Genomic DNA, 57,671 nt, shown 5'->3' on the forward strand with positions numbered 1-57,671 from the left:
TGGATGGCTGCGCACAACCGGCCCTGTAGAGCTGGAATGCCGTTTTATGTAGGAGCGAGCTCGCTCCTACAATTACCGGTTGTTGCACCCCCCCTCGCACAAAAGGTAGTATTGAGAACGATTCACAATACCACCCTGAGAAAGTCGACCCGTGCAGTCACCTCCAATCCGCAAGCTGGGCTTCTTTTTCAACGACCATCACCGTTGGCTGCTGCAACATATCCAGCATCGCGTGCGTAACCATGCCGATGCCGAAGACACCGCCGCCGATACCTTCTGCCAGATGCTCGCCGCCCGGGTCGACCCCGACAGCATCGAGCAACCCCGGGCCTATCTCTCGACCATTGCACGCCGGCTGATTTTTGATCGTTACCGCCGCAGCCGTCTGGAAACCGCCTACCTGGAACGCCTGGCCGCTGCCCCCGAAGCCTTGGCGCCCTCCCCCGAAGACCAATTGCAACTGATCCAGGCCCTGGTCGCGATTGACCGTGCCCTCGACGGCTTGCCGCTGATCGTCAAGGCCACGTTCCTTTATAGCCAGCTGGACGGCATGAGTTACGTGGCGATTGCGCGCAAGTTGCAGTTGTCCGAACGCACCGTCAGCCGCTACATGAAACAGGCCCTGCGCCAGTGCTACCTGGCCGAGCTGGCCCCGTGAGCAAGGCGCGCCTGGACCCGGTCAGCGAGCAGGCCATCGACTGGATGGTGCGCCTGCGCGCCGGCAAAACGGATGCGCGGATGCAGGAACGCTTCAATGCCTGGCTGGCCCTGGACCCGGCTCACGCCCAGGCCTGGGCCCGTTTGCAGGAGCGCCTGGGCGGCTCGTGGAACACCCTGCGCACCCTCGAAAAACGCCTGCCCGGTGAAGCGCGACAAGTGCTGTTGCAGCCCCATGGTTCGCGGCGTGACATGCTGCGCGCCATCGGCGGCCTGGGATTGCTGGGCGGCGGCCTATGGCTGGCGGCGCGCAGCCCGCTGGGCGACAACCTGTTGGCCGACCTGCACACCGCGCGCGGCCAGCGCCAGACATTCACCCTGGCCGATGGCAGCCGCCTGAGCCTGAATGCGCAGAGCGCGGTGGATGTGCAATTCGACCCACACCAGCGCCTGATCATCCTGCGCCACGGCGAACTGGTGATTCAGGTGGCGGCCGATGCGCAACGGCCGCTGCGCGTGCGCACTGCCCAGGGCAGCATCCAGGCCCTCGGCACGCGCTTCCTGGTGAGCCAGGAGCCGCAGGCTACACGGCTGGTGGTGCTGGAACACTCGGTGCAGGCGACCCTGCGCAACGGCGTGCAGCGCACCGTGCTGGAGGGCCAAGCCGTAATGCTGCAGGCCGATCGCATCGAGCCGCTGGCCGGCAACCAGGGCTTCCGGGCCGACTGGCTCGCCGGGCACCTGAGTGTGCTGGACGACTCCCTGGAACAGGTGGTCAACGCCCTGCGCCCGTACAGCCGTGGTTTTGTGCGCGTCGATCCTCAGGTGCGCGACTTGCGCGTGCAGGGGGTGTTCCCCCTCAACGACCCGCACCGCGCCTTCGGCGCCCTGGCCGAAACCCTGCCGATCCGGGTCGATCACTACAGCCCGTGGCTGACCCTGATTCGCGCCAAATAACCCGGGCAACATTTTTTATGCAAATAACTCTTATTTGTGTCCGGTTTTCATTTTTCGTCCCACCTATCTCCTGACACGTCCACACCTTCAGGAGAATGCTGTGCTCAACCCTTGGCCCCACGCCCTTTCTGTCGCCGTTGCCCTGGCAACCCTGGCGAGCCCTGCCCTGGTGCAGGCGCAAAGCCTGTCTTTCAACCTGCCGGCCGGCCCGCTGGCGCAAACGCTGAACGCCATTGCCAGCCAGAGCGGGCGCATTGTGTCCCTGGACCCGGTGCTGGTGCAGGGCAAGCAGGCCAATGCCGTGATTGGCCAGATGCCGGCCGAACAGGCCATGGACCGTGCGTTGTCGGGCAGCGGCTTGCAGTTGCGCATCACCGAGCAAGGTAATTTCAGCGTCGAGCCTGCCACCGACACGGGCAGCGCGCTGCAATTGGGCGTGACCTCGATTGTCGAGCACAGCATCGACCCCACCACCACCGAAGGCAGCGGTTCCTACGCCGCACGCGCGGTGACAATCGGCAAGGGCACCCACACCCTCAAGGAAATCCCCCAGTCGATCACGGTGATGACCCGCAAGCAAATGGATGACCAGGACCTGGTCGACCTCAAGGACGCCGTCAACCACACCACCGGCCTGGTGGGCGTGCAAGGTGTGGGCAAAGGCATGATCATCACCTCCCGCGGCTTCCAGATCGACGACTGGCAGTACGACGGCGTGCCGATCCCGCGCAATACCTACGCCCTGGGCAACTGGGCGACCCAGGACATGATTTTCTTCGACCGCCTGGAAGTACTGCGCGGCGCCTCCGGCCTGCTGCAGGGCACCGGCAGCCCCGGTGGCGCAATCAACCTGGTGCGCAAGCGCGGGCAGACGGCGCCCACCGTGGCCCTTACCGCCAAGGCCGGCAGTTGGGACCACTACGGCCTGCAACTGGACGCCGGCGGCCCGCTGAACCAGAGCGGCACGATCCGTGGGCGGATGGTGGCCGACGAAGACCAGAGCGATTCGTTCATCGACTACGAATGGAGCAAGACCCACTCGCTGTACGGCGCCCTGGACTTCGACCTGCAGGAAGACACCACCCTGGGCCTGGCCGTCAGCCGCACCAATGCCGAATCCCGGCCGATGCTGCGGGGCCTGCCGCGCTACAGCACGGGCAAGTCGATTGACCTGTCACGCTCCACCTTCAGCGGCTCGCGCTGGAACCACTCGCAGATCGACGTCACCACCCTGTATGCCGACCTGGAGCATCGCTTCAACGACGACTGGAAGTTCAAGGTCGGCGCGGTGCGCATGAGCGAAGAAAACACCTCCACCCACCAGCGCGTGCAGAGTACCGGCAACGGCATCAACGCCGACGGCACCGGGTTGACCTATGCCGATTGGTACACCGATTTCGACGGCACCAAGATCGGCCTGGACACCCACCTCACCGGGCGTTTCGAAGCACTGTCCATGGCCCAGGAAATTACGCTGGGCGGCAACTATTCCAAATACACGTCCAACGACATCATTGCCCGGACCTTCAATAAAAGCACCGACAACATCTTCGACATCGACAACAACCGCCCCGAAATCAGCTACGAGGGTCTGATGAACACCCCCGGCGGCAGTGCAACACCGAGCAAATACGACATCCGCCAAAAAGGCCTGTATGGCAGTTGGCGCGTCAAGCCCATCGACCCGTTGACCCTGGTACTCGGCGCCCGTGTCAGTTGGTATGACTACAGCTATACCTCCTCGGGCATCGCGGCGGTAACCCACGCCACCACCGTCAACGACCCCAGCACCACCAACGAAACCGGCGAAGTCACGCCCTACGCCGGGATCGTCTACGACCTGAGCCGCGAGTGGGCGGTGTACGCCAGCTACACCGACGTGTTCGAGCCACAGACCCAGCGCAACCTCAGCGGTGCGGTGGTCAAGCCGGTGATTGGCAGCAACTACGAAGTCGGGCTCAAGGGCGAACTGCTGGACGGGCGGGTCAATACCTCCCTGGCGCTGTTCCGCTACGACCAGGAAAACCGTGCGATCACCGACTACTCCCTGGGTGAAATCTGCGGCGGCACGTACTGCGCCACAGGCTCAGGCAAAGTCCGCAGCCAGGGCCTGGAAGCTGAAATCAGCGGTGAAGTGTTGAGCGGCCTGCAACTGTTTGCCGGCTATACCTACAACACCACCAAGTACCTTGAGGACCGGGATAACAAGGGCAAGGTATTCAGCCAGTGGACGCCCAAGCATATGTTGCGGGTGTGGGGCGACTACCAGTTCAGTGGCGACTGGAGCAAGGTCAGCGCCGGGTTGGGCTTTACCACCCAGAGCCATACCCTGGGGTATGAGTACAACTATGACGTGGCGGGCTACACGGTCTGGAACGCGCGGCTGGCGTATCAGATGACGCCGGAGGTGGGCTTGGCGGTCAATGCCAACAACCTGTTCGACAAGACCTACTACGCCTCAGGGTACAACCAGTTGAATGGCAACAACTTCTACGGTGATCCGCGCAATGTGATGTTCAGTGTGAAGTACACGCCGCAGTTCTGATGGGCTGACACAGCGATGGCGCTCCTGTGGACGCCATCGCTGGCGAGTTGGCTGCTGCGAACGCCGCTCACCTTATTCCCGTGGTCCACCCTGCCCAAACCGATAGATCGACAGGCAGTACAACCCCAGCGCCGCCACCGCCAGCAAGCCCCCCGCCGCGCCGATCCAGGCAAAGCCGAAATGCCCGCCGACCCAACTGCCCAGCAGCGCGCCGCCGCCGATGCCGATGTTGTAGATCCCGGAAAACATCGCCATCGCCACATCGGTCGCGTCCGGTGCCAGCACCAGGACCTTGGACTGCAGCGCCAAGCCAAAGGCCATGATCGCCATGCCCCAGAACACGCTCAACACCACCAGGTACGAAACGTCACCACTCAACGGCAACAACAGCCCCAGGCACAGCGCCAGCACCGACACGGCCACCAGCAAAAAGCGGTAAGGGTTGAAACGGTGCAGCAAGCTGAACAGTAACGACCCCATGATGCCCGCCCCGCCAAACACCAGCAGCACCAGGGTCACCGCATTGCCCCCCAGGCCCGCGACGCGTTCGACGAAGGGTTCGATATAGCTATAGGCGGTGAACTGGGCCGTGACCACCATGGCCGTCAACACGTACAGCGCCACCAGCGCCGGGCGCTTGAACAGCATCGGCAGGCTGCGCAGCGAGCCGGAGTTCTGGCTCGGCAACAGCGGCAAGGTGCGCGCCAGCCAGAACACCAGCACAGCGGCGAATCCGGCGATCACAATAAAGGTGGTGCGCCAGCCCATGGCCTCGCCCAGCAGTCGGCCCAAAGGAATGCCCAGGACCATCGCCAGTGAGGTGCCCGTGGCCAGCAAGCCCAGCGCCTGCACCTGCTTGCCCGGCGGCGCCAGGCGTACCGCCAGGGAAGCGGTGATCGACCAGAACAGCGCATGGGACAAGGCAATGCCGATGCGACTGACCATCAACAAGCCAAAACTGTTGGCCACGCTGGAGAGGATATGGCTGGCGATAAACATGCCGAACAGCACAATCAGCAACTTGCGCCGCTCGACGTTGCGGGTCAGCAACATCACCGGCAGCGACGTCAATGACACCACCCAGGCATAGATGGTGAGCATCAGGCCGACCCGGGCGATCGGCATGTCGAAGCTGGCGCCGATGGCACTGAGCAGGCCGACCGGGACGAATTCAGTGGTGTTGAACACAAAGGCCGCCAGCGCAAGGGCGATGACCGGCTGCCAGTTGGCTTGAGGTGTGGTGGTGGAAGTACTCATCGACAGGTCGTTTTACTCAGTTGCGCGCCGATCCTGACGGCCCGATGCCTGCCCTTGAGCGGCGCCGAAAAATAGTAACACGATGGCTCAGGGATCGACTTGCGCCATGATCTCGGGAATCGACTCCGGGCGCTTGGCATAGCGCTGGGCCAGTACCGCGCAGACCATCAACTGGATCTGGTGGAACAGCATCAGCGGCAGGATCAACACGCCCATGGTGCTGCCGGCAAACAACACCTGGGCCATTGGCACCCCGGTGGCCAGGCTTTTTTTCGAGCCGCAGAACAGGATGGTGATGCGGTCTTCCTGGTTAAAACCGAACGCCTTGCCCAAGAGCGCGGAAGCCATCAGCACCAGCGCCAGCAGGATGCAGCAGGCCACCACCAGGCCGCCCAGCTCCCACAGGGGGATCTGGTGCCAGATGCCTTCGTTGACCGCCTCGCTGAAGGCGCCGTAGACCACCAGCAGGATCGAACCCTGATCGACGAATTTCAGCCAGTTTTTATTGCGCCCCACCCACGCACCGATCCAGCGTCGGGCGATCTGCCCGGCAATAAACGGCAGCAGCAATTGCACGCTGATCTTGAGAATCGCATCCACCGTGGAGCCGCCGTCGCCATGCACATTGAGCAACAAGGCCACCAGCAACGGCGTAAGGAAGATACCGAACAGGCTGGACGCCGCCGCGCTGCAAATCGCCGCCGGGATATTGCCCCGCGCCAGGGAAGTAAAGGCAATCGCCGACTGCACCGTGGCCGGCAACGCACATAAGTAGAGCATGCCCATGTACAGGTCTTTGCCGATCATCGGCGACAACAGCGGCTTGAGCGCCAGGCCCAGCAGCGGGAACAGCACGAAGGTCAGGCTGAACACCAGCAGATGCAAACGCCAGTGCCCGGCACCGGCGACGATGGCCTGGCGCGACAGCTTGGCGCCATGCAGGAAAAACAGCAGCGCGATGGCCAGGTTAGTCACCCAGCCAAACGCCACGGCGGCCTGGCCGCTGACCGGCAACAAGGAGGCGAGAACCACCGTGGCAATCAGGATCAGGGTGAAGTTATCAGGTAAAAACCGGGGGCGTTTCATTAGCTGTTCTTCCAGGGGTTGCCAGGGCGTCGTGGCGACTCTAACGTAACGGCTGCTTACCGACTAACGCCAATGAGCCAGTAAATGCCGCCAAAAGGACATGAAAAGGCCGTTCGCCGCAGCATCCCCGGGCTCGCCAGCCTGCCGCGCCCGGTGTATGGCCGCACCGAATCCCTGCCCAACCGCGCCCTGACCCGCCGCCATAGCCACCCGTGGGTGCAGTTGTCGTACGCGATCTGCGGGGTACTGGAAATCCACACCAGTGCCGGGCGCTTTGTCGCCCCGCCGCAGCGCGCGGTGTGGATCCCGGCGGGGGTGCCCCACCGCGTGTTCAGCTCGCCCCACACCGAAATGCGCAGCCTGTACCTGGACTGCAGCGTGACGAGCTGGGCCGTGGAACGTTGCCAGGTCCTGGCGGTAAGCGACCTGCTGCGCGAGTTGATCCGCCGTTTCAGCGAACTGCCGGTGGAATATGCCGAAGACGGCCCGGACGGGCGCCTGGCCCTGGTGCTGCTGGACCAGTTGGCCGCCGCGCCGCAGGTTGACCTGATGCTGCCCCTGCCTGTGGACAGCCGGCTGCGACAGATCTATCGCAGCTTGAGCCTGCACCCGGAACAGGCAACCACCCTGGGGCAGTGGAGCCAGAAGTTGGGGGTCAGTGAGAAAACCTTGAGCCGGTTGTTCTTGCGCGATACCGGCCTGACCTATCGCGCCTGGCGCCAACGGCTGCGACTGCTCAGCGCCCTGCCCGACCTGGAACGCGGGGAACGGGTGACGGATGTAGCGCTGGGCTGTGGGTATGAGTCGGTTTCGGCGTTTATCGCAGCGTTTCGCCAGCAGTTTGATGCGACGCCAGGGGAGTTTTTTCGCTGACTGAATACCGCGGCTTTTGACCGTCCACAATCCCCCTGTGGGAGCGGGCTTGCTCGCGAAGGCGGTGTGTCAGTCGATAAATTCAGTGACTGAACCACCGCCTTCGCGAGCAAGCCCGCTCCCACAGGGGATCTTGGCCGGGCACAACGTTTTGGCCACACCACCCATCAAATGTGGGAGCTGGCTTGCCTGCGATGGCGGTGTACCTGTCATCAATGAGAGTGACTGGACCACCGCTGAATCGCGGGCAAGCCCGCTCCCACAGGGGATCTTGGCCGGGCACAGCGTTTTGGCCACACCACCTATCAAATGTGGGAGCTGGCTTGCCTGCGATGGCGGTGTACCTGTCATCAAAGAGAGTGACTGGACCACCGCTGAATCGCGGGCAAGCCCGCTCCCACAGGGGATCTTGGCCGGGCACAGCGTTTTGGCCACACCACCCATCAAATGTGGGAGCTGGCTTGCCTGCGATGGCGGTGTACCTGTCATCAATGAGAGAGACTGGACCACCGCTATCGCGGGCAAGCCCGCTCCCACATTTTTGACGTCAGCGCAACAAAGACGAACTCGCACGCACCTGCAGCTGCGGCGCCACCTTGATCGACTCGACAGCCTCGCCCTCGATGCGCTTGAGCAGCAGTTCAACCGCATGGCGGCCCATCTCTGCCAAGGGCAGGCGCACGCTGGTCAGGGGAACCATCAGTTCGTTGGCCAGCGGTATGTCATTGAAGCCCACCACGGCAATGTCCTTGCCCGGCATCAAGCCCTTGTCACGCGCAGCACCCATCAGGCCGATGGCCAGGAAGTCATTGACCGCAAAAAACGCCTGGGGCCGTGGGTTCAGGCTCAGCAGATACTCGCCCTGGCGATGCCCGGTCAGGCTGTCAAAAGGACCATTGAGCGTCCACTCCGGGCGTAGCGTGATGCCTTGCTCACGAAAGTAGCGGGTAAACCCACGGGTGCGATCCGCCCCGGTCGAGGCGTGCCGCTCACCCGCCAGAATGGCCACATCGCGACAGCCCAATTGGTACAAGTGCTCGGCCGCCAACCAGCCGCCCAACTCATCGTCACTGCACGCCGCCAGATGCCCGGCAATCTGCCGGCTGACCAACACGTAGGGGATGTGCTTGCGCGTCAACAGGTCGAGCAGCGGCTGGCTTTCGCCCACATGGGAGTCACCGACGATCAGCCCGGCCACCGAGCGGCGCAAGGCGTGCTCGGCACGCGCCATCTGGCGTGGCTGCTGGTCGTCGGTATTGGAAACGAAGGTGAGGTAGCCGGCCTGTTCGGCGGCACTGTCGATGCTGTCATAAATGGTCGCCATCACCAGGTCGGTGAGCCTGGGCATGAGCACACAGATTTCCTGGCTTTTGCGCAACTTCAGGCTCGATGCCTGGGTGTTCGGCCGGTAATCCAGCTCTTTGGCCAATGCACGAATGCGCGCCACCACTTCGGCCGAGGCCGCTCGCTCGACCCCGGCCGGGTCGCCATTGAGTACCCGGGACACCGTGGACACATGCACGCCCAGTGCGGTCGCCATGGATTTCAGGGTGGCAGGGCGAGATGGGCTCGGCATGGTGGAGAGGCTTCCAACTGTCTGATATTTAGCGCGCAGATTCTACCCGAACGGGCGTGTCGCAGCCGCAGGTAAATTTTTACCCAAACGTTTGACTAAAATTTTTACGAGCCTTACATTTCGCCAACCCAAACGTTTGGGCAAACAATAAAAAATACGCCGGACGCGGCCGACTTTTTGACTTCTGCCATCATTTTGAAGAGTCAGATCCCTATGAACAGCCCCGCTATCCCGTCTTTCCGCTACCAGATTTTCTTCCTGATCATGCTGATGGCACTGCTCAACTACATCGACCGCGGTGCGATTGCCTATGCGTCGGCGAGCATTCTGCCCGAGTACGGTTTCGACAAGGCCGACTGGGGCAACGTGCTGGGTTACTTCGGCTACGGCTACATCCTGGGGGCATTGGTCGGTGGCATTCTGGCCGACCGTTTTGGTGCCAAGCGCATCTGGCTGATCGCCGGCGCCACGTGGTCGATCTTTGAAATTGCCACGGCCTTTGCCGGTGACTTCGGGCTGGCGTTCCTCGGCGGCTCGGCCATGGCCGGTTTCGCCACGATCCGCGTGATGTTCGGGTTTGCCGAAGGTCCGGCGTACTCGGTGATCAACAAGAGCGTGGCCAACTGGGCCACGCCCAAGGAGCGCGGTTTTGTGGTTTCGGTCGGCCTGCTCAGCACACCCTTGGGGGCACTGCTCACCGCACCGGTGGCCGTGGGCCTGCAAACCCTGACCGGCAGCTGGCGCAGCATGTTCGTGGTGCTGGGCGTGGCCAGTCTGGCGCTGCTGATCTATTTCATGACCCGTTTCACCAACACCCCGGATGAAAACCCACGGGTGTCCAAGGCCGAACTCGACTTCCTGCGTAAAGAGCGCGCCGAAGCCTCTAATGCCTCGACCCCCACCACCAGCGTCGCGCCGGTCTGGCACTTCTTCAAGAACAAGGACCTGCTGCTCAATGCCGTCGGTTACTTCTCGTTTGTGTACGTGACGTTCCTGCTGCTGACCTGGACCCCCAAGTACCTGCAGGATGAGTTCCACTACAACCTGTCGTCGCTGTGGTACATGGGCATGATCCCGTGGACCGGCGCCTGCTTCACCGTGCTGCTGGGCGGCAAAATATCGGACTGGCTGCTGCGCCGCACCGGCAACCTGAAAGTCGCCCGCAGTTGGCTGGCCGCGACCTGCCTGCTGCTGACAACCTTGTGTTTCATCATGGTGTCCCAGGCCCAGACTGTCTGGGGCGTGATTGCCTTGATGACGTTGGCCAACGCCTTGAACGCCCTGCCCAACTCCGTCTACTGGGCCGTGGTGATCGACACTGCGCCGTCCAATCGGGTTGGCGCCTACAGCGGCATGACGCACTTTATCGCCAACACCGCTTCGTTTATCGCCCCGATGCTCACGGGCTACCTGACCGTTCATTACGGCTATTCGTCGATGTTCGTGGCCGCCGCAGTGGCCACGGCGCTGGGCATGAGCGCAATGCTGATGGTGCGCCCAGGTGGTCGCCAGGTCGCCCCACCCTTTGTACCCGCAGCTGTTTGATGGAGTTGTTTATATGAGCCTGGTGAAGCCTACCCACGCTGGATATTTTTGCGGTCAGTCGATCATCACGCTGGCCGCGCGCCTGCGGGCTGGTAGCGTGACCAGTGTCGAGCTGACGCAAGCCGCCCTGGACAGCATCGAGCGCTTGAATCCGCGATTAAATGCGTTCGTTCAAGTCGATGCCTGCGTCGCCCTGGCCCAGGCGCGCAAGGCCGACGCGCTGTTGGCCCAAGGCCTGGACCTGGGCCCGCTGCACGGCATGCCGGTCGCGGTCAAAGACAACATCGACACGTTTGACTACATCACCACCTACGGCTCCGCGCATTTCGAGGGTTTCCAGCCGGACCGCGATGCCCTGTGCGTACAGCGGGTGCGCGAAGCCGGGGCGGTGATTATCGGCAAGACCCTGACCCACGAATTCGCCTACGGCCCGACCGGCGACCGCTCGTTGCAAGGTGCTGCACGCAACCCGTGGGATGCCCGTTGCATCACTGGCGGCTCCAGCGCCGGCAGTGCCGCGGCGGTGGCCAGCGGCATGGTGCCGCTGGCCCTGGGTACCGACACCGGCGGCTCGATCCGGATCCCTTCGGCCTTGTGCGGCACGGTCGGCTTCAAGCCCTCGTTTGCCTGCGTGCCGGTGGACGGGGTGTTCCCGCTGTCATCGAGTCTCGACCACGTAGGCCCCATCGCCAACCATGTCGAAGATGCGCGCCTGTTGTTCGAGGTGTTGGCCGGACGCGCCGGTACGCCTGCAACCAACCCGCAGCCGCTGCGGGTTGGCTGGATTACTTGCCCCAGCTTCGGCCCGGTCGACGCCGATGTGCATCAGCAGATCTATGGTGCAGCGCAGCAGCTGTTTGGCGACGCACTGCAGGAGACCGACGAACTGCACCACATGGCGGCGGGCATGAAAGACACCCTGCTGACACTGCAACGTGCCGAGGCCTTCGAGGTGCATGCCGAACGCATGCGGGATGCGCCGCATAAGTTTGAACAGGAGGTACGCGAGCGTCTTGAGGTATCGGAGGAAGTCAGAGGCTGGCAATACATTCGCGCACAGGCCAGCCAGGTGCAGTACAAAGCGGCGATGGCGCGCCTGTTCGAACACTATGACTTGCTGGTTTCGCCCAGCGTGCCGATTACCGCGACCGAGGTGAATGCACGCGAGGTGCGGGTGGGCGAACAGGACATTGATGTACGCGCCGCCGTGCTCAGCTATACCAGTGCCTGGAACCTCACCGGCCTCCCCGCGCTCAGCCTGCCGGTGGGGCACGTGAGGGGCATGCCGGTGGGGTTGCAGGTGATTGGCGCCGCTGGCGCGGATGATCGGCTGTTGCAGGTGATGAGCAGGCTGTTTGTGCGGGAGTAAGGGCAAGACCCCACAGGTTGAATGTGGGATCAGGTCTTCAGCCTATTCGCCTGACGAAGCCAGAATCGCCTGCAACAACACATCCGCCCCCGCTGTGGACCAGTGCGGGTGGATCTCTTCCGCCTCGTTATGGCTCAAGCCATCCACACACGGCACAAAAATCATCGCCGTCGGCGCGACCTGGTTCAGGTAGCAGGCATCATGCCCGGCTCCGGAAATCATGCGCCGATGGCTATAGCCCAAGGCCTCGGCCGCAACCTGCACCACGTCCACGCAGTCTTTGTCGAAGGCAATCGGTGCGTACTGGAAGATCTGCTTGACGCTGGCCTGCAAGCCAATCCCCTCGGCGATACGCGCCACTGCTGCGTGCAGTTGCTGATCCTGCACGGCCAGCACCGCTTCATCGGGATGGCGGAACTCGACGCTGAAAAACACCCGCCCCGGCACCACGTTGCGCGAGTTGGGGAAGATATTGGCCATGCCCACCGTTGCCCGCCCTTCGGCGCCTTGGGCCAGGCCGATCTGGTTGACCGCCTCCACCACCCGGGCAAAACCCAGCAGTGCATCCAGGCGGTGATCCATGGGCGTGGTGCCGGCATGGGCACTGCGCCCGCTCAGCTCGACTTCATACCAACGCTGGCCCTGGGCGCCGGTGACCACACCGATGGTCAGGTCCTGGGCCTCAAGGATCGGGCCTTGCTCGATATGCAGTTCATACGCCGCATGCACCGCCTGGCCGCCCACGGGGTGCGGGCCGGCGTAGCCGATCTGTTGCAGTGCCTGGCCGATGCTTACACCGGCCTTGTCTTCGCGGGACAAGCCGTACTCCAGGTCGAACACCCCGGCATACACCCCCGAAGCAATCATCGCCGGGGCAAAACGCGAGCCTTCTTCGTTGGTCCAGTTGACCACCTCGATCGGCCGGTCGGTCTCGATGCCCAGGTCGTTCAAGGTGCGCAGCACTTCCAGGCCGGCGAGTACGCCGTAGATGCCATCGAACTTGCCGCCCGCCGGTTGCGAGTCACCGTGGGAGCCGGTCAGCACCGGGGCCAGGTGGTCATGCCGGCCGGCGCGGCGGGCGAAGATATTGCCCATGGCGTCCGCACGGATGCTGCACCCGGCCGCCGTGCACCAGGCCACGAACAGGTCGCGGCCGCGCCGGTCTTCGTCGGTCAGGGCCAGGCGCGAGACGCCGCCCTTGGGCGTGCCGCCGATCTGCGCCATTTCCATCAGCGAGTCCCACAGGCGCTCGCCGTTGACCCGGGCCAGAGCACTCACGAGCGCGGCTCCCGGGGCTTGGCGTGGTAGCGGAAGTCACAGCTTGGCGCGCCGCCCATGATGGTCTGGGTGCGCGTCAATTCAATATTGGGGTTGTAGCCGACGATAAACAGCTCGTCGCGGTTGCACGACAACAGGTGGCCGATCTCGCCCAGGCCCATCTCGTGGTACATCTCGGCATAGCGGCAGCGCTTGACGTCATAGTCGTAATGCTCGGCGTCGCTGGCGATGACCTCGACTTTCAGCGCGTCGTCCTTTTCCCACAGCACTTGCAGCTCAACGAAGCTCTTGAGGTCGGCGCCCTGCTCTTCCTGGGCGGCAAAATGCTTGCCGGCCTGGATCGCGGCGTTGCCCACCGCTTCGCCAATCACCGCTGCGGCAAAGGCCTTGCCCTGCTCGCGCACGAGGATTTCGTAGATCGGCTTGATGATCTCGGCTTCGATGCGCCGGCGGGCCAGGATGCCCAGTTCACCTTCGAGTTTGCTCATTGCATGCCTCATTCAAATGGCTACGAAGATCCAATGTTGGTGCTCCACATGTAGGAGCTGTCTCGCCGGGTGAGACAGCCCCCACTTGGGACGCTCCTACGCTTAGATCCAGCGCGTTACTTTTTGCCGCCAGCCACGCTTACCGGCTGCCATTGATTGGCCTTGACCTGGTAAACGGTGAACGACGGGTTCTGTAGATTGCCCTGGGCATCGAACGCGAGGGTGCCGGTCACACCCGGATAGCTGATGGCGCGCAGGACCGGCAGGTACTTCTGCGGGTCGGTGGAATTGGCCTGTTCGATGGCGGCGATCAGCACGCCGACACCGTCATAGGCAAACGGCGCATGCAGCTCGATATTGCTCTTGAAACGCGCCTTGTAGGCGTCTTCAAAGGCCTTGCCACCCGGCATCTGTGCCACGGCCAGGCCCGGCTCCAGGGCGATCACGCCCTCGCCTTCGTTCTGCGCCAGTTGCAGGAAGGTCTGGCTGACAAAGCCGCCCGCGCCCATCAACGGTGCCTTGATCCCCAACTGCTTGATGCGTCGGGCCAGCGGTGCAGCCTGGGAGTCGACGCCGCCAAAGAAGATCAGGTCGGGGTTTTGCCCACGGATATTGGTCAGCACCGCACTGAAGTCGATGGTCTTGTCGTCCACGTATTCACGGGCAACCACCTTGGCGCCACCGGCCTCGATGGATTTGACGAACTGGTCCGCCAGGCCCTGGCCGAATGCGGTGCGGTCGTCGATCACGGCGATACGCTGCGCCTTGAGGGTCTTGAGCGCGTAGTCGCCGGCGACCTGGCCGCCGTCATCGTCATGGCCCATGATCCGGAAACTGGTGTCGAAACCTTGCTGGGTATAGGCGTGACCGGTGGCCACTGGCGCGACCTGGGCAATCCCGGCGTCATGGTAGACCCGCGCGGCCGGGATGCTGGTGCCGGTGTTCCAGTGACCGACCACGCCAACTACGCCTTCGTCCACCAGGCGCTGGGCCACGGTGACGGCGGTGCGTGGGTCGGACTGGTCGTCTTCGGAAACCAGTTTGTACGTGACCGCTTCGCCGTTGATTTTCGGATGCTTGGCGTTGGCCTGGTCAATGGCCAGTTGCGCACCGTTTTCCAGGTCTTTGCCGATCCGCGCCGACGGGCCGGTCAAGGGCCCGGCCAGACCGATCAGGACCGTCTGGTCGGCCTGGGCCACACCGCTCAGGGCCAGGCTCAACAACAGTACGCGTTTGAAGGGGGCAGTCTTGTTCATCAGTTTTTCCTGTTTCTCATCAGGCCCTCATGGCCTGTGGGGTGGGCGAAACACGCCGGGCGTCCGGTGGCGTTTGTTATGGGGTTATTCACCGAGGTAGGCACTGCGCACCTCGGGGTGGTCGAGCAATTGCGCGCTGGCACCGCTGAGGCTGATGCGCCCGGTGTCCATCACGTAGGCGCGGTCAGTCACTTGCAGCGCAAGGCGCGCATTCTGCTCCACCAGCAGCAGGGTCATGCCCTGGCGGCAGACATCATCAATCACCTGGAACAGCTTTTCGACCATGATCGGCGCCAGGCCCATGGATGGCTCGTCGAGCACCAGCAGCCGCGGCTTGGACAGCAGCGCACGGGCCAGGGCGAGCATCTGCTGCTCGCCCCCGGAGAGCAAGCCGGCCGATTGCTGCAAGCGTTCTTCCAGGCGCGGGAAGTGCTCGAACAACTGGCGGATTTCCAGGTTCACCTGGTGCGGGTCGCGGCGCAGGAACGCCCCGGCCTGGAGGTTTTCCAGCACGCTCATGCGCGCAAAAATGCCGCGCCCTTCGGGCACCATGGCGATGCCCAGGGTCAGGCGCTCATGGGGCGCCAGGCTGAGGATCGAGCGCCCGGCAAAGCGGATCTGCCCCGCAGCGGCCGGCAGCAACCCGGTCAGGGCCTTGAGGCTGGAGCTTTTGCCGGCGCCATTGGCACCGATCAGCGTCACCCGTTCGCCTTCATTGATATGCAGGTCCAGGGACTTGACCGCCTCGATGGCGCCGTAGCGCACCTTCAGGCCGTCAATCTGCAACAACGCTTCAGACATGGGCGCCGGCTCCCAGGTAAGCCTGGATCACTTGTGGGTGGCGGCGCACTTCGGCAGGTGCGCCCACGGCGATCACGCGGCCGTAGTCCAGCACACTGATGCGGTCACACACACCCATCACCAGCTTCACGTCATGCTCAATCAGCAGCAGGGTGTGGCCGTCGTCGCGGATCTTTTCCAGCAGGCTGCGCAGTTGCACTTTCTCGCTGGCATTCATCCCGGCAGCCGGCTCGTCGAGGGCCAGCAGGCGCGGCTCGGTGGCCAGGGCGCGGGCAATTTCCAGGCGCCGCTGATGGCCGTAGGACAGGCTGTCGGCGCGGTAGTGGGCAAACCCGGCGAGGCCGACATAAGCCAGCAAGCGGTGGGCGTGGGCGCGGGTCTGCGCCTCTTCCTCGCGCCCACGCGAGTGCCCGCTCAAGGCCGCCCACACGCCGTTATGGGTGCGCACATGGCGCCCGACCATGACGTTTTCCAAGGCGCTCATGGCGTTGAACAGGCGGATATTCTGGAACGTACGCGCAATGCCGGCGCGGGCCACCTGGTGCACCGCCGTGGGCTGGTACTCCTGGCCGTCGAGTTGAAAGCGCCCGGAATCCGGGGTGTACAGCCCCGTCATCACATTAAAGAAGGTGGTCTTGCCGGCGCCATTGGGCCCGATCAGGCCGTAGATTTCCCCGGCCTCGATACTCAGGCTCACGTCATCGAGCGCAGCCACGCCGCCAAACTGTTTATTGACCTTCTCGATCTGCAATAACGGATGATTCAAGGTGCACCTCCTGTGCGGCTCGGCCAGAGGCCGGCGGGTCGATACAGCATCGCCAGAATCAGCGCCAGGCCGTAAAACAGCTGGCGGATAATCTCCGGGTCCACCAGCACCTGGCCAAACAGCGCCTGCTGCAAGGGGCCCATGCTGGCGCGTAACGCTTCGGGCAGGGCTGCGAGCAACACGCAGCCCAGAATCACCCCGGGGATATGCCCCATGCCGCCGAGCACCACCATGGCCAGCACGGCGATGGACTCGTTGAGGGTGAAGGATTCCGGTGAAACAAAGCCTTGGAACGAGGCAAACAGCGCCCCGCTGATACCGCCGAACGCCGCGCCGATGGCAAATGCCAGCAGCTTCAGGCGCAAGGTATTGAGGCCCATGGCCTGGGCCGCCTCTTCATCCTCGCGGATCGCCATCCAGGCGCGGCCAATACGCGAGCGCTCAAGGCGAATGCAGGCAAACAGGATCAGCACCACCAGCGCGGCGAACAGGTAGTAATAGAGGTAGACCGAGGGCAAGCGCAGGCCGAACAGTTCCTGGGTACGCCCCAGGTTGACCCCCAGTAGCGTCACCGGGTCGACCTGGGCGATGCCCTTGGGGCCATTGGTGAGGTTCACCGGGCGGTCGAGGTTGCGCAGCAGGATGCGGATGATTTCGCCAAACCCCAGGGTGACGATGGCCAGGTAGTCGCCACGCAGGCGCAGGGTCGGCGCCCCCAGAATCACGCCGAACCCGGCCGCCAGCAGCGCGGCCAGCGGCAAGATCAGCCAGATCGAGGTGTGCATGCCCTCCGGCAGCAGCGCCAGCAAGGCCGGGAACTGTTGCACCAGATGGGGCGATGACAGCAAGGCCGCCAGGTAGGCGCCCACCGCGTAGAAGGCGATAAAGCCCATGTCCAGCAAACCGGCATAACCCACCACGATGTTCAGGCCCAGGGCCAACATGATGTACAGCAGGGCAAAGTCCAGGGTGCGCACCCAGGTATTGCCGCCGGCATGCCCGACAATCCAGGGGGCCAAGACCAGGGCCAGGGCGAACAGCAGCAGCCCCAGGCTGGCGCGTTTGCTCGAAGGGCTCACAGCGGTTGCCAGGCTCATGCGCGGGTCGCCAATCGTTCGCCCAACAACCCCTGGGGCCGCAACACCAGCACCGCGATCAACACGATAAACGCGAACACGTCCTGGTAGTTGCTGCCGAACACACCGTTGGTGGCAGCCCCCAGGTAGCCGGTGCCGAGGGCTTCGATCAGCCCCAGCAGCAGGCCGCCGAGCATCGCGCCCTTGAGGTTGCCGATGCCGCCCAGCACCGCCGCGGTAAACGCTTTGATCCCGGGCAAAAAGCCCATGTAGAAATGCGCGCTGCCATAGTTGCTGGCCATCATGATGCCCGCCAGCGCGGCCAGGGCGCCGCCGATGGCGAAGGTCATGACGATGATGCGGTTCGGGTTGATGCCCATCAGGCTCGCCACTTGCGGGTTCTCGGCCACGGCGCGCATGGCCCGGCCAAAGCGCGTGCGCTCTACCAACAGCAGCAAACCGAGCATCAGGCTTAACGCCACGCCAATGGTGGTCAGTGCGGTGGCATTGGTCACGGCAGCGTGGGTGGCATCGCCAGCGAGTACTTCGATAGGTTCCAGGGGCAGCAATTGCGGGAACATCTGCGGGTTACGGGTCCAGACCAGCATCGCCACGGTCTGCAACAACAACGACACGCCGATACCACTGATCAACGGTGCCAGGCGCGGCGCGTTGCGCAAGCGCCGATAGGCAACACGCTCGATCACCACCGCCAGCACCGCACAAAAGGCCATGGCGATCATCGCCGCCGTCAGCAGCAACAGCACCGGCGGCATATCCGGCCAGGCTGCCTGCAGCACGCGGATCACCGACAGGCCCACCAGTGCGCCGATCATCAACACATCGCCATGGGCAAAGTTGATGATGCGCAAAATGCCGTAGACCATGGTGTAACCCAAGGCGACCAGCGCGTAGAGACTGCCCGACAGCAAGCCGTTAAGCAGTTGCTGGATAAACGCATCCATGAGAACCATCAACTCCCTTTACAAAAAACGTCGTGGCCAAGGCGCGCCGACTAAAAAGCCCGAGCGCGGAACACTAGTTATTTATTCTGTTTTTATCAAATATCTGAAGGGAATATGGTTATACAAAATACAAAAGCCCCTACACACGGGACCTTTTTGCGCTTTATTTATCTTTTTACTTAGTATTTAATTCAATACATGAATAATTTAGAACAGTTAGCCAACGATCCACCTCTACGGGCCGTGCGTACTTTCGAGGCCTTTGCCCGCCACGGTGGTGTCAATGCCGCCGCCCGCGAGTTGGGGGTGTCGCCCTCGGATGTCAGCCATCAGTTGCACTTGCTCGAGAGCTTCCTGCAACAGCCACTGACGATGCGCCAAGGCCGCAACCTGGGCCTGACCGAAGAAGGCCGCGAGTACTACCGGGCGATTCGCTCGGCATTCGCGGTACTGCGCAGCGCCACCGAACACGTGCGCGAGAAAAGCGCGACACGCCAGGTCACCATCAGCCTGATCCCGATGTTCGCGACCAACCTGTTCATCCCGAGCCTGGCGCAGTTTTTGAGCGCCAACCCGGCGCTGGATATCAACATCACCTACGCCAACCACCGCAGCTACCCCAGCGATGCCGCCGACCTGTCGATCCGCTTCGGCACCGGGCACTGGCCGGGTTATCACAGCGAGCCCCTGATCAGCGGCGCGGTCACGCCGTTCTGCAGCCGCGAATTCCTCCAGCGCCACGGCCCTATCGACAGCCCCCAGGCCCTCAGCGAACTGCCCCTGCTGCACGACGAAGAGCGTGGTACCTGGGGCCAATGGTTCGATGCCGCCGCGATCAGCCACAGCAACACACACAACGGCCTGCTGCTGGAGGACGGCCAGTTGACCCTGGTCGCCACCCGCACCGGCCTGGGCTGCTCGCTGCTGCGCGCGCCGTTGGTGGCGCCACTGGTGGCTACGGGTGAGCTGGTGCAATTGTTTGACCTGCAGGTGGATGACGGTCGCCAGTATTACCTGTGCCGCCGCGCCACCAGCGAGCTGTCGAGCGAGGGCAATAACCTGTATGACTGGATCAAGGCCCGCTTGGGCCACAGCCCCGTGTAGGGGCACGTCATGCACGAACGGCATCCCTGTGGCGAGCGGGCTTGCTCGCGCTGGGTCGCGTAGCGGCCCTAAAAATGGGACTGCTGCGCAGTCCAACGCGGGCAAGCCCGCTCGCCACACTTTATTTGTGCTTACCAACTGAACAGCATCGCGTTTTCCGGCCCGTGTATCATCAGTGCGGGCTCGCCGGTATGATCCGAGGCTCCAGAGCCTCATTGGACCCACCCTTATGCCCGGCGCCTTTACCCACCCCACTCCCGCCCCCTTGCTCAGCCAGGGCGAGACGGTGGTGCTGTTCGACGGGGTCTGCAAACTGTGCAATGGCTGGGTCAGGTTCCTGATCCGCCATGACCGCCACCGGCGTATTCGCCTGGCGGCCGTCCAGTCGCCCGAAGGCCAGGCACTGCTCGCCTGGGCCGGCTTGCCCCTGGATCAATTCGACACCCTGGCGGTGATTCGCGACCAGCACTACTGGGTCCGCTCCAACGCAGTCCTGCAGATCATCGCCCTGCTGCCCATGGCCTGGCGGCCGCTACAGTTGCTGCGGGTACTGCCACGGGTACTTCGTGACTGGGCCTATGACCGCATCGCACGTAACCGCTATCGGCTTTTTGGCCGGTACGACAGCTGCCTGCTGCCCGATCCTGATCATGCGCAACGCTTCTTGAAAACCCCGCGATGAGCACACTGACACGCATCAACTGGATCGCACGGGCGGGTCTGGCGTTCATGTTTGGCTACCACGGCCTGGTTCCCAAGCTACTGTGGCTCAGCCCTGGCGAAAGGACCATGATCCTGGCCCATGGGATCGAGCAGGTAGAACTGTTCGCCACATTGGCCGGCGTCGGGGAAATTGCCCTGGCCTTGTGGCTGCTGCTCGCACCGCGCAGTCCCTGGCCGTTGCTCCTCGCCGCAACGTCGCTGGTCATCCTGCTGCTGGATGTCGCGCTACTCAATCCAACGATGCTCAGGGATGCCTTCAACCCGGTCTCACTCAATATCGCCGGCCTCGCCCTGTGTGCGATCGCCTGGCATACCCGGCCTACATCATCAGTTCGAGCAACTGCCACGGGGTCATCTTCGTCACCATGATCAGCACGATCACAAACATCCCCAGGAACCCGAGTATCCCCAGCCAGAACCATCGCCTGTACACGCTGTGATACTCGGCACCGACCTCGTTGCCTGCAACATCGGCGTTGGCTGCGATGACCTGTAGGCGCTTCTGCAACACCAATACCGGGAGCCATAGCAACCCCACGCACAAGAAAATGATCAGCGCCGTCAGCACCCACCCGGTTGTCAAAGGAAGGCCAGTCAGCCGGGTCAGCAGGTAGCCCGTGACTATCTGTATAAAGCCGGCAGGCGTGGTGATCCAAGTGTCGAACCGCACCACCATTCTGGCCACCTGAGCGATCACCTGGGGATTGGCCGTGCGGCTGGCGGCAATCAGATAAAGGTATGACCCCATGCCAAACCCGAACAGGAACACCGCGGCGATGACATGCAGGTACTTCAAGCCCAGATAAAGCATGCTCAACGCTTTCCGTCAGCGCATTGCACGGTGAGGCTCAGATTTTGCGGGTCGTTGATGGCAGTCATGTACTCGTCGACGTTAATTTCGCCGACACACGCCCGGGCACCGGGTTCGGGCAGATAGCCTCCGGACATTTTTGCGGCCAGGGCGACGGCGGCACAGCTTGGTATTTCCGGCCCCTTGTCATTCAGGGCTGTCAACTGCAGCGTCATGGACAATGGCCCACCATCAAGACCAAGCCCCTGCACGTCGATGTACATCGCACTTTTGCCATCGCCAAAGCGTTCGAACCAAGTCCCCAAACGATGCAGTCTGCCCGCCCAGGCCGCATGGTCACGTACCAGCCCCGTACGCAGCGCCTGGGCCAACAGGTAATTGGCGACACCGCCCAGCTTCAAGCCCGCGCCCGCCTTGAAGGCCAGGGTATGGGCGCCATAGCGGCTGGCGAAAATATCCATATCTGGCACATCGACATTGGCCAATAGCCGGGTACCCAGGCCAGGCATCTTGCGTAACGTCAGATCCTGCCAGCCCAACACCTCATGCACCTGGCCATCTTTCAGTTGTTTGATCGGCTTGCCAGCGTAGGCAAGCACGCCTTCGACGGTAGACAGGCCAGGCATCTTCGCCGAAGAAGAAATGCCATGCTCGATCGCATCAATGCGCTGGAAGTGATGCCGCTGCTGATCGATCAGAGCTGCCGACAACGTCGGCACCGAGCTGCAACCGCTGAGGATCGCCACCCCCGCTTGCCTGGCGCGCGCATCCAGCACGCCAATGCCGTTGACAAAGGTGCGACAGTCCGAGAGGTCACAGTAATTGACACCCGCGTCGATGCAGCTCTGGGCTACGGCATAGGACTGCCCCTGGAATGGACCGCCGGTATGGATCACCAGGTCGATCGCCATCGAGCCCAGCGCCGCTCGGAACTCGCTGCCCATCGCATCGCCGCACCAATACTGACAGGTACGCCCTGTTTGCGTGTCTAGCGCTTGAACCTTGCACAGCAACTTGACCCGGTCGCGCCCTGATATCACCAGGTCAATACCTGGCATTCCAATCAAATGCCGACTGACGATGGAGCCGAAATTGCCGTACCCACCGATCACCATCACCCTGAACCTCATTTATCTATTCCTTGAAAGACGGGATCCCGCAGAGCTTCCCTGATATCAGTTGAGCGGGCAAGTCTTGGCGACTGCCCACGCTGCCGGCTGGTATGATGCCGCGCTTTGAAAAACCAGCTGTAGACCTGCGAGGAAATGCACCTTGAGTAACGACGCAAAAATGACCGGCGACCTGTTCGAAGTGGACAAGCGCCTGTCGCTCAAACCCGTGGTGGACTTCAATAGCTACCTGCAGGCGGCTTTTGGTGATGGCCCTTGCACCTGCACGCGCTGCGTGGCCAGCGCGGGTGACGAGAAAGGTTACGAGTATCAGCACAGCTTCGACTTCCAGGGCCAGGTAACCCACCGCCGCTTTGCGCTGACCGCTGGCAGCGATGTGTTGCAGATGCTGAAGAAGGCCTGGCTGTCGTACACCAAGGCGGAACTGCCGGGTCACGGCGAGCTGGCGTTGGACACGGTAAAGGAGTTTGTCGAACCGCAGTTGCACAAGCGTCTGCTGCCGTTGTTGCTGGCCAGCGGGTTGGTCAAGGATGTCGAGGGTGGGTTGCACATTCAGCCTGTAGTCGCCTAGGGACCGACCCGGGATACACGCGCCCGGAACGACACCAGACCACTGAAACGATTTACTGTTAATAGTGACAGTAGATCCCTGGTACTCCTCAAGTTATTAATTAACCGTAAAGCCTCTACGAACGGTTTAAATCAACTCTGAGGATTCACTAATGCCAACCCCCCAACCGCACAATACAACCGGCCATTTAACGGCGGACATTGATGGCCGCGCCTACACCGCCGAGTCTGTTTCACTTAACCTTTATAGTTCATCGATTATTGCCGGCGGTCCGATTGAAGGTATCTTGAAAGAGGGGATTTTCTTTACTTTCCCGGACCACATCAAGCCGGGCACATACGAAATGAACAGGGATACCCTTGTAGGTGCCTGGTACAACCCAGGGCAGAATCAGAATAGCTGGTACGCTGACAACAACGAGGAGGACAAGATGGAGGTTATCTCTGTTTCATTGGCAGCCGAACCTTCATTAGAAATTTCTTTCAAGTTTTTTGCGGTCAATTCTGCGGACACGCAACAGCGTAAAAAAATTATCGGCGTCGCGAAGTTCGAAGGCGCCTCGCAACAAGGTACGGTGCAATACAAGACTCAATAACACTATGAGCGCCCAAGTCTGTCTATCGCTGGAATATCCCATTTGTAAAAAGGGCCGCGCTTATTAGCGCTGGCCCTTTTTATTGTTCGCGCCATTGAGCGGCGTCAGCCAAACCACTCCCGCCGCTCCTCAAAGGTGTTGACCACCATTGCCACAATCATCTGCACCTCCTGTGGATGCGCCGCCGCGGCATTGACCGCCATCCACACCTGGCGCTGCATGTCCTGGGCAAACAAGCCCGGCAACGCCATCAAGCCCCGGTCGAAACAACTCATGTAACGCGGCAGCAAACCAATGCACGCGCTGCAGCGGATCATCTCCAGCATCAGCGGATACGCCTGCACCTGCACCACCCCCGCCAAGCGCTGTTGCACCACTCGGTTCCACGGCGCCAATGCCTCGACCAAGCCGTCAGGCTGCCATTGCACCAGCATGTAGTCCGCCAAGTCATCCACACTGTCCGGGCGTGCGGCCAGGCGTGAGTAGCGTTTGGCGATATGCGGCAGGTAATCCAGGCAGGCCAGTGCCTGCGGTGGGTGGGTCGCAAAGCCCGGTCCCGGCTGCGGCGAGTCGACGCCCGCCAGCCACAGCACTACGTCGGCTTCCACTGTCTGCACGGCCTGCGGACTGTCGATACAGACAATCTCCAGGCGCACACTGGCATTGCGGCGCAGCAGGGAGATCAGGTCGCGCCCGAGGATGTCATACAGGATGGTCTCGGCCACTGCCAGCCGAATCAACGGTTGTTCCTGCACCGGCACCCGCCGTTCATTGGCCAGGGTCACCAGCCGCGCCTGGAGCTGCAGGCCGTCACGGCTCAGCGCCAGGACATTGCCCTGGTAGCTGAACAGTGAACGGCGCATCTGTGCTTCCAGTAACGCCAGGCGTTTGCGCAGCAATGTGGCCTTGATGTTCAGGCTGCGGGCCGCCTGCATGAAACAGCCGCAGCGGGCGCTGATCAGGAAGTAGCGCGCCACCTCCGGGTCGATGCCCGCAGCCAGGGCCAGCCAGGCTTCCCGGGGTTCGCCGGGCGCGCGGTAAGGCGTCATGCCGTGGGGTGCTGCAGGTTCTAGATAGTCCATGGGGGGAACTCCCTGTCTTATTGGGTCTGTGCATCCATGCGTACAGCCTGTTTATTCCAGTACTTTGTTCAGTTGCGCCCCGTCGATGCTCAAGGTCGCGGTGTTGAGCATGCCCTCCAGATAGGCCTTGGCGATCTGCTCCTGGCGCTGGGCGCGCAGGGCCTCGGTCAGGCGTGGGCGCAGTTCTTCGAGGCTGGCGGTGCGCGCCGGTTGGTGCTCGGTCAACTTGAGCACATGGAACCCCGCCGCGCTGTGCACCGCATCCGATACCGCACCCGGCTTGAGCCGCGCGACCACGTTGCGCACCTCTGGTACCAGTTGCTGCAAGGGTTGCAGGCCCGAATCACCGCTGCGCCCGGCGCTGCCGGCGTCCTGGGAGTACTGGCTGGCCAGCCCGGCAAACTCCGCCGGGGCCGCCTGGGCCCGGCGGCTCAGTTCCTGGGCCTGGCGCCGCACGGCCTCAGCATTTTGCGGGTCGTCCACGGCGAGGAAGATCTGGCTGACCCGGTACAGCGGCGGTGTCATCCACTGGGCCTTGCCGCTGTCATAGGCCTGCTGCAACTCGGCGGCGCTGGGGTAGTCGGCCGGCACCTGGCTGACCGACAGCAGGTAGTCGCGAAACACGATCTGCTCGGTGGCGGCGCGGGTCTGTTGCTCGACGTCCGGGCGTTGCCGCCAACCCTGGGCATCGGCCTGTTCGAGCACGGCCTTTTGCGCCAGGCGCGAGCGGATCCAGGTTTCCAGGGCACCCCGATTGGCGCGCAACTGCTCGCGCGATTCGGCCGGCAAGGTGGCCAGCAATGCCTGCAGTTCCGGCACGGCCACCTGTTGATTGCCCAGGCGTGCCACCGCCGGGCCCTCTGCGCCGATCACCGGGGCCGGTTGCTGGGCCGCGACCGGGTCGCTGCCCGAGCGCAGGCCCAAGCCCACCGCCACCCCCAACAGGGCTAGCGCAGCTACCACCAGGGTTGGTTTTTTCACAGCGCTGGCGCCTCTTCGCGGGTTTCAACCTCAGGTACACCCTGGGCTTGCAGGTGCGCGGCGGTCTGGCTGTATTCACGCAGGTAGACGATAAATTCCTGCAACAGCCGATCCCACAACTCCAATTGGCTGCGCAGGTACAGGGCACCGACGCCAGCCACCATCACGTCCATCTCCATCAGCAGGAACTCCCCCTGCACGGACAGCCGGGCAAAGCGCCGCGAGGTGTTCCAGACCGGGGCCAGGCCTGCGGGCAACTCGCCCTGGACCCGCAGCGCGCAACTGTAGGTGAAATCCACATAGGCGCCCTGCTCCGCCGCCGGGTTGCCGAAGCGCACGGCAAAACCGATGCCCTGGCTGGCGCTGAGCAGTTGCACGATGCCGTTCTGCTCGCTCTGGTTGACCCGGTAGCCGGCCTCTTGCAGCAACTCGGTCAGGCACTGGGGGGTCACGCTGCTCATCAATTCGCTCATGGTTAACTTCTTCCTTGGTTGATCAGTGATTAAGCGCCGCCTGGGGCGCATCGAAACGGCTGTTGTACAGGCCATCGCCAAAACCCTGGGCCAGTTCTTCGAACTTGACCCGCGCGCCGCTGGCGAACGGTTGGCGAATGCTCATGACCTCGGCCACGTCGATTTTTTCGTAGGCCGCGAGCAACGCTTGGGCCACGCCATACATCTGTTGATTCTTGGCTGAACATTGCTGCACTTGTGTGTCACGTTCAGCCAGTTGCGCCTGCAGGCGCGCGCGCTCGGTTTCTTTGCCACGGGCCAGCACCAGCAGGTCGTCATACGCCTTCTTGAACTTGCCGGTCTGCTCGGCACTCGCCGCCACTTGCGCCTGGGCCTGGCTGTGCAGGCTCTGCTGCTGGCCGGCCAGTTGCTCGGCCAAGCCTCGGGCCTTGTCCAGCTCCAGGCTCAACTGCTTGATCTGCACCTGGGCCTGCTTGGCCTGGTTTTCGGCGGCAATCCGTGCAGCGGCGGCCTGGGCCTGTTCGCTTTGCAGTGCCTGCAGCTGCGCGGTGGTGCTGCGCAACTGGGTGCGCAGGCGCTCCTCCATGCCTTCGGCCGAGGCGCCGGTGGCGACCAGGGCCAGGACCAGTCCGCAAATTCGCATGTTCATGGGTATCTCCCGGCGCGTCAGAAGCGCGTATTCAGTTCCAGTTGCATCACATCGACTTCAAACGGCGCGCCATACACCTCTGAGGCGCTCAGCCAACGGGCGCTGGCGTAGATGTTCTTGTCGATGCCGTAGTTGCCACCAATGAAGTAGCCCTTGGCGTTGGTGCCGCCGAGGTGGAAGGACGAGTCGTTGAAGCCGTCCGGCAAGGCATCCGGCTGGATGTACTTGTAGCCAGCCAACAGGTTCCAGTCGCCGGCCTTTTTCATCTCCAGGGCGCTGCCGAGGGTGAACTGCACCATCAGCGCATTGCCGCCACTTTCAAACTGGCCCTTGCTGTTGATGTTGTTGACGATCTCGCCTTCGCTGCGCTTGAGCATCTCGCCCTTGTCGTAGGCCAGGTTGTGAATGAAGTTGGCCTGGCTGCGCAGCTTGAAGTCTTGGGGCAGTTCGCTGTCCCACACCAGGTTCAGGTCCAGCACATCGAACTTGGAGGCCAGGCCCACGTATTGCGGTTGCGGGGTCAGGCCCGGGGTCGCCGGGTTGGCGTTGATATTGCGCAGCAGGAACACGCTGTTGCCCTTTTGCATAAAGGCCACGCGCGAGCCGTCGGTGTCGCAGCCCGGCGCGCCGGCCCATGGCGAGCAAGGGCTGGAGCGCTGGCCTTCGATGTCGTCGAAGCGGTAGTAGGCCAATGCGCCCTTGAGGCTGTTGCTGCGGTTGATCTTCCAGTTGGCGCCGATCTGCCCGCCGAACAGCCATTTGGTGTCGCTGTCTTCCTTGTCGAAACCGTTGCTGCTGGCGGTGTCGGAGGTGTACTCCACCGGGAACGCGCCCAGCGTGCCGAACAGGCCCCATTCGTTGTTGAGGCTGTGGTTGAAGATCGCCGCCACGCCGTCGAAGTTGAGGTCGCTGGAGTACATCATGTCGGTGGAATAGAACGGGTTGGCGATCCGCCCGCCCGTCAGGGTCAGGTCCTGGGTGACCTTCCAGGTCAGGTAGCCCTGGTCGAGCCAGATATCTTTCTTGCCAAAGCCGCCGCCCAGGGTCTGGGTGGTGGACACCGGGTTGTTGTCGGAGCCGGTGCCGATGCGGATGCCTGCGGTCCATTCCGGCGAAATGATCGCCTTCATTCCCAGGCGTGCGCGCAGGCGGAACAGGTTCTCGCGGTCTTCACGGGTGTTGAGCAATGGCGGCAGGCGGGTGTTGGTGTCTTTGTTGACGTCGTAGGGGCCGTTCTCGTTGAGCTTGGCGTAATCGACGATTTCGTTGCTGTTGTTGCCAGAGAAAAACCGCGACTCGTCACGCAGACGGATGTCGCCATCGAAGCTGATACGCGAGACCCAATCCGGGAAGGTGTTGGGCTGGGCCCAGTTTTCCTGCTTGGCAGTGGCCATGACTTCGGCCTTGACCTGGTCGCGGATCTGATCACGCACGGCGGCCGGCACGTACTGCACCCGCACATCCCCAGGGGCCGCCGCAGGCCCGGTGGCGGCCACTGCGGTCTGGCGCGCCTGCACCGCCTCTTTCTCGGCCTGGGCGATCAGCCCCTCGGCCTGTTCCTGCTTGAGCACACCTTGCTGCACCAGCAGGCGGATCAGGTTGATCGTGGCGTTTTCCGAAGGCCCGGCCGGGGCGGCCGTTGCCTGGCCAACCAGGGTCGCGATGACCATGCCGACCGCCAGGGTCACTCGATTCACGTGGGAAATCATCTGCACACAACTCCTGTAGAAAACTGCAAAAAAGGTTGGCTCACTCCGGGCGTCGGCCCTTGAGGGACAGGCGCACCGGCAACGTCAGGGAGGCCGGTGTGCGTTCTTTCAAACGGGGCGTGGCCCGCAGTGCCGCCAGTACCTGGGCGTCGGTGTCGGCATCGCCGCTGGACTGGGCCAGCTCTACACGCGTGACCTCGCCATCGCCGCTCAGCCACAGGTCGGCCTGCACCGCATAGGCCTTTTTGCGCAACTCCGGGTCTTCGCGCAGCAGGCGCTGGAACACCCCGGCCAGGTACTGCTTGAACGTGCCCGTGCCCAGGCCGCCCCCACCGGAGCCGGCCATGCCGCCGCCCTTGCCGGCCCCCACGTTGAAACCGTCGTTACCGGCCTGGGCATCACCGTCCATCTGCATCGGGTTGGCCAGGTCGTCGGCGGGACTCGGGGGTGCCTCTTGCTCCGGCTTGATCTCCTCCGGCGCAGGTGTGGGCTCAGGCTCGGGGATCTTTTCCTCGACCTGGGGCTCGGGCTCCTTGGGCGGTTCCGGGGGCGGCGGCGGTGGTGGCGGCAACGGGATAATCATCGGCACCTTGGGCGCTTCGCGGCGCACGCCGCTCATGTCATTGGCCCACTGCCACAGGAACCAAGCGGCCACGGCGCCCACCAGCAGGCCGGCGCCCCACTTCAGCGGGCGTAGCGGCGACTTCTTCACGGGCGTGGGTGGGATCGGCATCTGTGCGGTCATGATGGTTTGCCAGTGACCAGGCCGACCTGGGACAGCTCCAGGCGGCGCAGCAAATCAAGCACCTCGATGACCTTCTGGTACTGCACCGTGGCATCGCCGCGCACAATCACCGGAAACTCCGGGTTCAGGGCCTTCTCGATGCGCAGGCGTTCTTCCAGTTCCCCCAGGGTTACCGGGTAGGCGTCGAGGAATACCTGGCCGCCGTCATTCACCGAAATCGCCTTGGTCTTGGCCTCGGACAACGACACCGAGGCACTGGCCTTGGGCAAGTGGATCTGGATCCCCGAGACCTGGGCCGTGGCGGTGAGGATAAACATCACCAGCACCACCATCAGCACGTCCACCAGGGGCGTGATGTTGATGCTGTCGACGGCGGCGTCTTCGTCATCGTCGTGGGAGGCATTCACAGAAGCCATGCTGATTCTCCTCAGGCCGGTACGTGGGCTGGCTGGGCGCGCCGATGCGCGGCTTCGCTGGACTGGCTCTCGCCGTGCATCTCGGCCAGGCGGGTGATGAACTCATCGACGAACACCCGCATGTCGGCACTGACCTCCTTGTTGCGGGTGATCAGGCGGTTGTAGCCAAACAGTGCGGGGATCGCGACAAACAGGCCCATGGCGGTGGCCAGCAACGCAGCAGCCATGCCCGGGGCGATCGCATTGATGTTCACGTCGCCGGCCATGGCCGTGCCGAGGAACACCACCATGATCCCCAGCACCGTGCCGAGCAGGCCGATATACGGGCCGCCGGCAATGGCGTTGGACAGGGTCGAGAGCTTGGCGCTGAGCTGCTGGTTTTCCCGGGTGCGCACGCCGTCCATGGAGCAGCGGATGGCTTCGATGGTGGCTGCCGAAACCGAGCTGGTGTCGGCACCCTGGGCGCGGCGGGTGCGGATTTCCTGGACGGCGACGCGGTACAGGCGCCATAACGACGAGTGGCTGAGGCGCTCGGCCAGGATCTGGTCGTCGTAGTACATCTCCAGGCGGGTGCCGATCTGCGCGAACTGCTCGCGGAAGATCTCGTTGGCACTGCTGACGCGGCTGACCATGCGGTTCTTGCGGAACATGATGACCCACGACTGGACCATCATCGCCACCAGCACCAGGATGATCACCCAGGCGTCGATAGGCACGGCCTTGAGCAAAAAGCCCAGGCTGCCGAAACCAAAGCCCGACTGTTCTTCATCCACGCCATAGGCCAGCAGTTTCGACTCAGAACCCTGGGCGCTGGCATCGGCCAACAACGCCCCCGCCGGGCGTGCGACTTTGGACAGGCGCAGCTCATCCATCGCCCCGGCAAAGGGCAGCAGGCCGCCGGTGGACTCCGGCAGGTCGGCGCCAATGGCCAGCTGGGAATTGAACGCCGGCATCGCCAGCGCCAGGGTCGCGGTTTCGCGGCCGTTGACATACAGGGTCACGGCGTTGCCAGCGGCCGTAAAGGCCAGGTGTTGCCATTGGCCGGGGTTCAGCGGCTGGGTCGATACCGCACGCTGGCCGTCGATCTCGACAAACGGCATGCCCTGGTTCAGGCCCAGCACCAGGCTGCTGCTGCCTTCACGGCGGGCCAGCACCACTTGCTCACCGGCGGCCTGGTCCAGGCGCAGCCAGGCACTGAAAGTAAAGGCGCCGCTGGCGGTGTGTTGCAACGACGGACTGGCCGGCAACAGCAACGGCTGGCCGCTGAACTGCAAGGCCCGCCCGATCACGCCGTCGATGCTCGCACCGGTGGCGTTCAGCGCGGTGTTGCCATAGGCCGTGGTGTCACGGGCCGGCGTGCCGTTGGCGCCCTCGAAATGGTAGAGCGCGGTGTAGCTCGGATCGAACGTCAATTGGCCGTTGCCGGTCGCCGGGGCCTTGTCGTTGCCGTAGTACATCCACAGGTCCTGACGCTGGCCGCCTTCGATCTTGGGCACATCGACCCAGATCAACGCCATGCCCATCAGCGGGTCGAAGCTCTCGATCTGGTGATTGAACACGGTCTTGTCGTCGGCGCTGACAAAGCGCAGGTCGGCGCCGTCTTCCTTGACCCCGTCGAAGGTGAAGTTGCCGGTGTGCAAGCGCACCAGCAAGGCAGTACGGCCCAGTGCCTGATTGATCGCGGCGCCTTGGGGGGTGGTGTCCAGCGAGATCTGTTTACGGTAGTGCCAGTCGTCCTGCCACCAGGCTTGGGCGGTGGCCGGGAGCACGAAGCCCAGGCAGATCAACAGGCTCAGAAATAGGCGTTGCATGTGAAGGGTTCTCCGGAAAAAAGGGTCAGAAAGTCGCCTGCACACTGAAGTGCAGTCGCGAGTCCTGTTTCTGGGTGTTCGGTCCATCGAGCAGCGGGTAGCCCCAATCCAGGCTGCCGGACAACCACTTGCTCAAACTGGCACGGGTGCCGAGGCCGACGCTGGCCAGGCTGTATTCGTCTTCCTGCTCGGGCAGCGGGTCATGCAGGCGCAGGCGCGCGCCTTCGGCAAACGCGTAGAAGCGCCACTCCTGCACATAGCTGCCGAGGAACTTGGCCAGGGATGGCGTACGCAATTCCTGGGAGAGCAAGTAACCCTCATCCCCGGTGCGCTCAGCGGCCAGGTAGCCACGGATCGACGTGGCGCCACCGGCCGAATACTGCTCGTTGGAGACCAGCGGGCCAGACGCCAGTTGGAACGCGGTCTTGGTCGCCGACTGCCAGTCGCCGGTGAAGGTGTAGGTGTAATTCAGGTCGCCCTTGAGCACGGCAAAGCTGGGGCTGGCCTGGTCGCGTTTGTACTGGAATTCTTCGGCGTCGCTGCCGTAGCCAAAAAACGCACGGGTGCCGACCACCAGGTTCAGGCCCAGGCCCAGTTGCGCCTGCTCGGTGTAGCGGTAGCCGTTGTAGCCGAAGGTCAGCGGCGCGTACTTGAGCGGGATCTGGTCGCGGCTGGCGCCGAACTGCATCTGCTCCTCGAAGTCCTTGAAGTCCACCCCCACCGATAACGAGTTGGCCCATACACCACTGGCCGGCAGGTTGTAGATCGCCGAGACGCCGTAGGAGTGACCCTTGCCCAGCACGTTGCTGCCGCCGATGGTGGCGATATTGCTGTCGGACTGATAACCGGAGAACTGCACAGTCCAGCGCTCGTTGAGCGGCGCGCTGTAGGCGCCGGACCAGACCTTGGCGTTTTCGCTGTCCTGGGGCGCAGTAAAGAAGGTCAAGGACACGCTGTGGCCCAGTTGCCAGAGGTTGTCGTAGCCCAGGGTCGCGACACTGCGCAGCTTCTCGGTGTCGGCACTGTAGTCGTTGTTCAGGCCGAGGCTGGCGTGCCAGGGGTTCTGGTCCTCCACTTGCAGGTCCACATCCATGGTGCCGGGGCGCTGGCCCTCGCGCACCAGCGGCGTGACCTGGCGCCCTGCCCCGCGATTGAGGCCGGCGAGCTGGGTCTGCACCGTGGCAAAATCCGGCACCGCCCCCTCCTTCAGCGCCGAAACTTCTTCGCGGATCTCTACCGGCGAATAGTGCTTGGCCCCCACCACCCGCACTCGGCCGACCTTGGTCTCGCTGACTTGCAGGTAGACGATGCCGTCATCGACCTTCTGCTCGGGCAACTCGACAAACACCGACTGATAACCGCGCGCCTGGTAGATCTTCTGCAAGGCATCGCGGGCGCCTTCGATATCGCTCAAGGTTTTTTGCGGGCCCAGGAACGGGTACACCGCCTCTTCGATCGCCCGAGCGTCGAGCACCGTATTGCCGCGCACAAAGTACTCATTGACGTCCACCCGCCGCACCGCGGCCTCGGACGCGCCACCTGGCTCATCGGCTGACACCGGCAGCGCCAGTGTCAGCCAGCACAGCGCCAGCGTTGATTTGAACAGATGCGTCACACCGCCCCCTGGATTACTCGAATGGCTGGCCTTCACGGTTGTTGGCACCACGTTCGGCCGACTCAATTGCTGGATGTCGAGGTATTGGCATGCCGTGCCAGCCAGGTATGCAGCAGCGCGAAGTTCAAGGAGAACTCCGGCATGTGCAGCAAGGCGCCACAGAACACTTCACCGATGATTTTCTGGATCAACTGCACCGCCCGTGGGTTGCCCAGGAGCGTGGCGATATCGCGCTGCAGAACGTGGATGCCCCACACCCGCTGGGTCAGGTCGAGGCCGACGAACCAGCGGAACAGCAGGTTGTAGTTGAGTTGCTCGTGCAGTTGCTGTTCGCTGGGCACCGAATAGAGCAGTTGCAGCAGCAGAATCTGCAGCACCGTGCGCGGGGCGATAAGCATGCCAGGCTCGGCATTCAGGGCCTGCAGCAAGTCGTGGTGCTGCTCCAGCACCTCGTCGATCTGCGGGCGCAGCAACACCAGGGAGTGACCGGCAGGTATATAGCTGGACACCTCTTTCAAAGCGCCTTGCCAGTCCTCCTGGGACACGATCCAGACCCAGGGCGCGCCATAGCGATAGACCGACACCGGCTTCTTGCGGGCGGCTTCGACGATCTTCGACAGGCGCTGATCGAGTTCCTGCATGCCTACTTTCGAGTAGCGTTCCATAGTTCCCATCCGCCCCACTCCTGGCCTGTTTCGCGTGCTTGAGCGCGTTACATAGGCAAGACGGAGGGACGGGGGGACTACCGAACTTTTGTCATAAAAGCTTCATTCCGCAGGGCTGATTGTCGGGCGTCGTCAGCAACCTAATGTGGGAGAGGGCTTGTTCGCGATGGGCGTAGGTCGCTACACAGCTCTCTTCTGGGTTTGTGTGTACATATCCGTTGCTGCGGTTACGGCGGCTATTGATTCCGCCCTTACGGCGGGTCACTTTTGGAAAAGAGCCCCAAAAGTAACCAAAAGGGCTCTTGCCCCACCACTCGGCACCTCGCCCAGGCTCGGTGTGCCCGTCATCCGACATTGATTTGGGGGGCCGCCGCGATGGGCCATCCATGGCCCAGCGCGGCTAACCCGGCGTCCTGCCGGGTTACCCCCCAAATCAAAATCGGATGACGGCCAGCGTGGTTTAACGGGGCGCCTAAGATCAAAATCACAAGCAAAGCGAGGCGGCCTGACAGCCGACCTGATCGTCGAGGCGTGCGCGTACCTCTGTGGGAGCTGGCTTGCCTGCGATGACGGTGTATCAGTCGATAAATGTATTGGCTAATGAACCGCCATCGCAGCGATGCGGCGACCCGACAAGCCAGCTCCCACAGGGGAATGCAGCTTCGCGCTCTGGCTTTGCTGTTGCTCTGCTTTTGATCTTGATCTCAGGCGCCCCGTTAAACCACGCTGGCCGCAGGCAGGCATTGCGCAGTGGGCACCCCGGCATGGATGCCGGGGTAGCCGCGACACGGCCAGGGATGGCCGATCGCGGCGGGCCCACGGAGCAATGCCTGACTGCGGGCATGCCGAGCCTAGGCGAGGCACCGAGTGGTGGGGCAAGAGCGCTTTGCTTACTTTGGCGCTCTTCCAAAGTGAGCCGCCGTAAGGGCGGAACCCTAAGTGGCCGTGACCGCAGCAACGGATATGTACACAACCCCCAACAACCACGAAAGAGTTTGTGTAGATACCTATGCCACAAACCGCGCGTCTACAGATCCGGAGGCAAATGCTGCACACCCTGCAGCGGCAGTTCATAAGACTTCTTCACCGTACGCACCACCAGCGTCGACGAATAAGTGCGAATCGGAATATCACGGTAAGTGTCGAGAAACCGATAGATATATTCGGTGTACTCCGTGGCATCGCGAAACTTGGCCACCATCACAAAATCGAACTCCCCGGTCATCAGGTAGCAGTCCTGAATCTCCGGGCGGGTGGCCAGGATGTGTTGCATCTTGCGATCAATGTCGTTGCTGTCCTTGTCGAGCTTGATCAAAAAGAACGCCGTGACCTGGATCCCCAGCTTTTTTTCATCCAGCACCGCGACTTTCGCCTTGATGATCCCCACGCTCTCCAGGCGCCGGATGCGCCGGTAACAACTGGTCGAGGACAGCCCCACGCTGTCGCTGAGCAGGTCCAGGCTCTGGGTACAATCCTTCTGCAATTTGCCGAGAATTTTCAAATCCATGGCGTCTGTCATTATTTCCACTTCTTCCTTGAGAAAACTGCAATGAATCCGCCGTAACGGGCGGCCAATTTGCACAAATCACTGCACAGTGGCCCGTTACTATCAATTCCAGCTTAGCAGCCCCGAAAGATCCAGCATGGGCGGCGTGAGAGGGATCTTATGATAGTTGCGAAACCGACATGGACCGCTGATATCCAAGGGCTTTTCACCGCGCCTTACTGGATACCGCCCGCCGAGCGCGGCCAGGTCGCAGGCTCGTGGGTGCGTTGCATGAATGCCTACGACGTGTTCCTGGAAGACCCCGATTCGGTCAAGACCTGGTCCGAAACCATCTACCAGCACCTGGCCTCACGCAACATGCCGCTGACCCTGGATGACCGGCAGTTCTGGCCGATCGACGCCCTGGAAACCTTCCGGTTGTGGGTCAACCAGGGCTGGCGCCTGAACAGTTTTTCGCCGTTCGATATCGCCGAGCGCATCCCACCGCCAGACCTGCCGCACCCGGTCAGGCGCGTGCGCCAGGACATCCGCGCGCTGAGTCAGGAACAACTGGACCTGTACCGCGCGCGGCTCGATGACGTGATGCAGATCGGCAACCCGGACAGTGGCTCGCCATGGCAGCGCTATGCCTATATCCACAGCAACTGGTGCCTGCATTATCAGGAGGCCTTTGCCCTGTGGCATCGCGCTTACCTGCTGTACCTGGAAGCCTTGATTGACTACCCGATCCCGTACTGGGACTGGATGGCCGAAGACGCCAGTGTCGATGGCAGCCCCCAGGCCGGTTTGCCCCAGGCGTTTCTCGATGAAACCTATGTGCACCCCCGCAGCGGCGAAGTGCGGCCCAACCCGTTGCGCTATGCGGCGGCCAAGGATGGGCGCTCGAAGGTGTGTGCCTCGGGCAATGTCGAGGGCGTGGATTGCCGCTTTGTGCAACGCAACCCGCTGTTCTACACCCAGGGCGACTCACAACGCGTCAAACGCACCCAGTTGTATGGCATGAGCCGGATTTTCCAGCAGCAGGTGGTGGATGCCTTGACGTTCAAGACCTTCAGCCAGCCCCAGGGCGTGCCGGGGTATCCCTGGGCCAATATCACCGAGTTCGATCCGCCGCAAAAAGACGAGTTGTACCCCAATCGCACACTGAATTTCGATGGCCTGTACGAGCAGCCCCACGACAACTATCACGGCTGGATCGGCGGCGATATGGCCGATAACGCCTACACCGCGTTTGACCCACTGTTCTGCTCTTACCACGCCAATATCGACCGCGTGCTGGAGATCTGGATCCGCGCCAACCCGGCGGCGCAGTACACCACCCAGTGCCTGCTCCAGCCGTTTGCCGGCAACCAGGCCGAGACGGTCACGTTCACCAGTGCCGATGCCTGGCGCTACACCACCCTGGGCGATATGGCCCAGGACAGCCGGCACATCGGCTACGACTACGGCACCCCGGTGGCGCCGCCGTTCGGTGCACGACGCGCCAGCGCAAAAGCGTGCTGCCCGCACAGTGCCGCGCCTGCCCAGGAGCAGGCCCAGGCCAGCGGCCCGTGGGTAGTGTTCGACCATGTGCGCTGCACCCACGACACCTACCTGATCGACGTTTTCCTCAACCAGGCCGACGCCACGCCCCAGCAGGTCAGCGCTGAGAACCCGCACTACGTCGGGCGCTTCAGCCGGATCGGCATGGGCCTGGTGGATGACAAGGGGCGCTGCATCCCCCATGGCGTGTGCCGCGCGCTGAATGCCGCGCGCAGTGTCACGGCATTGCACCTTGGCCCCACGGACGAGCTGCAGTTGAGCCTGCTGGTCACCCATCTCGATAGTGGCCGGGTATTGGCGCCGCAAGAGTATGCGCCGCTGCCTGGCTTTATCGCCCAACTGGTGTGGGACGACCCGCGCCAGACCGTTGCCGACCCTCCCCCGAGTGCCGGTTGCTGCTCCGTTTCTACCCCCCATGGAGATCTGACATGAGCACGCCCTTCAAGCAATTCACCTCCCCCGCCGGGCAAGCGCCAAAGGACTACAACAAGCTGGGCCTGGAAGACCAGTTGCCGCAATTTGAAACCGACTGGAACAACGACGTCACCGGCTGGACCGAAGCGGCGATCATCGGCAACCCATGGTCGGGCCTGTACGACGCGCCACGCTCGGGCTATTACAACCCGCTGGTCGAGGGCTATGGCGACACCACCCCGCCGGCGATTACCTGGCAACCCTTTCCCAACCGGCTGTGGACGTTTTTTTATAGCAACGGCACGGCGGTGATTCCGCAACTGGGCGGCAAGGCCATGACCCTGCAACAGGTCATGGAACTGACCGACAATGGCCAGATCACCATCAACGACACCCTGTACACCCTGTACGACCCGGACAAAAAAGGCACCCTGCTGCAACTGCCGGTGACCCGTTGCCCGAGTATCGACTGGAACGGCAAGTACAAGGACTTCTCACCCTCGGGCCCACGGGGCTGGCTGGACGAGTATTGCGAGTGGTCGATTGTCCGCGATGCCAATGGCGACATGCGCAAAATCACCTTCACCAGTGAAAACCCGGCGTATTTCCTGGCCATGTGGCGCATCGACCCGAATGCCGTGCTGGGGCTGTATCGCGACTACATCGACCCGAACGTCCAACTCGAAGACCTCTACCTGCGCTATGCCACCGACTGCCCGACCGGCAATGCCGGGGATCCGGTGATTGACCCGACCACGGGCCTGCCCGCCTACGACACTGTCAACAAATGGAACGCCGGCACCGCCTGTACGCCCGGCCAGTTCGGCGGCGCGATGCACCTGACGTCCGGCCCCAACACCCTCAGCGCCGAGGTGTACCTGGCGGCGGCGGCCACGATCATGCGGCCCCTGAAAAGCAGCCAGAACCCTCAGTCGCTGATCTGCTGCGCGCAATATGGGCAGAACTATCGCAACTCCGACCCGCATATCGGTTTTGCGGCCAATGAGGCGGCCATCAGCAACCGTATATCCCTGACCAATCCCATCGCCCTGTACCTGCAGCAACCGACCAACTTCAGCGCGTGGAAAGGCCCGCAGGGCCAGGATGTGAGTCAGTACTGGCGCATTACCCGCGGCACCGCCAAATCGGCGATCAACGGCTCCGACCAGATCCTCCAGGCGGTGTTCGAGGTGCCGCAAAGCGCGGGGTTCTCGATCAATGACATCACCATCAACGGCCAGGCCGTGGACTATGTGTGGGTGATTGCCCAGCAACTGCTGGTGGGCCTGAGTGTGACCGTCATGCCGAGCACCACGGCGGCGCCGTCTCCTTGCGTACAAGACCGGGTCAATGGCCTGCAACCCTGGCCGGTGCAGTTATTGCCGCTGGACCTGTTCTACGGCCAGTCGCCTACCGACCTGCCGGCCTGGCTGGCCCCTGGCAGCAGCGGGCAGTTTGTCCTGGTGGTGCAAGGCGCCGATCTGCAGACCACCGCCGCCACGGCGAGGATCCAGTTCAGCAATCCCGGGGTGACGGCACAGGTCACGAAGTTCATGCCCGATGCCTCGGCCATTCCCGGCCAGACCAACGCGGGCGGCACCCAGGGTTACATCATGACCATCAGCGTCGCGGCGAACGCCGCGCCGGGGCTGGTGACGGTACGCGCGCTCAACCCGGGCGAGGCGGATGACGTCAGCGCGGCGGACCACCCGTGGGAATCCGGGCTGGCGCTGGTGCCATCCACCTAAGCCCCCCTGTGGCGAGGGGGCAAGCCCCTCGCCACAACAAGCCCCCTCATTTGTGCAAGGAGCGCGATGATGTCCAGGTTTCGCTTGAGTCGTCTGCTGCTGGTCAGCACCCTGCTGTCACTGTTTATCCTGCCCTTGGCCCACGCGTCCGATGCCGATAACTGCGTCCAGCAGCAACTGGTGTTCAACCCCAAGAGCGGCGGGTTTATGCCCGTCAACAACTTCAACACCACCGGCCAGAGCTTTATGAATTGCTTTGGCTGGCAATTGTTCATCGCCCTGAACTGGCCGGTGGACCCCGGCTGGCCGGCCAATGCCAGCCTGGCGGGCGAGCCGGACAGAACCATCACCGTCGCGCAATTCGGCGTGCCCACCACCGCCGGACAGCCCATGAGCGTGGCGCCGGTATGGGCCAGCTACAAAGACGCCAATGAGATTTTCCTGCCCGGTGCACCAAAGCCCAGCGGTTGGGGGGTGCAAACCCTGGTGCCGCCCAATTGCAGCAGCCAGGACAGCCTCCAGGCCCTGTCGGTAGGGGCGCGTAAATTCATGAATGCCACCTCGGAAAGCGCGACCAACGCCAAGCATCGCTTCCACTTGTCCAGCGGCACCCTGGCGTCGATTCCCGACCCGATCATGGAAGCCGCCGGTGGCTGGCTCACGGACCAGACCGGCAACCTGGTGTATTTCGAACGCAAGGTGGGCAAGGCCGAGTTCGACTACATCGTCGACAACGGCCTGTACGATGCCGCCAATCAACTGATCGTCGCGCAAAACAGCGATGGCAAACACCCAGCCGGCCTGTCGCTGCCCGCCGGTGAGCTGATGCGCTCGATGCCCACCACCCCGCTACCCCAGGAACAACTGGGCGCCCTGGAACTCAAGGCCGCCTGGCGCATCCTCACCGGCCAGCCCCAGCTCTACGGGCGCTACCTGACCACTGTGGCCTGGCTCAAGAACCCCGCCACCCTGCAATGCACCCAACAGGTGGTGGGCCTGGTGGGCCTGCATATCATCAACAAGACCCAGAGCTCACCGAACTTTATCTGGACTACCTTCGAGCACGTGGACAACGTACCGGAACCGGGCCAGGTGCCCGCGCAACAGCTGCCCCCGGACGGCTACACCTTCAACAATCCCAACTGCACCGGCGGCCCCGATGTGTGTACGCCGAACGTGGCGCGCATCCAGTGCAAACAGCACCACCCGGATCGCGAATGCACCGAACCCTATCCACGGGACCAACCGGTGCAGACCACCCGCGAACACCCACTGTCGTCGGACATGCAGGCGCTCAACGGCGCAGTGCAGGCCAGCTTCGCCCAACAGACCAACGGCCAGTCGGTGTTCCAGTACTACAAGCTGATCAATGTACTGTGGATCACCGCCCCGACGCCGCCCGACCCCGAGCCGGGCCCGAATGCGAAGGTTCCCCTGTCCTACGGTGCTTTTATCAGCGACAGCAACGTACCCGTGGCCAACACCACCCTGGAGACCTACGTCCAGGGCATGAACTGCAATGACTGCCATCAGCAAGCGACCATTGCCGGCAGCGCCACCCTGGCCTCGGACTTCTCGTTCCTGTTCAACAACGCCGATTCGGCCAAGCATACAAGCCTGATCAAACGTGTACATGCCTTCGAAACCCTCAAGGACGGCCAACCATGAAACGCTCCCTCGCCACCCTGCTGCTCACCCTGTCAATGGCCCTCGCCCCCCAGGCCTTTGCCCATTCGGCCCATGAACTGCACGCCCTGAACAACGGCGCCGATGCCGATGCACCGGGCAACCACGGCATGTTCATGGTCGGATCGCAGACCCTGTTCCTGGTGCACATGCCGATGTTCACCACGGAAAAGCACATGTACCAGATCGTCCTGCAGGCCAGCCTGCCGGCTGACGTAATGGCCAAGTACCAGGCCCTGCGCGCGGCCAACCCGAGCAAGCCGTATAACCTGATCAATGTCGATAACGACACCTTCACCCTGCCCCAACTCAAGGCCGGCGAAGTGACCGCGTTCAAGGCGACGATCTATGACGGCTACTCCAATGATGGCGGCGGCACCCCGGGGCCGGTGCTGTTTGACAACGTGCCGGTGACGGTCGAGGCGGTGGTGATCTACCGGCCGTTCAACCTGGGCATCGAGCGGCCCAAACAGATGGTGTACACCCTGTTTGGCCGGGGTAATGAGGCGCACCTGACGCACTACATCGCCCAGGATCCGGACTTCCAGGAAATCATCACCCTGCCTGGGCCACCGGCGCCGTTTTCGGCGGCGCAATTGGTGTCTACGGTGGATTTGAATTTCACCACGGTGCAGTCGTTGCCGATTGTGTGTCAGTCGCCACTCAAGCCTGGGGTTTATCCGACCTTGCTGGAGGGGCGTGCGGATGCGCCGGTGGCGCTGGACCTGGGGCCGGCGGCGCAGCGTGTGTGGTATTCGACGGGGAATTTGTTGAACAGGACCGATCCTTGCCAGCCTTGAGTGGGTATAAGGCAGCTTCGACATTTGATGTGTGATGTGGCAGGGGTTTTTCTGCTTCGCCCGGGTCGCGGTGGGAGCGGGCTTGACCGCGATGGCGGTGGGTCAGCGGCATAGGTATCTGCACAACCTTCTGGGTTTGTGTACATATCCGTTGCTGCGGTTATGGCGGCTATTGGTTCCGCTCTTACAGCGGGTCACTTTTGGAAAAGAGCCCCAAAAGTAACCAAAAGGGCTCTTGCCCCACCACTCGGTGCCTCGCCTAGGCTCGGCATGCCCGCAGTCAGGCATTGCTCCGTGGGCCCGCCGCGATCGGCCATCCATGGCCGTGTCGCGGCTACCCCGGCATCCATGCCGGGGTGCCCACTGCGCAATACCTGCCTGCGGCCATCGTGGTTTAACGGGGCGCCTGAGATCAAGATCAAAAGCCAGATCAAAAGCAGAGCAACAGCAACAGCAATGCCAAAGCCGGGGCGCGAAGCTGCATTCCCCCTGTGGGAGCTGGCTTGCCTGCGATGACGGCCGAAAGAACACATCAGAGTGTCAGGTATTCATTTGTCATCGTTAACGACCATCGCAGGCAAGCCAGCTCCCACAGGGGTACGCGTACGCTTCGACGATCAGGTCGGCTCTAAGGCCGCCTCGCTTTGCTTTGCTTTTGATCTGAGGCGCCCCGTTAAACCACGCTGGCCGTCATCCGATATTGATTTGGGGGGTAAACCGGCAGGACGCCGGTTTAGCCGCGCTGGGCCATGGATGGCCCATCGCGGCGGCCCCCCAAATCAATGTCGGATGACGGGCACACCGAGCCTAGGCGAGGTGCCGAGTGGTGGGGCAAGAGCCCTTTTGGTTACTTTTGGGGCTCTTTTCCAAAAGTGACCCGCTGTAAGAGCGGAACCAATAGCCGCCGTTACCGCAGCAATGGATATGTACACAAACCCAGAAGGTTGTGTAGCTACCTATGCCCATCGCAGACAAGCCCACCGTGTGAACCTTACAAACTGATCTGCCCCCGCTCCTCATCCGTCAACCGTGCCTTGGCCTGTTCGCTCAACGGCCCCGCCCCCAGCACCTGCACCGGGCTGTCAGGGTTGTAGGTCGGCGCCCGGCGTGCCTCTTCCTCCCGGCGTTGCACCGGCTCGGTGCCAAACCCCAGCACTTCCACCGTGACGATCGACGCCCGGCCCTGGCGCGCTGCGGCCTGTTGGTTGCGGGCCGCGTCTTCGGCGGCCTGGGATGCCGCTGCCCCCGCCGCGCTGGCTGAGCTCATGGCCGCGGTGTTGACCGCCGCCGACACCGGCACCCCGGACGATTTACCCTGGGTCTGGATATTCGCCGCGTTGACCACCCGCAGCGCGGCAATGTTGATATTGCCCGACACACGAATCCCCGCTTCACCGGCGTCAATGGTACCCAACGGCGCAATCAGGTCGATATCCCCTGCCGGCACTTCCGGGATCGGGTTAAGCGTGGCGATCCCCGCACCGGTACTCGGCACCGACGGCGACAGGCTGACGTTGCCCCAGTTGTCATACACACGCCGTGGCGGGGTGTAGACCACGGTGGTCTTGGAACCCCGCCCGGCGTTGATATCGCCTGCGGCGGACCAGCCCATGATCGAGCCGCCAAAGGTGGTCATGATCCGGCTCTGGCCCAGCAGGATGCTGTCCAGGGAATACAGCTGGATATCTCCCGCGCCCTGGGTAATGACCCCGGCGGTGGACGGCGGTGCCGCCCCCTCGATGCCGAATGTCTGGCCACCGCCCGGGGTGAACATCTGGATCGAGCCACCGAAGTTGGTGTGCACCCCGGCACCGCCGAACAGGGTGATATCGCCCTTGTAGGCGATGGCATTGCCGGCCACGTCCTTGTCCGGGAACAACCCGGCAATCGCCGCCCGCCCCCGCACATAGCTGCCCTCGCGCACGCCGCCAGCCTGGTTGTATTCGCGACCGGCGGCCTTGAGTTCGGCAAAGTACACTTCACGGGCAAACACCCGCTGTTGCTGCGCCGGCAGCGCCGCGTAGTAGGCACGGGCCTGTTCACTGTCACCAACAAACCCGAAGCGCTCGGCCAGCCACCCGGCCAGTTCGCGTTCGTAGGTCTTGGCGACTTTGCCTCCCAGCAGCGTCAAAGGCTCGCCCGTCTGCAGTTGGTTCTCAGGATTCAGGTAAGCCTCGACAAAGCGTCGGTAGTCCGGGCCGTTGGGGCCAACACCCGCCAGCATGACGATGCTCGCGCCGGGACGGCTGTCACCTGCGGCCACGGCGCCAAGGCTGTTGACGCTGACCTTGTCCTCCATAAGGAGGTTGCGCCCTGCCGTCAACTCCAGGGTGCCGGGCCCTGCGACATTGAAGCTGCTGTAGAGCATGTCGCGCCCGGCACTGACAATGGAGATGTCAGTCAGGCCGTTATGCACGAACAGGTTGGCGTCGAAGGCATATTCACCGGTATCCACTTCGCCACCGCTGGCGCCCCCCAGGCGCGTGCCGCTGCTGACGATGTCACGCCCCGCCCGCATCCAGACCGGGCCTGCGCCCTCATAAAACGTTTGCCCCACACGCGGGTCTCCAGCGCTGGTGATGGTCAGGGCACGCCCACTGTTGACGCCCAGCAGATCACCGCTCAACGCATAAAAACGCGCAGGTTCTAGGGTATCGCCCCACGACGTGCTGGCCGTGTTGGCACCGAAGGTGAACAGCGGGAAAAGCCCCAGGCGCGCAATGTTGCTATCGCCGGAAAGGTTGCCGCTGCGCGCGATGGGCAGGGAGTTGACGAAGCCCAGGAACGCCGGGTTGAGGATCGTCGCCATGCTGTCCGGCGCGGCGCTGGAACGGCTGACGGTGAGGTCGCCGCCATAGATCGAATCCCCAGCCAGCAATTGCAATTGACCGTTGGCCGATGGCGCCAGCACCAGTGCCGCCAGCGGTGGCAGCGAGCCAGGGTTGGCGGTCGCGGCACGCCCGTAATACAGGCTGCCGCTGGCGGCCACCGCACGCAATGTGGCGGGATAGACCGCCGCCATATCCGTCTCCAGCGTTTGCGTCAGCGGCGTAAGGTTGCCACCGGCCGAAAACAGGTCCACTGCCGTGTTGCGGGTCCACAGGCTGAACCAGCTCTGCCCGACGCCGTTGACCCCGTCGTTAACGTAGGCCAAGGCATTTGTCTGTGCGACGCGCCCTGGATCGGCCACATCCTGCAGCACCAGGTCGCCACGGGTGGCCAGGTTGAAGGTGGCATCACCGGGCAACAGGCTCAAGCCACCGGCCGCCGCGGCTGACGTGGCGCGCAGTGGATCATAGGCGCGGACTTCGCCGGGGCTCTGGTCGATCACCCGGCTGCCATAACGCAAGGTCAGGCTGCCCAGGGCGCCGCCGGTCAGTTGCACGTGCCCACGCAGGTTCACCAGCGTGCCATTGAGGTGGTCCTGGGTAATCTGACTGCCTGGATTCACGGCACCGCCGACCCGCAGGCTCAAGTCGCCACCACCGGTCAGTTGCAGGCTGCCGTCAGCCGCCACGCGCCCGGTGCTGCCCACCGCCAACACCAACCCCTGGCTGCGCAAGTTCACCGCCTGGGGCACATAACCGGCAGCCAATGGCCGGATGATCCCGGCATCGCCGCCCACGTCGACATTCAGGTTGCCCCCGCCCAACGTACCGAAGCCGGTGAAGCCGACCATCTGGTCGGCGCCCCCCGCCAGGGCGAGGTTGCTGGCGTAGGTACCAAAATTGATCCACCAGGCCGTCGCTTGTGCCGCCGAGCCACTCAAACCATTGCCCTGGCGCCATAACCAGTTGCCGACATTCGCCGAATCCTGGCCGCGATCGTTGCGGACCGGACGCCCCGAGGCACTGAGTGACGGGCTGGTGATGTTACCGGTCAGGTTCCCACCCACTTTCAACGACAGGTTGCCGCCCGCCTCCGGATACCAGGCGCGGTACACACTGTCTGCGCTGCCATTGACCAGTTTCTCGTTGCCACCCACGCTATTGCCCAGCACCTTGGCGTTTTCGCCAAGCGCCCGCGACAGGTTGTAGGGGTCGTTGGCCGAGGTGCCCGTGGAAGAACTGCCAGCGGTGTAGACCCCGTACAGCGATTCCATGCTCAGATTGCCAGCGGCCAGCAGGTCCAGGTCGGCGGCGCCGGTGCGGACCACACTGAAACGGCTACTGCCCCCGGCCACCAGGCTGTAGGCATCGCCGCCCGACTCACAGGAACCGGGGTAGTCCGTGCAGGTTCCAAGGTTGCCAGGGCTCACGGGCTTGCCGACCATGCTGGTGTCGCCGTAATTGTCGATGGAACCCTGCTCGGTCCAGACCAGCACGCCCTGGGCGAACATGCCGTAATGGCTGTCGGCCAGACGCAGGTTGCCGGTCACTGGAGAAACTTGCAGCCTGCTACTGTCGACCGCCTGGGTGTCAGCCCCGGCCACCAGGCGGATCGCCCACGCCTGGGAGCCTTCCGTCAGCATCGGCGCAACGCCCCAATTCTTGCCCTGGCGGCCAGCCTCCTCGACCCGTAATTTCACCGACTTCGCATTCCCCGCCAACTTCACATCGGTGCCGGCCGGCAACAAGGCGCCACGGGGCAGTGCCTTGCTGCCATTGAGGGTCACGAACGCGGTGCTGCCCAGGCGTCCTGGCAATGGCACGCCCTTGGGCCAGATCATCGCCCTGACACTGGTGTTGCTGGTCAACAGGGTACCGGCCCCCAGGACCGTGCCGGCCGCCAGGGTCTGGCTCTGGCTCAGCAGCGTCCCCGCCGCGAACAGCTGTGTGCCCGAGCCGTCGAGTATCGCCGCCGCCAGCACCGTACCGGCAGGCAGTACCAGGGGCTGGCTGAGGGTCACCGGCACCGGCAACCGCGTGCCGTTCGCCAGGCTCAGGGCCTTGATCGACACATCGAAGTTGAGGATCGCACCCGCCGGAAACTTGGTGCCGTCGGCCAGGGTCACGCCCGTGCCCGGCACCACTTGGGTGCCGCCGGTGTAATTGATCCCGGGGAGCAGCACCCAGCCGTTGTCATCGTCGCTCGGCGGTGGCGGTGCAAAGCCGTCGTTGATGCTGCCGTAGATATTCAAGTCGCCGCCAGCACGCAGGGTCAGGCGGCCGACTTCGCCGGAGCCATACACATCCGGGTTTTTCTGGGTATGTGGGTTGAGGCTGGCGTAGCGATAACCGGACAGGTCCAGGTCGCCCTGCACCACCAGGTCACCCTGGGACGTCTTGCTGACAATCTCCACCCCCGGCCGCAGATGCAAGGCATCGGCGTACGTGGCGTTATTCAGGCCCGCGAGCTTGTTATTCAGTAGGTCGTGGTTGTTGAGGGCTGCGTTGATAAACAGCACGCTCAGCTCATGTTTTTTGTCCAGGTACTTCTGGTCGATCACCTGGTACGGACGCCCACTGGCCGTGGCATCGGTCTTGGTCGGCGCATCGTCGTAGCTGATCATGCCGTTGAGGGCAATCGAGCGCGCGCCCTGGATATCCAGGCGGCCACGGGCATCAATGGCAATGTCATCACTGTTCAGGCGCGGAGCATTGAGCTCCAGGGTGCCACGGCTGCGACCGTCATGGCCCACGCCCCCATCGGTCCCGTGACGCAGGTCGATGCGCGCGCCATCGGCCAGGGTCAACTGGCCCTGGCCCGAACCCAGCACCACCATGGCGCGGTTCGGCGCGTCGATGATCTGGCCATGGCTGTCCACCCGCAACTGGCTGCCATGGGCATCGAGCACGGCGCTGCCGTCCAGGGTCAGGCCGGTCTTGGCCGTCAGGTTGATGCTGCCCACCCGCTCGCCACTGGCATCCACCCGCCCGGTGACGCGCAGGCTGCCGTTGTCCAGCGAGACACTGACGCTGTTGGCCTTGACCTCATTGCCGATGCTCAGGTCGCCCTGCTTGAGCTGGAAGCTGCGCGCCCCAAACACCTGGCCCTGGTTGAGCCGTTGGTTGAGGGCGGCAAACTGTTCGTCCAGGATGCCGCTGGTGCCCAGGCGCTGGGCCTGGATCTCCACCGCACCGGCCAGGTACGGCACTCGGGTGCCGCCGGCATCGTAATAACCGCTGCTGCCTGCCAGAAGCTTGCCTGCCAGGTCAACCACACCGCCTGTGTCCCCCACGGCCACGGCCCGCAGCTTGCCCGCCTGGTTGTGCTGCGCCGACAGGTCGATGGTTGAGCCGGTGGCCTGCAGCACATTGCCTTCGCGGCTTTGCAGCGATACCTCACCCCCCGCGCCATATTTAGTCAGGTCGTTGAAGACGATGGCGCGACCGGCCACATCAATCAGTGCGTCATCGGTCAACACCACGTCGCCACGGGCGTCGAGGGTGACCTTGCCGCTGGGCAGCACCACCGCGCTGGCCAGGCGAATGCTGTCGCCCTGCAGCGACAGCTCGCCGCCCAGGCCCTCGACCTTGCCCCGGGCCCCCGCCGAGGCGCCGATATCCAGGGTGCCGCCGGCGGTGATGCGGTTTACCGAGCCCGCCTCGCCGGTCAGCAGTGGCGTGAGAATGCTCAAGTCGCCCCCGGTATAGGCAAAGCCCTTGAGCGGATCATAGGCCCCCTGGCGCTGATAGACCGACAGGCTGCCCTTGTGGTTGGCGGTGATGCGCTCGCTGGCACTGAGGTTGACCTGGGCAAACCCCAGCGCCAGGCGATCGAAGCGCTTGGTCGTGCTCGGCTGGGCAAAGTCGCCATAGCCGAACTCGATGCGTTCGGCCTGGATATCCAGGCGCCCATTACCGCTGCCGGCGCCGCCGTCGATGGCGGCAACGGCCGGCGTTTCAGCACCGAGCCAGATCAGGTTGGCAGTGTGGATGCTCGCCACATCACTGGCGCTGCCGGCGCCGTAGATCGCCGGGGCAGACAGCATCAGGCGGCTGAGCAACGACTTGCCGGTCACCGCGTCATAGGTGTCGAGGGCACTGGAGCCATAGAAGTTGAAGCTGTCGCGGGCCGAGAGTTGCAGGGTTTCCAGGGCCGGCGCGCCGAACTGCGTGTCACCACGCAACAAGCGGTCCAGCACCTGCTGGGTCAGGGTCATGCCAGCCGGCAGGCGATTGCCGGCCGCCGCTGCAGCCAGGGCTTCAGGGCTGCCGACGTTGATGCTGGCCAGCCCCAGGTTGAGGTGACGGGTGCCGTAGCGCACCTCATCCCCCATCTGCAACGTCTTGTCGGTCAGGGCGACGATACTGCCCTCGGAATACAGGGCAGTCTGGCCGCTACAGGGCGCGCTGTTGCACGCCCCCAGATTGATCCCGCCACTGGCTGCGCCGCCGGCTTGCACGGCGTTGACCACGTTGAGCAAACCGTTGGAGACCGCCAGCATATTCGCCACCTGGTAGACGAAACCGTCCCGTGCGTCATAACTGGCCTTGCCCCGGCCAAGGGTATTGATCGAGGCGCCCTGCTCCATGACGATCTCGCCGGTAGAGCTCACCAGGAACACTTCCGGTGCGGCCAGGCTCGCCCCTTCACGCAAGGTAATAGAGCTACTGTTGGCGCCGACCACGTTGATGTAGTTGCCGCTCTGGCCATACGAAACCTGGGTCATCCCGCCAATCATCAGGCGTGCCGCGCCCAGCGCATTGAGGCTGGCTGCCCCCACGCTGACGCCCTCGAACCCCTCCGTGGCGGCCTTGCCTGGCGCCATTACTTCGATCCCGCCGGTTCCCATGTTCATCACTGCAACAGTGCCGGCAAAACCGTCGGTGGCCGCCTCAAAGCGGCCGATACCGGCGAACGAAAAGGCGTTCGCCCCACCACCGGGGTTCAACGCCAGTTTCAGGGTCTTGGCATCCACCGGCAGCAACGCCCGTGGCACGCCGAGCTTGGCCGCATCAGCCACGGCGAACTGCGCATAGCCGGTTTCATTGTACTGGGAGTAGCGGCGCAGGGTGTCGGCCGAGGTCAGGATTACCTGGCTGGCGACCCGGTTACTGATCCCGGTGTTGACGATGGACAAGCGCCCGGCAGCCGACCAGGAGCCATTGCGCAGCGCCTGTGGCACCTCTTCGGTGCCGCGCCCCGCGAGGCCGTTGATTTCGACACGGAACGCCCCCGGCATCAGCGCATAGGTGGAGGGCATCAGGGTATAGGTGCCTGCGGCCAGCCCCGGGACGCCAGCGTCCAGGGTGATTTGCTGGCCGAGCAACGGGTCGACTGCGCCCCCCTCCGGGGCCACCGGGGCATAACCCGGTTGCGCGCCGGGCACGATGGCGTACACCGGGTTACTGCCCAGGCCCGGCAGGACAAAGCCGCCGTGGGTGCCGACCTGCATCAGTGGGTTATAGCGCGCATCGGTGGAGCCGCCACGGCCGGAAATAAACCCGGCACCGAGCAGTTCGCCGCCGCCGGACAGGTCCAGCGTGGCCTCTGGCAGCACCGCCACCGATTGCCCACCGAGGATTACCCCCACGTTGAGATCGCCATTGAGGTTGGCAATCGCCCCCTGGCCGAGGAACGACACGGTCTTGCCGTTGTACTGGTAGACCTGGCCATCCACCGTGCCGCCGTAGGGCAGCACCAGGCCCTTGCCGCTCACCGAAGTCAGGCTGCCAGGCAGCAGTTCGACCTTGTGGGTGCCCAGGATGCCGACCTCGATCAACCCCAGGGGCGCACGCACCACCCCGCCCTGCCTGATGCTCGGGCCGCCCAGTTGCAGGCGACCGAAGGCCGAGTAAGGCACCGCGCCCGTCTCGTTGCCGGTACGGGCGATGGTCAGGGTGCGCGTCGGATCGTAGCCGTCAACCCCATCCAGGTAACCGGCCAGCACCCGCGCGCCGACTTCGGTGGCCGGGTACAACTGCGCGGCCTGCAGGGTCATGTCGCCCCGGGTCATGATTTGGGTACTGATCCCCTGGGCGACCGCATCGGCGCTGGCCCCCGCGAGAAAACGCAGGTCGCCCTGGCTGCTCAGCTGCACGTCATCGAAACCACGGCGGTCGACGCTCAACTGGCTGTTGTCGGCCTGGGTCAGGTTGCTCTTGTTGCCGAACAACACATTGCCGCGCACCTCCAACAGATTGGCACTGGCAGTGAACTGCGCCTGACTGGCGCGTTGCGACATGGCGCTGGTCAACACCGGATGCTGGTATTGGTCCTTGGCCTCCAAGGGCGCAAGGATGCCCGCCAGCAGCAGGTGCGGTGCCGACAGATTGACCCGGGCATTCTGCGCAGCCTGCTCACTCAGCCCCAGAGCGCCACTGTACAGACGCAGGCTCTGGCCCACGTGCAGCGACAGATCACCGTCAACACTCAGCAGGCCATTGCTCAGCAAGGCCAGGTTGTCGAACCCGCCGGCGCTGACCTGGTCCACGCCCAGGCGAGCATGCCCGTACTCCAGTTCCGCGGTCGCGGCCTCGGCAGTGCCCGCCAGCGTGCTGGGCTGGTGGGTCTGGCTGAGTAACAGTTCCCGCGCCTTGAGCACGCGGTCGCTGACCGCGCTCTTGAGGTAGTAAGGGCTTTCCAGGGCCAGGGACAGGCTACCGCCCGACGCCCCGGCACCACCGGCCCGGGCCACAAAGCGCCCGTCCAGGTACAGGCCATTGTTGGAGGCAAGGCTGATACTGCCGCCATTGCTGGCCACCGGTACCCGGCCCTGGCCCGGCAGGTCCAGGTCCGCCTGGGCCCCGGACGCCTCCAGGCGCGCACCGTCGCGCACCACCACAAACACATCACTGGCCTGGGCAATGCCGGTGGCGAGGTTGATCGTGCCACCGAGGCTGATATTGCCGCCGTTGCGCACCAGGCCATAGTGGCGGCCACGATTGTCCACGGCGCTCACCGCCCGCGCCGCCACGTCGATCAGCGCCTGCTCGCCGACCCAGATCGAACGCCCATGACCTGCGGCATTCACCGCCTCGGAACTGGCCACGTTCAGCCCGCCCAGGCTGACGCTACCGCCCCAGGCGTTGAGCGTACCGTCGACGGTCAACTGGCCGACGCTGCGCAAATTGATGGCCTGGCCCGGATCGACCGTGATAACCGCGCCCTGGCCGACGCTCAGCGCGGTGCTGGCCAATTGCGCAGCGCTGGAGTCGAGGTGCCCGGCCGTGAGGCTCAAGCTGGCACCGCGCCGCTGGCTCAGCACACTCTTGAGCGCGTCCTGCTGATACAACTCAGGTGTCCACACCTGCATCAGGCTCGCCGGATCAGTGCCACTCGGCAGCGTCTGCACCTGCTCGCCAACCCGGTACACCGACACCTCGACCCCGACCTGAGTGCCGTCAGCAACAATCAACCCTTCGTTGCCGGTGATGTCATACGCCGAGAACCCTTTCTTGAAAAAGTCCCCCGCCAGGTGCAGGGTGCCCGCGTCCGGGCTGCCTGCATCGCCGATCAATACCTGGCGCGACTGCAACGCCAGGGTGCCGCCACCGCTGACGCCATAACCGCGAATCTCACCGCCCAACACCAGGGCGCCCTGCGCGCCCAACGTCACGCTGCCGCCCTTGCCACCGATGACCTTGCCATCCTGGCCGACCGTAGCGCCCGAAGACACCTGCACCAGGCTCTGTGCCCCCAGGCTCACATCGCCGGTGCCACGCAGCGCCACCTTGCCGCCATTGGCGTAAGCCACACCCTCGGTGAGCGACGGCTGCAGGGCCAGGTTGTTCCAACGCCCGGACGCATCCAGCACCACCCCGGCGGCCACCGCGACGTGCCCGCTGCCCGCCAGAATCACCTCTTCAACGGCATTCTGCCGATTGAGGTTGACCTGACTGAGCACGTTGCCGGCGTGGAGGCTGCCACCGCGGGCGGTCAGATTGGCGTTGACCGCCACCTGGGGCCCGTACAGGGTGATATCGCCACCTTCGGCCACCGACAACCCACCATTGACCGTAATCTGCTGCTTGGCGCCAACCTTGATCGCGCCCAACTGGAAGCCGTTGAGTTGCGCGCTGTCGAGCACCAGCGTGCCCTGGCGCCCGGCCGGCAGCACGGTGCCCAGGTCGAGGCCGGCGGCGATTTTTTGTGTGCCGCCTTCGATCAGCACCTGCTCCATACCCGGCGTCAGGGCGTAACGCAGGGTGCCGGTGCTTTTGTTGAAGATCGGCGTGTACTGGCCAATGATCAGTTGCGCACGCTGGGCCTGGGCCTTCTGCGACTGCTGGTAACCGTCGAGGTTGATGTTCGGCGCCTGGGTCTGGCGCTCGCCCTGGAACACATCACTGATCAGTTGCCCTTCAAGCACCGCATTGCCGGTACCGATCACCAGCTTGCCAGCATCGCGGCCCACGGTATAACCGGCCTCGAAACGTCGCTGGGGGGCGATCAGCGGGTTGTAGTACAGGTCGGTACGGCCCCAGCGTTCGCTGGTGTCTGCAAAGCCTTTGTAAAGCCCGGTGTAGAGAATATCGCCCGGTGCCTTCGACAGCTCGTACAAGCGCCCGTCCGGGCCCTTGAGCCAGGTTTGCTGGACATAACCGCCCTGCACATCCACGGTGCCGCCCGACAGATTGATCTTCGCGCCCTGCTGGGTTACCACGTCATCCCCCGTGAACGTCACGCTACCGCCCTGGGCCATCCACTCGCCCACCGAGTGCCCTTGCGTACCCAGATAGCCACCGACTTCCAGCAGGCCGCCGGCGGTGTACCAGCGGTCCGTCGCGTAGCCGTTGGTACCCGCCGGCACAAACACCAACTCGCGCAGATCGACCCACACATCGTTGTTGATCAATTGCCCGCCATCGCGGTTGACCGGCGCATCGCGCTGCTCGTTGCCCTGCACGTTGATCTTGATGTTGTTGGCTTGCATCGCCACCTTGACGCCGATGGCGCCGGACACGTCGATCATCGCCCCCTCGCGCATCAGGCTGCGCTGGCCGGCGCTGACCGCGACCTGGCCACCGGTGGCGAGGGTTATCGAGCCTTTCTGGAAGTCCACGGTGCCGCCGCTGACGATCTCGATGCGCGACTGATCGGTACGGTCGGCCACCCTGCCCAGGTTATTGAACTGCCCGCTGGCCTGGGGGTTCACCAGGCCGTCGAGATTGACCAGGCCATTTTCGCGCTGGTTGTTGAGCGCGGTGGTGCCGCTGCTGTCGAGCAGGATCGCAGTGGTGCTGCCTTCGCCCAGGCTGACACTGCCGGTGGTGTCGCTGGCCGAGTTGAGTAAGTGAAGGGTGCCACGGGTGTCCACCGACGTGCTGGCCAGGGCTACGCCGTTTTGCTGCACGGTGTGCCCGGTCAGGGTGATGTCGCCGGTAGCGGCCATGATCAGCCCGCTGTTGGTCACGCTGCCCGCGCTGCTGCCGGCCTTGAGGCTGCTGGCGACTTCATTGCCGCGTGTGGTGGAACGGGCATTGCCGGCGGTACCCACGCCCTTGCGGATATAAAAACTGTCGCCGGCGGCCAGGGTCGTCTGGCCTTTGGCGGTGATGAGGGTGCCGGCGTTTTCCACTTCCGTACCCAACAGCAAGGCGTAGCCACCGGCATCGGTGGACGTCGCCGCGTCATGGGTCTGGATCAGCGCCCCCCGCTGCACCTGGACCTTGCCCGCGGCATCGGTGAACGTTGGCTGGGTGCCAGTGGCGTCGAAGTAAATCCCGCGCTGGGTGAATTGCTCGTCGGTGATCGCCGCCGCCGCCGCCACCAGGTTGCGCACGTTGACCTGGCTGCTGCCGCTGAACACCACGCCATTGCGGTTGATGATCATCACGGCGCCAGCGCCCTTGATCTGGCCCTGGATTTCACTGGGGCGCGCGTTGGGGTCATTGACGCGGTTGAGCAAGGCCCAGTTGGACTGCTGCTGGAAGTCGACGGTGGTGTTGCGCCCGACGTTAAAGGTCTCCCAATTGAGGATGGCCTTGTCGGCGGTCTGTTCGATGCTCACCGTGGTCTGGCCACCGGCCTGGCTTTGGGTCGGGCCCTTGGCGTTGATCCAGCCTTGGGTCAGGCTGTTATCGACCTGCAAGCCGCCCTTGCCCAAGCCGTCGGGAATCGTCGAGACCTGGCCCAACGCGGCCTGGCGCCCGGCCGCCTGGGCAGCCTGCTGGGCGGCAATCGCCGCCACGCTGTTGTTGAGGGTGCTCAGTGAGCGCTGCATCTGCTGGTTGACCCGCGCCTGCTGGGACAACGGCGGCGGCATCCCCGGTACCTGCGCCCCCGGCCGCGCCGCCGTGGCTGCCTGGGACGCGCCCTTGGCGGCAAACCAGCCGGAACTGAACGCCGTAGCCCCCTGGGCACTGCCCGCCACCAGCAACAAGGCAATGGCATGGGCCAGCGGCTTGAGGCGCAAGACAGTCTGGCCGCTCGGGCCGCGGGCATTCAGGTTTACCGGTGGTTTGCAGCGGACCATCTGGAATCATCCTTCTGTGTGGAGATGCACATCACGTATGGGAGGTAGGCGGTTGGCGAGGGGCAGGACTGAACTTCTGTCATGGAAAATTCATCTGGGCTCGGCAGCGGCTACGGGGTGAGCCAATAAAAAATCAGCAACGGCACAGGCCGTTGCTGATCAGGGGTTGCAGGTCGAGGAACGCTGGCGTTACAGCGGACGACCGATACCGTTGCAGACGTCGGTCTTACCGATGCTCAGCGGGTTGCTGGCGGTCAGGAAGCTGCTGCGGATCGCGCTTTTCCAGGAGTCAGGCAGCGGCACGAAACGGTTGGCGCGGATGGCGTCATCGTTGTTCACGGTCTCGCCGTAGTGCTGGGCAAAGAAGTCACGGACCTGGTTGGACTGGGTGCCGTTGATATAGCACTGGCTGAAGATCAGGTTGGTGAAGCCCAGGATCGGGTAGCCCGACGTTGGGTAAGGCACCACACCGGCCACGCCGTTTTTACCGAACACCGGTACCCACTTGTCCGGGTTGCCACGGTCAGCCACGGCGGGCACCGAAACCCCATCAATCGCCGCAGAAACGTTGTCTGGAGCAGGTGATACACCTTCGGTGTTGCTTGCCACGTCCTTGCCGACGCGAGCGACCTTGGTCGCGTCGTCCAGGCCTTCCAGGGTGGTGGCGGCGTAGTCAGGGCTCATGTAGGTGATACGGCCTTCGGCGACAGTCGTATCGTTCAAGGCATTCATCACGCCCTGGCTGCCGGCAGCCGCAACGGCACCGGCCGGCAGGCCACCGCTGTAGCTGTTGGCAAAGGTGGTGGTAACGGCGAAGCTGCCGGTTTCAGCGCACTTGGCGTTCAGGAAGCGCGTGAACAGTTCGGTGGTGCCGCTGCTTTCACTGCGGTAAACCACGGTGATTGCACCGCTACGGCCAGCGCCGGTGATCTGGCTCCAGTTGTTGATACGCCCGGAGAACACACCGCACAGCTCGTTGACGCTCAGGTCAACCGCATTGGCACCGCTCTTGCGGAAAGGAATGGCCACCGAAGTGGCCACCGACGGCACCTGGATCAGCTTGCCCCAGCCTGGCTGCTTGGCAGAGGCATAGGTGGACAATTCAGTGGCGTTGAGCTTGGAGTCGCTGCCGGCCCAGTGCACGTTCTTGGTGGTCACGCCGGGTACGAGCTTGTCGTATTTGTTTTCCAGGAACGCGGCCTTGCCGTTGCCGCTGCCGACACCGATGTAGGCGGCGAAACCGGCAGTCAGTACGCCGGGCGTCTGGTACAGCGGCTGTGGCAGGGTTGCGCCGCCGCCGTTGACATCAGCGAATGCAGCCTGGGCCGAGCAGAGGGCCGCGAGGGTCATGGATACCGCGAGAACGTTGCGCTTAAACATGAAGAAGCTCCTTTCGTCGTATTCATACGTTGAGGTAGATGGCTCTTGCATGACGCCATGGCACTCGGTTCACACGCCGTGATCCAGCGGGCTTGCGGGGCGAGGCCATGGACACGAAGGTCGCAGTTTCCGATGACAGATAAGGGAAAAAACCTCGGGAGGAACAGCTTGATTTTTAAAAAGATTCTCGGGTGTTTTGGCAATGATTGTGGCTTTTATCGGGGTGGGTGACAGCGAGGTTTCAGGGAGTGTTTCGACGATGGCGGGCGGGCCGTGCGCAGGGGGGCAAAGATGACCCAATGACGAACCCGAGGCTGGGTGATGGGCGGGTCGGGTAATTGACTTGCAGCCTGCTGCCACATTTGCACCAGCGCAGTCTTCACAGGTCAGGTAACCAATTGGTTGATCTCGATGATCGGCAACAGCACCGCCATCACGATCACCAGCACCACCGCGCCCATCACCACGATCATCAACGGCTCCAGCAATGCAGTCATGCCCATGGCCCGCCGTTCGATATCCCGCGACAGGGTCTGCGCCGCCCGCTCCAGCATCGGCGGCAGGGCGCCGGTTTTTTCGCCGCTGGCGATCAGGTGGATCAGCACCGGCGGGAAGACCTTTTCCACCGCCAGGGCCGGCGCCAGGTTAACCCCTTCGCGAACCTTGGCCGTGGCATCGCTGACACACTGGCTCAGGCGGTCGTTGGACAGGGTCTGGCGCGCCGCTTCCAGGGCGCGCAGCAAGGGCACGCCGGCACCGCCGAGGATGGCCAGGGTCGAGGCGAAACGCGCGGTGTTGAGCCCCAGCACAAACCGCCCGAGCAGCGGCAGGCGCAAGACCCGGCTGTGCCAGTTCAAGCGCGCCACGGGGTTGCGCAGGTACAGGCGCCAACTCCAGAAGCCCGCGACCAGCCCGGTAAAACACAGCCAGCCCCAGGCGCGGATAAAGTCACTGGCATTGAGCATTGCCAGGGTCAGCCCCGGCAGGTCCTGGCGCGCCTGGGAAAAGGCGCTGACCACCTGCGGCACCACGTAGCTCAGGAGGAAAATCACAATGCCGATGGACACCAACCCCACCACCCCTGGATAGATAAAGGCCGTGAGAATCTTGCCCCGCAGGTTGTTGCGCTCTTCGATGTAGTCGGCCAGGCGCTCCATGACCTGGGCCAGGTCGCCGGACTCCTCCCCCGCCGCAATCAACGCCCGGTAGATCGACGGGAAGTCCCGTGGCCGCGCAGCCAATGCATCGGCCAGGCGCATGCCGCTGCGCACATCGGCGCGCACCGCACTGAGGGTCTGGGCGATATGCTTTTTTTCCGCCTGCTCCACCGTGGCACTCAGTGCCGCTTCCAGGGGCAGGCTGGCACCGAGCAGGCTGGCCAGTTGGCGGGTGGCCCAGGCCAGGTCGTTGTCCGACAGTTTGGCGCTGAACAGGCTGTTGTCTGCCACGTTGGCGCTGCCTTCGAGCTGCACCAGCAACGCGGTCAGGCCACGACTGCGCAGGCTGGCAAAGGCCGCGCCCTGGCTCTCGGCCTCGAGGTGCCCGGCTTCCAGTTTGCCGCTGGCATCGGCGGCTTCATAGCGATAGCGATTCATCAGGCGTCCCGTGTTACACGCAAGATTTCTTCCGGCGCAGTGGCACCGCTGCGCACCCAACGCTCGCCATCCTCACGCATGCTGAACATCCCGGCGTGGCGCGCGGCGACGCGTATCTGCT

The 57,671-nt window shown here is 63.4% G+C and carries 43 protein-coding genes (2 of these 43 cut by a window edge); 16 read left to right on the forward strand and 27 right to left on the reverse strand.

Annotation, left to right across the window (positions count from 1 at the left end):
* The 4 genes from PSFL_RS23435 to PSFL_RS23450 all read left to right on the forward strand — a co-directional run.
* Positions 1-29 carry the 3' portion of a DUF6124 family protein gene (locus tag PSFL_RS23435; RefSeq protein WP_115127998.1) on the forward strand. 322 nt of this gene lie to the left of the window's left edge, so the window shows 29 of its 351 coding nt (coding positions 323-351); its start codon lies beyond the left edge, outside the window; it ends in the stop codon at positions 27-29.
* 122 nt (positions 30-151) lie between these two features.
* Positions 152-658, forward strand: a complete 507-nt coding sequence (locus PSFL_RS23440; RefSeq protein ID WP_057438686.1) for a sigma-70 family RNA polymerase sigma factor — start codon at positions 152-154, stop codon at positions 656-658.
* Positions 655-1,614 (forward strand): FecR domain-containing protein, encoded by a 960-nt coding sequence (locus PSFL_RS23445; RefSeq protein WP_397470534.1) that lies wholly within the window; start codon positions 655-657, stop codon positions 1,612-1,614. The genes PSFL_RS23440 and PSFL_RS23445 overlap by 4 nt, the downstream gene beginning before the upstream one ends.
* Before the next feature lie 100 nt (positions 1,615-1,714).
* Entirely contained in the window at positions 1,715-4,159 is a 2,445-nt protein-coding gene (locus PSFL_RS23450; RefSeq protein ID WP_076964781.1) for a TonB-dependent receptor, read from the forward strand.
* A 72-nt stretch (positions 4,160-4,231) separates the two neighbouring features.
* On the opposite strand, the gene PSFL_RS23455 is transcribed toward PSFL_RS23450, so the two are convergent.
* Together PSFL_RS23455 and PSFL_RS23460 are read right to left on the reverse strand one after the other, a co-directional pair.
* Positions 4,232-5,416 (reverse strand): sugar transporter, encoded by a 1,185-nt coding sequence (locus PSFL_RS23455; protein WP_057959876.1) that lies wholly within the window; start codon positions 5,414-5,416, stop codon positions 4,232-4,234.
* 87 nt (positions 5,417-5,503) lie between these two features.
* Positions 5,504-6,502, reverse strand: coding sequence for a bile acid:sodium symporter family protein (locus PSFL_RS23460; RefSeq protein ID WP_076964780.1), 999 nt, complete (start codon positions 6,500-6,502; stop codon positions 5,504-5,506).
* An 84-nt stretch (positions 6,503-6,586) separates the two neighbouring features.
* Between PSFL_RS23460 and PSFL_RS23465 the strand changes: the two genes are divergently transcribed.
* A complete protein-coding gene (locus PSFL_RS23465; RefSeq protein WP_115127996.1) occupies positions 6,587-7,375 on the forward strand; it encodes a helix-turn-helix transcriptional regulator in 789 nt (262 codons plus the stop codon).
* Between the two features lie 547 nt (positions 7,376-7,922).
* Here PSFL_RS23465 and PSFL_RS23470 read toward each other — a convergent pair.
* The gene (locus tag PSFL_RS23470; protein ID WP_198818367.1) at positions 7,923-8,951 is read right to left on the reverse strand and encodes a LacI family DNA-binding transcriptional regulator; all 1,029 of its coding nucleotides are present in this window, start codon (positions 8,949-8,951) and stop codon (positions 7,923-7,925) included.
* A 213-nt stretch (positions 8,952-9,164) separates the two neighbouring features.
* Between PSFL_RS23470 and PSFL_RS23475 the strand changes: the two genes are divergently transcribed.
* The gene (locus tag PSFL_RS23475) at positions 9,165-10,496 is read left to right on the forward strand and encodes an MFS transporter (RefSeq protein WP_198792307.1); all 1,332 of its coding nucleotides are present in this window, start codon (positions 9,165-9,167) and stop codon (positions 10,494-10,496) included.
* A 13-nt stretch (positions 10,497-10,509) separates the two neighbouring features.
* Positions 10,510-11,865, forward strand: a complete 1,356-nt coding sequence (locus PSFL_RS23480; protein WP_397470535.1) for an amidase — start codon at positions 10,510-10,512, stop codon at positions 11,863-11,865.
* A 42-nt stretch (positions 11,866-11,907) separates the two neighbouring features.
* Here PSFL_RS23480 and PSFL_RS23485 read toward each other — a convergent pair whose 3' ends face one another.
* The 7 genes from PSFL_RS23485 to PSFL_RS23515 form a co-directional block, all read right to left on the reverse strand.
* Entirely contained in the window at positions 11,908-13,143 is a 1,236-nt protein-coding gene (locus PSFL_RS23485) for a Zn-dependent hydrolase (protein ID WP_397470536.1), read from the reverse strand.
* A complete protein-coding gene (locus tag PSFL_RS23490; RefSeq protein ID WP_169961185.1) occupies positions 13,140-13,631 on the reverse strand; it encodes an L-2-amino-thiazoline-4-carboxylic acid hydrolase in 492 nt (163 codons plus the stop codon). The genes PSFL_RS23485 and PSFL_RS23490 overlap by 4 nt, the downstream gene beginning before the upstream one ends.
* A 116-nt stretch (positions 13,632-13,747) precedes the next feature.
* Positions 13,748-14,887: a branched-chain amino acid ABC transporter substrate-binding protein gene (locus tag PSFL_RS23495; protein ID WP_115127991.1), complete on the reverse strand. Its 1,140-nt coding sequence runs from the start codon at positions 14,885-14,887 to the stop codon at positions 13,748-13,750.
* Between the two features lie 84 nt (positions 14,888-14,971).
* On the reverse strand, positions 14,972-15,688 hold the full coding sequence (locus PSFL_RS23500; RefSeq protein WP_057438694.1) for an ABC transporter ATP-binding protein: 717 nt from the start codon (positions 15,686-15,688) through the stop codon (positions 14,972-14,974).
* Positions 15,681-16,454 carry an ABC transporter ATP-binding protein gene (locus PSFL_RS23505; protein ID WP_029292970.1) on the reverse strand — a complete coding sequence of 258 codons (774 nt, stop codon included), beginning with the start codon at positions 16,452-16,454 and terminating at the stop codon, positions 15,681-15,683. The genes PSFL_RS23500 and PSFL_RS23505 overlap by 8 nt, the downstream gene beginning before the upstream one ends.
* Entirely contained in the window at positions 16,451-17,551 is a 1,101-nt protein-coding gene (locus PSFL_RS23510) for an ABC transporter ATP-binding protein (RefSeq protein WP_057438695.1), read from the reverse strand. The genes PSFL_RS23505 and PSFL_RS23510 overlap by 4 nt, the downstream gene beginning before the upstream one ends.
* The gene (locus PSFL_RS23515; protein ID WP_057438696.1) at positions 17,548-18,495 is read right to left on the reverse strand and encodes a branched-chain amino acid ABC transporter permease; all 948 of its coding nucleotides are present in this window, start codon (positions 18,493-18,495) and stop codon (positions 17,548-17,550) included. The genes PSFL_RS23510 and PSFL_RS23515 overlap by 4 nt, the downstream gene beginning before the upstream one ends.
* A gap of 198 nt (positions 18,496-18,693) precedes the next feature.
* Here PSFL_RS23515 and PSFL_RS23520 point away from each other — a divergent pair, with 198 nt between their 5' ends.
* The 3 genes from PSFL_RS23520 (at position 18,694) to PSFL_RS23530 (ending at position 20,691) form a co-directional block, all read left to right on the forward strand.
* On the forward strand, positions 18,694-19,599 hold the full coding sequence (locus PSFL_RS23520; protein WP_397470537.1) for a LysR substrate-binding domain-containing protein: 906 nt from the start codon (positions 18,694-18,696) through the stop codon (positions 19,597-19,599).
* A gap of 229 nt (positions 19,600-19,828) precedes the next feature.
* Entirely contained in the window at positions 19,829-20,281 is a 453-nt protein-coding gene (locus tag PSFL_RS23525) for a thiol-disulfide oxidoreductase DCC family protein (protein WP_397470538.1), read from the forward strand.
* Entirely contained in the window at positions 20,278-20,691 is a 414-nt protein-coding gene (locus tag PSFL_RS23530) for a DoxX-like family protein (RefSeq protein WP_057959885.1), read from the forward strand. Before PSFL_RS23525 ends, PSFL_RS23530 begins: the two co-directional genes overlap by 4 nt.
* Here PSFL_RS23530 and PSFL_RS23535 read toward each other — a convergent pair.
* Entirely contained in the window at positions 20,642-21,133 is a 492-nt protein-coding gene (locus PSFL_RS23535; protein ID WP_271044116.1) for a DUF2269 domain-containing protein, read from the reverse strand. The two genes, PSFL_RS23530 and PSFL_RS23535, sit on opposite strands and share 50 nt — an antisense overlap.
* A gap of 2 nt (positions 21,134-21,135) precedes the next feature.
* Entirely contained in the window at positions 21,136-22,263 is a 1,128-nt protein-coding gene (locus PSFL_RS23540) for a saccharopine dehydrogenase family protein (RefSeq protein WP_273870674.1), read from the reverse strand.
* Positions 22,264-22,405: 142 nt separating this feature from the next.
* Here PSFL_RS23540 and PSFL_RS23545 point away from each other — a divergent pair, with 142 nt between their 5' ends.
* Positions 22,406-22,834, forward strand: coding sequence for a hypothetical protein (locus tag PSFL_RS23545; protein ID WP_057959888.1), 429 nt, complete (start codon positions 22,406-22,408; stop codon positions 22,832-22,834).
* Positions 22,835-22,985: 151 nt separating this feature from the next.
* Positions 22,986-23,429 carry a hypothetical protein gene (locus PSFL_RS23550; RefSeq protein ID WP_397470539.1) on the forward strand — a complete coding sequence of 148 codons (444 nt, stop codon included), beginning with the start codon at positions 22,986-22,988 and terminating at the stop codon, positions 23,427-23,429.
* Between the two features lie 104 nt (positions 23,430-23,533).
* Here PSFL_RS23550 and PSFL_RS23555 read toward each other — a convergent pair whose 3' ends face one another.
* From PSFL_RS23555 to PSFL_RS23605, 11 genes are all read right to left on the reverse strand, one after another.
* A complete protein-coding gene (locus tag PSFL_RS23555; RefSeq protein ID WP_397470540.1) occupies positions 23,534-24,511 on the reverse strand; it encodes a LysR substrate-binding domain-containing protein in 978 nt (325 codons plus the stop codon).
* A gap of 51 nt (positions 24,512-24,562) precedes the next feature.
* Complete coding sequence (locus PSFL_RS23560) at positions 24,563-25,492, reverse strand: peptidylprolyl isomerase (protein WP_397470541.1); 930 nt, start codon at positions 25,490-25,492, stop codon at positions 24,563-24,565.
* The gene (locus PSFL_RS23565; protein ID WP_397470542.1) at positions 25,489-25,965 is read right to left on the reverse strand and encodes a YbjN domain-containing protein; all 477 of its coding nucleotides are present in this window, start codon (positions 25,963-25,965) and stop codon (positions 25,489-25,491) included. Before PSFL_RS23565 ends, PSFL_RS23560 begins: the two co-directional genes overlap by 4 nt.
* A gap of 22 nt (positions 25,966-25,987) precedes the next feature.
* Positions 25,988-26,614 carry a DNA repair protein gene (locus tag PSFL_RS23570; RefSeq protein WP_115127987.1) on the reverse strand — a complete coding sequence of 209 codons (627 nt, stop codon included), beginning with the start codon at positions 26,612-26,614 and terminating at the stop codon, positions 25,988-25,990.
* 17 nt (positions 26,615-26,631) lie between these two features.
* Entirely contained in the window at positions 26,632-28,323 is a 1,692-nt protein-coding gene (locus PSFL_RS23575; protein WP_397470543.1) for a putative porin, read from the reverse strand.
* 40 nt (positions 28,324-28,363) lie between these two features.
* On the reverse strand, positions 28,364-29,068 hold the full coding sequence (locus PSFL_RS23580; protein WP_397470544.1) for an energy transducer TonB: 705 nt from the start codon (positions 29,066-29,068) through the stop codon (positions 28,364-28,366).
* Positions 29,065-29,484: a biopolymer transporter ExbD gene (locus PSFL_RS23585; RefSeq protein ID WP_057438708.1), complete on the reverse strand. Its 420-nt coding sequence runs from the start codon at positions 29,482-29,484 to the stop codon at positions 29,065-29,067. Before PSFL_RS23585 ends, PSFL_RS23580 begins: the two co-directional genes overlap by 4 nt.
* A gap of 11 nt (positions 29,485-29,495) precedes the next feature.
* Positions 29,496-31,295 (reverse strand): DUF2341 domain-containing protein, encoded by a 1,800-nt coding sequence (locus PSFL_RS23590; protein WP_271044113.1) that lies wholly within the window; start codon positions 31,293-31,295, stop codon positions 29,496-29,498.
* A 25-nt stretch (positions 31,296-31,320) separates the two neighbouring features.
* Positions 31,321-32,910 (reverse strand): ShlB/FhaC/HecB family hemolysin secretion/activation protein, encoded by a 1,590-nt coding sequence (locus PSFL_RS23595; RefSeq protein WP_057438710.1) that lies wholly within the window; start codon positions 32,908-32,910, stop codon positions 31,321-31,323.
* A 62-nt stretch (positions 32,911-32,972) separates the two neighbouring features.
* Positions 32,973-33,575, reverse strand: a complete 603-nt coding sequence (locus PSFL_RS23600; protein WP_057438711.1) for a transposase — start codon at positions 33,573-33,575, stop codon at positions 32,973-32,975.
* Between the two features lie 1,027 nt (positions 33,576-34,602).
* Positions 34,603-35,082: an Lrp/AsnC family transcriptional regulator gene (locus PSFL_RS23605; RefSeq protein ID WP_057438712.1), complete on the reverse strand. Its 480-nt coding sequence runs from the start codon at positions 35,080-35,082 to the stop codon at positions 34,603-34,605.
* Between the two features lie 159 nt (positions 35,083-35,241).
* Between PSFL_RS23605 and PSFL_RS23610 the strand changes: the two genes are divergently transcribed.
* From PSFL_RS23610 to PSFL_RS23625, 4 genes are all read left to right on the forward strand, one after another.
* The gene (locus tag PSFL_RS23610; RefSeq protein ID WP_057959147.1) at positions 35,242-37,056 is read left to right on the forward strand and encodes a tyrosinase family protein; all 1,815 of its coding nucleotides are present in this window, start codon (positions 35,242-35,244) and stop codon (positions 37,054-37,056) included.
* Positions 37,053-38,786 (forward strand): hypothetical protein, encoded by a 1,734-nt coding sequence (locus PSFL_RS23615; RefSeq protein ID WP_315493189.1) that lies wholly within the window; start codon positions 37,053-37,055, stop codon positions 38,784-38,786. The genes PSFL_RS23610 and PSFL_RS23615 overlap by 4 nt, the downstream gene beginning before the upstream one ends.
* A gap of 69 nt (positions 38,787-38,855) precedes the next feature.
* Positions 38,856-40,454 (forward strand): hypothetical protein, encoded by a 1,599-nt coding sequence (locus PSFL_RS23620; RefSeq protein WP_115127982.1) that lies wholly within the window; start codon positions 38,856-38,858, stop codon positions 40,452-40,454.
* Positions 40,451-41,272 carry a hypothetical protein gene (locus tag PSFL_RS23625; protein ID WP_120732569.1) on the forward strand — a complete coding sequence of 274 codons (822 nt, stop codon included), beginning with the start codon at positions 40,451-40,453 and terminating at the stop codon, positions 41,270-41,272. Before PSFL_RS23620 ends, PSFL_RS23625 begins: the two co-directional genes overlap by 4 nt.
* 991 nt (positions 41,273-42,263) lie before the next feature.
* Here PSFL_RS23625 and PSFL_RS23630 read toward each other — a convergent pair.
* The 4 genes from PSFL_RS23630 to gspE all read right to left on the reverse strand — a co-directional run.
* On the reverse strand, positions 42,264-54,575 hold the full coding sequence (locus tag PSFL_RS23630; protein ID WP_397470545.1) for a filamentous haemagglutinin family protein: 12,312 nt from the start codon (positions 54,573-54,575) through the stop codon (positions 42,264-42,266).
* Between the two features lie 189 nt (positions 54,576-54,764).
* Positions 54,765-55,955 carry a substrate-binding domain-containing protein gene (locus PSFL_RS23635; RefSeq protein WP_115127979.1) on the reverse strand — a complete coding sequence of 397 codons (1,191 nt, stop codon included), beginning with the start codon at positions 55,953-55,955 and terminating at the stop codon, positions 54,765-54,767.
* A 386-nt stretch (positions 55,956-56,341) separates the two neighbouring features.
* Complete coding sequence (gspF, locus tag PSFL_RS23640) at positions 56,342-57,550, reverse strand: type II secretion system inner membrane protein GspF (protein WP_397470546.1); 1,209 nt, start codon at positions 57,548-57,550, stop codon at positions 56,342-56,344.
* Positions 57,550-57,671: the 3' portion of a type II secretion system ATPase GspE gene (gene gspE, locus PSFL_RS23645; RefSeq protein WP_057959142.1), read on the reverse strand. It continues 1,297 nt past the right edge of the window; 122 of the gene's 1,419 nt are visible here — the last part of the coding sequence; its start codon lies beyond the right edge, outside the window; its stop codon occupies positions 57,550-57,552. The genes gspF and gspE overlap by 1 nt, the downstream gene beginning before the upstream one ends.

It is taken from the genome of Pseudomonas sp. DD1 (genome assembly GCF_044510355.1).
GTDB classification, from domain to species: Bacteria; Pseudomonadota; Gammaproteobacteria; order Pseudomonadales; family Pseudomonadaceae; genus Aquipseudomonas; species Aquipseudomonas shahriarae.

What these genes read in the sequence shown, in the direction of transcription:
- PSFL_RS23520 (WP_397470537.1), top strand. Translation starts at nt 18,694, where the DNA reads ATGAATAATTTAGAACAGTTAGCCAACGATCCACCTCTACGGGCCGTG.
- PSFL_RS23550 (WP_397470539.1), top strand. Translation starts at nt 22,986, where the DNA reads ATGCCAACCCCCCAACCGCACAATACAACCGGCCATTTAACGGCGGAC.
- PSFL_RS23525 (WP_397470538.1), top strand. Translation starts at nt 19,829, where the DNA reads ATGCCCGGCGCCTTTACCCACCCCACTCCCGCCCCCTTGCTCAGCCAG.
- PSFL_RS23585 (WP_057438708.1), bottom strand. Translation starts at nt 29,484, where the DNA reads ATGGCTTCTGTGAATGCCTCCCACGACGATGACGAAGACGCCGCCGTC.
- PSFL_RS23465 (WP_115127996.1), top strand. Translation starts at nt 6,587, where the DNA reads ATGCCGCCAAAAGGACATGAAAAGGCCGTTCGCCGCAGCATCCCCGGG.
- PSFL_RS23610 (WP_057959147.1), top strand. Translation starts at nt 35,242, where the DNA reads ATGATAGTTGCGAAACCGACATGGACCGCTGATATCCAAGGGCTTTTC.
- PSFL_RS23635 (WP_115127979.1), bottom strand. Translation starts at nt 55,955, where the DNA reads ATGTTTAAGCGCAACGTTCTCGCGGTATCCATGACCCTCGCGGCCCTC.
- PSFL_RS23605 (WP_057438712.1), bottom strand. Translation starts at nt 35,082, where the DNA reads ATGGATTTGAAAATTCTCGGCAAATTGCAGAAGGATTGTACCCAGAGC.
- PSFL_RS23615 (WP_315493189.1), top strand. Translation starts at nt 37,053, where the DNA reads ATGAGCACGCCCTTCAAGCAATTCACCTCCCCCGCCGGGCAAGCGCCA.
- PSFL_RS23535 (WP_271044116.1), bottom strand. Translation starts at nt 21,133, where the DNA reads ATGCTTTATCTGGGCTTGAAGTACCTGCATGTCATCGCCGCGGTGTTC.
- PSFL_RS23480 (WP_397470535.1), top strand. Translation starts at nt 10,510, where the DNA reads ATGAGCCTGGTGAAGCCTACCCACGCTGGATATTTTTGCGGTCAGTCG.
- PSFL_RS23575 (WP_397470543.1), bottom strand. Translation starts at nt 28,323, where the DNA reads ATGATTTCCCACGTGAATCGAGTGACCCTGGCGGTCGGCATGGTCATC.
- gspF (WP_397470546.1), bottom strand. Translation starts at nt 57,550, where the DNA reads ATGAATCGCTATCGCTATGAAGCCGCCGATGCCAGCGGCAAACTGGAA.
- PSFL_RS23590 (WP_271044113.1), bottom strand. Translation starts at nt 31,295, where the DNA reads ATGCAACGCCTATTTCTGAGCCTGTTGATCTGCCTGGGCTTCGTGCTC.
- PSFL_RS23565 (WP_397470542.1), bottom strand. Translation starts at nt 25,965, where the DNA reads ATGAGCGAATTGATGAGCAGCGTGACCCCCCAGTGCCTGACCGAGTTG.
- PSFL_RS23490 (WP_169961185.1), bottom strand. Translation starts at nt 13,631, where the DNA reads ATGAGCAAACTCGAAGGTGAACTGGGCATCCTGGCCCGCCGGCGCATC.
- PSFL_RS23600 (WP_057438711.1), bottom strand. Translation starts at nt 33,575, where the DNA reads ATGGAACGCTACTCGAAAGTAGGCATGCAGGAACTCGATCAGCGCCTG.
- PSFL_RS23460 (WP_076964780.1), bottom strand. Translation starts at nt 6,502, where the DNA reads ATGAAACGCCCCCGGTTTTTACCTGATAACTTCACCCTGATCCTGATT.
- PSFL_RS23555 (WP_397470540.1), bottom strand. Translation starts at nt 24,511, where the DNA reads ATGGACTATCTAGAACCTGCAGCACCCCACGGCATGACGCCTTACCGC.
- PSFL_RS23630 (WP_397470545.1), bottom strand. Translation starts at nt 54,575, where the DNA reads ATGGTCCGCTGCAAACCACCGGTAAACCTGAATGCCCGCGGCCCGAGC.
- PSFL_RS23510 (WP_057438695.1), bottom strand. Translation starts at nt 17,551, where the DNA reads ATGAGCCTGGCAACCGCTGTGAGCCCTTCGAGCAAACGCGCCAGCCTG.
- PSFL_RS23500 (WP_057438694.1), bottom strand. Translation starts at nt 15,688, where the DNA reads ATGTCTGAAGCGTTGTTGCAGATTGACGGCCTGAAGGTGCGCTACGGC.
- PSFL_RS23515 (WP_057438696.1), bottom strand. Translation starts at nt 18,495, where the DNA reads ATGGATGCGTTTATCCAGCAACTGCTTAACGGCTTGCTGTCGGGCAGT.
- PSFL_RS23620 (WP_115127982.1), top strand. Translation starts at nt 38,856, where the DNA reads ATGTCCAGGTTTCGCTTGAGTCGTCTGCTGCTGGTCAGCACCCTGCTG.
- PSFL_RS23570 (WP_115127987.1), bottom strand. Translation starts at nt 26,614, where the DNA reads ATGAACATGCGAATTTGCGGACTGGTCCTGGCCCTGGTCGCCACCGGC.
- PSFL_RS23625 (WP_120732569.1), top strand. Translation starts at nt 40,451, where the DNA reads ATGAAACGCTCCCTCGCCACCCTGCTGCTCACCCTGTCAATGGCCCTC.
- PSFL_RS23530 (WP_057959885.1), top strand. Translation starts at nt 20,278, where the DNA reads ATGAGCACACTGACACGCATCAACTGGATCGCACGGGCGGGTCTGGCG.
- PSFL_RS23540 (WP_273870674.1), bottom strand. Translation starts at nt 22,263, where the DNA reads ATGAGGTTCAGGGTGATGGTGATCGGTGGGTACGGCAATTTCGGCTCC.
- PSFL_RS23475 (WP_198792307.1), top strand. Translation starts at nt 9,165, where the DNA reads ATGAACAGCCCCGCTATCCCGTCTTTCCGCTACCAGATTTTCTTCCTG.
- PSFL_RS23495 (WP_115127991.1), bottom strand. Translation starts at nt 14,887, where the DNA reads ATGAACAAGACTGCCCCCTTCAAACGCGTACTGTTGTTGAGCCTGGCC.
- PSFL_RS23580 (WP_397470544.1), bottom strand. Translation starts at nt 29,068, where the DNA reads ATGACCGCACAGATGCCGATCCCACCCACGCCCGTGAAGAAGTCGCCG.
- PSFL_RS23455 (WP_057959876.1), bottom strand. Translation starts at nt 5,416, where the DNA reads ATGAGTACTTCCACCACCACACCTCAAGCCAACTGGCAGCCGGTCATC.
- PSFL_RS23470 (WP_198818367.1), bottom strand. Translation starts at nt 8,951, where the DNA reads ATGCCGAGCCCATCTCGCCCTGCCACCCTGAAATCCATGGCGACCGCA.